Below are 41,292 nucleotides of genomic sequence, written 5' to 3' on the forward strand. Positions count from 1 at the left end.
GGCGTACGCTTCGTGCAGCTCTACAGCGGTGGCAATGAGGGCCCGAAAGCGTGGGATGCGCACGACGACCTCAAAAAGAACCACGACCTCCACTGCGCGGAGACGGATGGCCCTATCGCTGCCTTACTCGACGATTTGAAGATCAGCGGTCTACTCGACACCACGCTCGTCGTCTGGGGCGGAGAGTTCGGACGCTCACCGGTTGCCGAGAATGGCAAGGGTCGCGATCACCATCCGAAGGGCTTCACCATGTGGATGGCTGGCGCAGGCATCAAAGGAGGCCAGATGTACGGCTCCACGGACGAGTTTGGCTACGCTGCCGTCGAAAACCGCGTTTCCATCCCCGATCTCCACGCGACGATGCTGCATCTGCTGGGCTTTGACCACGAACAGCTCACCTACCGCTTTCAGGGCCGCGACTTCCGCCTTACGGACGTCAGCGGAGAGGTGGTGCGCGGACTCCTGACTTAACGCCACCGCAAGCAGCATCAGCAAATGCGCCATCGAATACGCCTAGACGATCCTGTCATTCCACGATCATCTCTCCCTTCATCACCAACCAGTGGCCGGGGAAGGTGCAGATATAAGGATAGCGGCCTTTCGCGGTGGGCGCGGTGAAGCGTAGGACTTCACGGTCGCCTTGGTTGAGCATTTTGGTCTTGTGCAGGATCTTCGGGGAGTCGGGGATGAAGCCTTTGGCGAAGCCGTCGGGCGTTTTGGCCATTTCGTTGCCGGCCATGCCGACTTCGTCCGCCGCGCCGGGCTGGACGATGAGGAGATTGTGCGGGGTGACGTCGGGATTTTCGAAAACGAGCTTCAAAGGGGCTCCGGGAGCGACTTTGAACTCGCGCAGGTCGTAGAGCAGGCGCTCGGGGATGGTCTTGATGGTGATGGTTTGCAGGCCGGGCTGGTTGTCGAAGGGGTTCGGCGGCTCGGGCTTCTTCTTTTTCGCCATCAGGGCGGGTTTGGTGGGCTCGCTGTCTTTGAGGAATTTTGTGAGCTCGGGATGCTTCTGCATGAAAGCGGTGTTGCCCTTCCAAAGCGGCTGCAGCGTGTGGCTGTCGAGCGAGGTGCGCAGCGCGTAGGTGAGGTAAGGGTCCATCGGGTGCTTCAGCAGATCGAGCGCGGCCTCCAAGGCCTCCGGCGTGCCGATGTAACTCGCCGCGATGGCCGCTTCGAGGCGGACGAGGCCGGATTTGTCGTTGGCTCCATTACGCAACGGATTCTTGATCGAAGTTGAAACCACAAAAGGGTCTCCTTGAGGATCAAACGTGGCCATTTTGCCTCGCCATCGCAGTTGCCGAACTCCACACGCTCGTTCAAGCGGGTTTTTAGACTTCATCATCTTGGTAACAGCATCGTGAAGTGCAGAAGATGACCACTGGGCAACTTTGCTGCTTTCGAGTGTCTGCCTAAGATTCACGAATTCTCGTTTGGGCAGTCGACTAAAGCCAAATTCATCACCGCCAATTGGGTCTGACTTCAGTGTGCCTAAAACTTCGCTGACTTTGTCGCTGTCTCTCTCCCTCAACTCCACCTTCGCGCGATACCTTGTGCGGTAGTTTTCGCTCTTCAGCAGTTCGAGTAGCTCGGGGATGCTCGCTCCGGCGATCTTCGGAGCTTCTTCGAGTTTTTGATCTTTCGCGGTGATGCGCCAGATGCGGCCGCTCTTTTTGTCGCGTCGGGTGTCGCGGAGGGAGTATTGGGCGTGGCCTTTGACGGGGTTGTACCAGTCGGCGATGTACATCGCGCCGTCGGGGCCTTGCTGGATGTCCACGGGGATGAAGCTCAAATTCGTGCTCTGGAAGACGATGCCGACTTTCTTTTCCTCGAAGTGCGTGTCGTGCTCCACCCACTCGTGCAGCTCGACCTCGTTGGTGGGCTTGTAGCGCACGCGCATGAAGTGTTTTTTGTCGCGCAGGTCTTTGGGCCAGTGGCTGCTGGTGAGGAATTCCTGGCCGCAGGTGCCGCTGTAGGCGGGGAAGTAGTTCCCGGCGGGGACGTGGATGTCGGGGTAGGGCGCGTTGAGCGCATGCACGGCGCTGGCGAAGACGGGATGGCTGCCGACGTGAAAGCCCCAGTCATCAAAGGTGATGCCCCAGGGGTTCGTGCTCATGTAACTGCCAAAGGCGAGCAGACGGCCAGTGGCGGGCGTGTAGCGGAAGAAGCTGCTCTCGCGGGCGCGGACGGGGCCGTAGGGCGTCTCGACCTGGCTGTGATGGAAGATGCTCTCGCGGAAGATGAGATCGCCCTCGGGGCTCCAGACGAAGTCGTGCAGCGCGTGGTGGCTGTCCTCGGTGCCGAAGCCGGTGAGGAGCTTTTCGCGGTGGTCGGCCTTGCCGTCGCCATCGGTGTCTTTGAGGAAGGTGAGGTGCGGCTGGTCGGAGACGAAGACGCCGCCATTGCCGAACTCAAAGCTGAGCGGGATGGCGAGCTTGTCGGCCCACACGCTGCATTTGTCGGCGCGGTGATCGCCGTTGGTGTCTTCGAGAATGAGGATGCGGTCCTGCGGAGCCTCACCGGGCATGATTTGCGGGTAGGTGGTGCTCGTGCTGACCCACAGGCGGCCTTTGGCATCGAAACGAATCTGAATGGGCTTCACGAAGAGCTCCGGAAAGTCCTCTTCGGAGACGAAGAGGCCGACTTCGAAGCGGGGGTCGATCTTGAAGGCGGCGAGTTCTGCGGCGGGGGAGAGCCATTCGTTGATGGGGCGGTCTCCGGTGATGACGGGGAGGGGTTCGAGCGCGGCGTCCAAAGTAGTCCAGTTGCTCCGCAACTGGTCATTCAGTTTCGAGTCGCGGAGCGACTCGGCTACTTTGCCTGCGGCGGCGTCCCAGATCACACGGTCGCGGTTTTCGACCATCTGCAGCAGCTTCTTCAGCTCTCCGGGGAAGTTCACGACGCCGTAGGGCTCCATGCGGCCGCCTTTGATGTAGTAGTAGTTCAGCGGGCGGTAATGCTGGAAGAACTTGTCCTCCTTTTCGACGACAGCGGCGCGGACGGCTTCGTTGAGCTTCGGTGGCGTCTCCTGCGTGAGCTGGTTGTAGAGACGCTCGGAGAAGGCGGCATAACCTTCGCGATTGAGATGCACGCCGTTGGTCGTCTTTGGCGTCAAATCGGTGAAAACATCCGCGAAGGCCACCTTCTCGGCGGCGGCGACCTTCTTTATCGCATCGCTGTAAAGCTTGATCTGCGCATTGAGATGCTCGTGCGGCTTCTCAGCGGCCGTGGGGCTCACGAGGACGATTTTCGGCTCGGAGGTGCCGTTGTAGCGATGGCTCTTCAGCTCGATCAAGAACGCTTTGAGGAGCGTTTCGAACTCGGCGAGGCCCTTTTCGCCTTTGAAGCTTTCGTTGAAGCCGAAGGCGGCGAGGATGACGTCGGCCTTATGCTCGGTGAGATGCTGGTTGAGGTCGCCGAAGCCATCGGGGCGGGGGCGGAGGGACACTTCATCGGCGGACCAGCTGAGGTTGCGGAAGACGAGCTTCTCTTGGGCAAAGCGCTGATGCATGAGCGCCTCGAAATGGCCGTCGTCGCGCATGCGATCGAAGAGCGAATTCCCGACGAGGGCGATGCGGGTGCCGGGTTTCAACTCCAGCGGGAGCTGGGAGAAGGCAGAGAGCCAAGGGCAGAGGGCGAAGAGGATGAGGCGCTTCATGGTGACAGAAATCTCCCGCGAAGAGCCGAAACCGGACCACGCGAGAAGCCCAAACTGAACGAGAATCCTCATGCTTTGCTTTCCTTGAGCAGGCTTGCCGGCTGTTTATGTTAATACCGCCCTTTCTCCACCCCACCATGCCGATCTACGAGTTCTACTGCCCCGACAACAACAAGCTGTATTCCTTCCTCGCCCGTTCGCTGGCGTATCGCGACAAGGTGCCGCTCTGCCCCGATGGAGAGGGCTTGAAAATGGAGCGCCGTGTATCGCGCTTCGCCGTGATCGGCAAGGCGAAGGAGGAGACTGCGGATGATCCTTTCGCAGGCATCGACGAGTCAAAAATGGAGAGCTTCATGGCGGACATGGAACGCGAGATGGGCGGCATGGACGAGGAGAACCCCGATCCGCGCCAGCTTGGCCACTTCATGCGTAAGATGACCGACTTGATGGGCGACAAGACGCCGCCTGAACTGCGCGAGATGGTGCGCCGCCTCGAATCCGGTGAAGACCCCGAGAAGCTGGAGGAGGAATTCGGCGGCATGGACGAAGGCGAGGCCGGTGACGCCCTGTTCTCGCAGATGCTGAAACGCGCCAAGGCGGGCCGCAAGGAGCCGGTGCGCGACCCGAAGCTCTATGAGATGCGGGATTTTGTGCGTGAATGAGGACTGGCCTCATCTCAACGGCTGCTCACCGACACCGCGCCCATCGCCGGGACCATGATCTCGTCGCCGGGCTTCAGCGGTGTGGCGGCGTCCAAGCGGTTCATCTCGCGGATGTGCTGAGGCGTGGTGCTGAACTGCTGGGCGATGGTTTCGATGGTGTCGGTGCGGTCCACGCGGTAAGCGAGAATGCCGCGATGCGAGTCATTCGTAACAGCGGGCTTGGCCGGCACTGAGGGAGCCGGAGCCGGAGCGGGAGTCAATCCTGCCGCAGGCGGCGGTGGCACGACATCGGCCATGCCAAAACCGGGCAACGGCACCGTGTCGGAGGATTCATGGGTCGAGGGTGCGGAGTGTTTGCTGGAAACCACCGTGGTCGTGCGTCCGGGAATTTTGATCCGCTGGCCTACGACGATCTTGTTCACGTCCTTGATTTTGTTGGCACTGGCGAGCGCGGCAGCGGTTGTTTTGTGCTTGAGCGCGATGGCCTTGAGGCTGTCGCCTTTTTTAACCGTGTGATAGACGGGCACGGTCGTGGTGGTCACGGACGTCGAGGAACCGCCCGGCGTGGCGGGCTTGTAGCTCGCCTGCGTGACCGGCGAGCTGAGCCGGTGCGGTGATGGAATGAGGAGCGTCTGGCCTACATGCACCTCGTCCGCGGTCATGCGGTTGAGCTGCTGGATCTCCCCCACGCTGACACGATGCGTGGAGGCGATGCGGAACAGCGTGTCTCCCGGACGTGCGACATAAGTCGTGTGCGCGGCGAGATCGGTGCCGCCATCATAGCGGGAACCGGAGCTTTTGCCGCCGCGTTTGATGCTGCTCACATCGCGCTCAAGCTCCCCAAGCCGGAGGTTTTGCACCTTGTCGCTCTCCTTGAGCTTTGCCACCTGCGTGCTGAGATCGCCCGTGGGACCATAGACCTTGGACGAAGGAGGCGGCGGCGGACCTGCGGTTGTATTTTTTGAAGAAGCCGACGATTTCGAGCCGGATTTGGTGCTGGTGACTGGTTTCGACGTGGTTCTCGGAGCCGGGGCGGTGCCGTAGCCTGGAGGCGGCGGATAGGTGTAGCCCGCCGGAGGCGGATAAGTGCCAGGATAAGCCGGGTAAGAGGTCGCCGGAGCCTGAACGGCCGCCGCAGACTGGCGGGTGGCTCTCGTGGGAGGGGGCTTCGTCGTGGTGCCTGGAGCCGGGTAACCTGGAGGAGGCGGTGCTGTGTAAGTGTATGACACCTGGGCGGACAGGGGCACAGTCAGAAAAAAAGCAGCAAAAGCGGCGAGAGTCCCCAACACTCGGTTCAATGGCGTCTTCATATAGCTATTGTAGAAATTTAAGTTGTTAATTCAAACAAATATTTTATATAACTGAATAAAATTTTGAAATTTCGGCATTTTACCGTCTTGGCAGCCCAAACCTTGGTCGCTTTTGCCGCCTTGGGCGGCAGCGCCATTTCGCTTGTCTGGTTGGAACGGCAAAACGCCGCCCTCCCCTGCCCTGCCGCCTCTCGCTGGCATGAGCAGCCCCCGCTGGTGATCGTCGATGCGGGGCACGGCGGGCACGACGGCGGAGCGGTGGCCAACGGCGTCATCGAAAAAAATCTCGCGCTAGACATCGCCCGCCGGTTGAAGCGCGAATTGGAGGCCGCCGGCCTGCGCGTGCGCACCACTCGTGACGGCGATGTCTTTCTGCCCCTCGAAGACCGCGCCGCCTTTGCCGCAAAACACGGTGCCGCAGCCTTCGTCAGCGTACACCTCAACACCGACGGCGAAGGCAGCGACGCCGAGGGCATCGAGACTTACTACGCCCAGGCCGCGCCGCTGATGTCACGCCAGTTGGCGACCAAGCCTGCCGGCAGCGCCGATTTTGCAGCCGTGGTCCAGCGCATGACGTGCATGCTCACGAAAGCGCAAAACCGCGGTGCCAAGGCCCGCAGCTACGCCGTCGTGGCGCAGGCGGTCTGTCCTGCGGTTCTCGTGGAATGCGGTTTCATCACCAGCGAGACCGAGTCTGTGCGCCTGAAGCGCGAATCGTATCGCGATCAGGTCGCCATCGGCATCGCGCAGGGCGTGGCATTGTTTTTGCAGACGCAGCCATCGCAGACCCGGCTTCTCGCCACGACGGTGAAGTGAAATTGCGCAGGACAAACGACCGCTCCCCTGCGTAAATCCACGCGCCTTGCCCGCTTCTCCCGACAGCACTGTTTCGCCGACACGCCGTGCGTTTTACGCGTTCGTGCTGCTCGCGCTCGCCTCGGCGGTGTTTTACGCGCTGTTTTCCAGCGTTGCCTACAAGTGGAACTGGGACGGTGTGTGGCGCTACCGCCAGCAGTTCGGCTACGGCTGGCTCACGACCATGGGCCTTTCGCTTGTCGCCATGATCGTCAGCGTTGCGCTCGGCTTTCTGCTCATGCTCGGCCGCCGCTCACCTTGGGAGCCGGTGCGCATGTTCTGCGGCGGCGTGGTGGAACTGGTGCGCGGCTCGCCGCTGCTCGTGCAGTTGCTCATCGGTCATTACATCATCGCGAACAGGCTGCACATCGACAATCCAGTGGTCACCGGCATCATCCTGCTCGGCTGCTTTGAAGGCGCGTATCTGGCAGAGATTTTCCGCGGTGCCGTCGAGAGCATCAGCGCCTCACAGCTTGAAGCCGCGCGCGCTGTCGGCTTCGACAAAGTGCAAACCTACCGCTTCGTCATCATCCCGCAGGCCTTGCGTCGCGCTTTGCCTGGGACGACCGGCCAGCTCGTTTCCCTGATCAAAGACTCTTCGCTGCTCTCCGTCATCGGCATTGAGGAACTCGTTCAGAAGGTCAAAATCATGAACGCGGCGACCTACAAGCCGCTGGAGGGCTTCCTGCCGCTCGCGGTGGCGTATTTGCTCGTCACCCTGCCCCTGTCATACCTCGCACGTCGTCTGGAGAGGAGGTTTGCGTATGAAACTTGAAACGCAGGCCGTGACGAAGCGCTACGGCACCCATGCCGCGCTTGATGGCGCGTCATTCACCACGGGCGATGAAGCACGCGTCATCGCGCTGCTCGGCCCCAGCGGTGGCGGCAAATCCACGCTGCTTCGCGTGCTCGGCAGCTTGCTCGTTCCAGACGAAGGCAGCGTGAGCATCGACGCACGCAAGCTTCCGCATGACGAGGAAGGCGCATTGATCGAGCGCCGGGCCAACGGGTTCGTCTTCCAAGGCTACAACCTCTTCCCGCACCTCACCGCGCTGGAAAACATCACGCTCCCGCTGCGTGAAGTTCATGGCCAGTCCGAGACGCAGGCCACGCAGCGCGGATTGGAGCTGCTGCATCGCCTTGGACTCGAAGGTCACGAGAACAAACGCCCGAGCCAGCTCTCCGGCGGCCAGCAGCAGCGTGCCGCCATCGCCCGCGCGCTCGCACCGAAACCGCGGCTGCTTCTTCTCGACGAACCGACCTCCGCGCTCGACCCTGTCATGACCGGTGAGGTGCTCGATGTCATCCGCGAGCTCGCCGAGGCCGGACAGAGCATCATCCTCGCCACGCACGAGATCAGCTTTGCCAGAAAAGTCGCGGACTGGATCGTATTCCTAGCTGCGGGGAAGGTGCAGGAGTCGTCATCCGCTGTCGATTTCTTCACGAAGCCGCAAACCGAGCTCGCGCAGCAGTATCTCGAAGGTTTGTCGAAGTATCGGTGAATCAGCAGCCCAAACACACGCTGCGATAGCGCTCCGCCATTTGGTCGAGGCTGAAAAACGTTTTTACTCGATCCAGTGCCGCCACGCGCATGCGTGAGCGCAGTTCGTCATCCTCCAGCAACCGCAGCAAAGCCGTCGCCATCGCTTCAGCATCACGCGGTGGCGGGAGAAAGCCGGTCACACCGTCATCAACCTGTTGAATCGCTCCGCCGACAGCCGTCGCGACCACGGGCAGGCTCGATGCCATCGCTTCGAGCGAGGCATTCGGGCAGCCGGCAGGCTCTGAGATCATCGCAAACACGCAAAGGCTGTCGTGAAACGCGGCGAGATCGTTCATTTCACCACACCACTCGACAGGCAGGTCCGCGGTGCTTTGCATCAGCGACTTCGCATAGTCCTCCTGCCCCGCATCCGCCGCTCCGGCGATGCGCAAACGTGTTTCCGGCCATTTCGCGTTCACAAGGCGGAATGCGGCGATCAGATCCTCCAGGCGCTTGTGAGGGTGAATCCGCGCCGCCGTGCCGATGACCCATTTCGCGCTCTCAGCCTCCGGTTTTGAATCACGGAGCCTCACTCCGTTCGGAATCAGGCTCACCGAACGTTGAAACACTTTTTCCGCGAGTTCGACCTCGCTCTCGTGTTTCACGATCACGCCGGCCAAACGGCGTCCGTATGCCGCAGCGTCTAAAATAGGCAAACCGGACCGTGTATTCGCAAAGTAGCGTTCCAGCGAGGCAAACAGCATCTCGCCGGGACTCACGTCAAAAATCCGCGTGTCATGCAACGCATCCGCGAGCAGCAGCTTGTGCTCGGGAATGACATTCCAGAACAGCACGGCCTCCGGCGGATCATGGGCGATGCTTTCGAGCAACGGCATCAGAGCACGCATGGCTTCACCAGGCTCCAAGGCGATGATGGGGATGCCGGCTTCGAGCAACGCATGCCTTCCAGGCGTCGGATCGTCCGGCTTCTCCTGGATCACGGCTGCGCGCACAGTTTCGCCCATCTCACACAGTTTGATGAGCAGACGACGAGCGCTGCTCTGCGCTCCACCGGTGGAGAAGTTGTTCGTGACCAGCAGCAGGCCGCGTTTTGGCTTCGCAGACAGGCAAAGCAACGAATGCAGCAGCCAGGCGTGTCGTTCCGCCATGAAGCGCATGGTGAAATCCGGCGCGAGCGCGCCGTCACCGCGTTTGCCGGCCACTTCGCGAATAGCAGCGGCAAACTGCGACGGTTTCGCGTCAGCAGGCACCAGTTTCATCATGCCCGGATGACGCGCGGCGATTTCCGCAGCACCCCCGACATCGGTGGCGACGACAGGCACGCCCGCGGCCAGCGCTTCGAGTTGCGCGAGGCTCAGGCCTTCATGCGCGCTCGTGGAGACAAACACATCGGCCTGCGCGAGCAAACCGGGCACGTCCTCGACGGCTCCAAGCCACTCGACGGATGATTCCAGGCCATGCGCGGCGATCTTTTCATGGCAGAGCCGCACCTCGGCCTGGGCATCGGCATGAATGCTGGAAGGTTCGCCTGCGATCTGGAGCTTCGCGCCGGAAAGTTCGGCGAGCACGTCGATCAGAAGCGGCAATCGCTTTTGCGGACGCGGATTGGCGATGGCGACGAGTGTCAAAGGCCGTTCCTGCCGCGAGGTACCAGGCTTGACGTCCGGAACTCTGATGCCATTCCAAATCGTGCGCGTCACATGTTGTGGAAACACCGTCTCGATTTCTCGCGTCACAGCTTCCGAGCAACCGATGAGCAGCGCGTCATGCCGTTCGCGCAGACGTTCGATGGCCTCCGGCCAACTTTGGCGCTGGTTGTGAAAAGTAACGATCAGCGGCAGCTCGGGATCGAGTCGAGAAAGCGTCTCGCCATCGACGAGATGCGCATGGATCGCATCCGCACCGAGCTGTCGGGCCACGCGCATGATTTCTTGAGCGCGGATCACGGGATCAGGCGGCAGGCGGAGCTGGATCGCATCGGCAGGCGCTGGAAAAGGCGCGCGTGTTGGCGAACCGAGCGTCAGCAGGTGCGGGCCGACGCCAAAGCGCGGCAGTTCATGATGCAGATCGAGCACAAGACGCTCCGCGCCGCCGCGTTGCAGGCTGGTGATGACTTGCAGAAGGCGCGGACGCGGATCGAAGCCCACGTCGAGCGCGGAATGGCGGATGACACGCATGCCGCGCCGCAACGCGGCCTCGGCGATGTCATTCAATGAGGTGCCGCCAAGCTCTGAAGCAGCGGATTCGTTCAGCCAGAGGCTTTGAATGAGCGGGAGACGGCCTCCGAGGTGAAACAGGCCGCCATTGGTCTTCAATGCATCGTTCCATTCGGTCGTTGGATGCTTCGCGTGAAGCGTGGCCCCGATCAGAACGAGGGGTTGATCGACTTCCGGGAGGAAGAGGGTTTCACGAGCCTTCCAGGCGCCGGATGCGACGTGCCAGCCTGCTTGCAGCGCGTGAGCGTCCTGGAGTTCTCCAGACCTCTGGAGCTTTTCGCAGCCCGGTGGACATTCGAAAGCGCCGGAGGGCCGGCGCACTCCAAAACGCTGTCGCGCAAATTGGGTGCGACGCAGCAGCCATGGCGGCTGGTTGTCGTCAGCGATGATCCAAACCGGGCCGTCCATGCTCAATAGGCGGACGGATAACGCGAGGTGCTGGACGAATTGAAGCTACGACGATGGAAGTCATCGTCGTCGTTCGATCCATGGGAGATGACGGTGCTGTCAGTGCCTGCCGCTCCTCCGGTGGTTTGCACCCTGACACTCGACGGTCGTTTGCCGGTGAAAATAAACTGGCCCTTCGGCCCCGGCGTGAAGGCGACCTCGTCGGCGATCATGCGCCCGCTGACGACACATTCGTAACGCAGCATCGAGCCGACGGCTTCTTCAGGACCGGTGATGTAGAAGCCGTCGTCGGTGAGATTGAAGGCGAAACGATGCGTGAGAGGCGCAGGCTTGGAAGAGAGCATGGCCGCAGCCTGCGGGCCGGTCAGATCACGACCGGAAGGCTGCGAGGGCCGGCCGCCCAAACCGCCGAAGAATTTCATGAGCGCCCTCACGACCACAATCAGCACAGCGCCCCACAGTCCGAGCGCCACCCATCCCGCTCCGCCGCCTCCAGAGGACGGACGCGGGTGAAATTCGACGTGCGAGGTCGATGGCATCGCGGGAGGAGCAGCAGGTTGAGGAACGGGGCCGGGCCGTGGGGACGGTGGAGTGGCGCGCTGCGTGGTGGAGCAAATGATGCGGAAGCCGTTGTCGGCGTTGCGGCTGCGGGCGTCGTTGCGATAGCGCTCCGCCGAGCGTGAATGCGAGACATCGCTGAGAAAGGAACCGCCGCGCAGCACCTGACGCGGCTTGTCAGAGAGGTTCGGGTTCGTTTGCAGCGGATCGGTAGCATTTCCCGCCGGATAGGGCGCATACCAGTCGCGGCACCATTGCCAGACCGGCCCGTGGAAATCGTGAAAGCCCCAGGCGTTGGCTTTTTTCTCCCCCACGGGGTGGGTTTGATTCAAGGCGTTGCCACGATGCCAGGCGATGTCATCGACAGGCTCCGCGTAGTGAGCGGTGGTGGTTCCGGCGCGGCAGGCGAACTCCCATTGCGCCTCGGTGGGCAGTTCGCACAGGCGGCCGGACTTTGCGGTGAGCCATTTGCAGAACGCGGCGGCATCGAGCGCGGAGACGATGACCACAGGATGCTCGTCGGTCTGCGGGAAGCCGGGATTCTTCCATGTGAACTGCTTCTGCTGCACCAGCTTGCCATCCACCACTCCGAAGCCGCCGGACTGCCCGACCTCCGCCTCGGTGCGGAAGCGCGTAACTTCGACGAAGCGCGCGAACTGGGCGCGGGTGACGGGAAACTTCGCCATGTAGAACGGGCGTGTGATGGTGACACGGCGCTGCGGCCCCTCGTCAGACTCACGCCCTTCTTCGGTGGCGAGCGAGCCTTGTTCAAAGCCGCCGGGCTGGACGAGGATCAGGTCCATTTTTACGCCGTTGCCGAGATCAATCTGCAAGGAAGGTGTTTGCGCCTGCGCGGAGGCGAGGGCGAGCAGGCAGAGGAGACGTTTCATGCGGCGCACGATGACAGAAAGAGATGCCCGCGGTCAATCTCCAGCGTAAGACAAAACGTGCCGGAAAAAGTCATTGCCTTCGCGAGCCAGCTTCATCCGCGCCTGCACGCGTGGGTAAAGAAGACGTTTCGCGGCAGGCTGACGGAGGCGCAGGAGCTGACGCTGCCGCATATTCTCGCGGGAAAATCGGTGCTGCTGTCCTCGCCGACCGGCAGCGGCAAGACGCTGGCGGGATTTCTCGGCGTATTGGATCACTTGATCCGCGAGCATGAGGCGGGCACGCTGAAGGAAGGCATTCACGCGATCTATGTCTCGCCTCTGCGGGCGCTGACCTACGACATCGAAAAGAATCTGCGCCCGCCGCTGGAAGGCACCGGACTGGAGGAGGTGATCCGCGTCGGTTTGCGAACGGGCGACACAACGGGCACGGAGCGCGCGAAGCTGCGGCGCAGACCGCCGCACATCCTGCTGACGACGCCGGAGAGCCTGGCGATCATGCTGCCGCAGAAGGCGTTTGCGGAGGCATTGCGGTGCTGCCGCTTTGTGATCGTCGATGAACTGCATGCGCTGGCGGAAAACAAACGCGGCGCGCATCTGACGGTGTCGCTGGAGCGGCTTGAGGCGATGAATTCTCTGGTGCGCATCGGTTTGTCGGCCACGGCGGCACCGCTGGACGTGCTGGCGGGATTTCTCACGGGATCGAGGCCCTGCGAGATCGTGCAGGCCACGAAAGCGCGCGGCAGGCGCGTGGAGGTGCTGTCGCCGCTGCGGCGTGATCCGTATCCGCCGGCCGGCTACACGGCGCAGCGTGTGATGGAGGACATCGCGGACATCGTGCGGCGGCACCGCAGCGTCATCGTGTTCTGCAACACGCGCAGCAGCACAGAGAGCATCGCGATACGGCTGAAAGGCGCGCTGCCGGAGCTGGCAGCGCAGATCGAGGCGCATCACGCGTCGCTCGAGCGCGATGTGCGGCTGGAGGTCGAGGACCGGCTGAAGCGCGGTGAATTGCGCGCGGTGGTGTGCAGCACGAGCCTGGAACTCGGCATCGACATCGGCAGCGTGGACTGCGTGGTGATGATTTCGACGCCGAAGGGCATCAGCCGCGCCTTGCAGCGCATCGGCCGCAGCGGGCACTCGATTCATCAGGAAAGCCACGGCATTCTCGTCGCCACGAACGTGAACGACCTCATGGAATGCGTCGTCTGCGCGGAAATGACGCGTGATGCGCGGCTGGACCCCGTGCGCATTCTCGAAAAGCCGCTGGATGTGCTGGCGCAGCATCTCGTCGGCATGGCGATGGAGTCATGCCACACGCCGGAGGCATGTTTTCAGGTGATCCGCGGCGCGTTTCCCTTTCAAAACCTCACGCAGGCCGAGTTTGACCGCGTGCGGCGCTATCTCGAAGGCGGCGGAAAATCGCTGGAGAAGCAGTATCGCGAGACGTTCGGCAAGATCGTGGTGCGTGACGGCATTTTGATGACTCCGTCGCCGAAGGTGGAGCGCGAGTACCTCGCCAACGTCGGCGTCATTCACACCGAGGGCATGGTGAGCGTGATCCTGGGCAAACGGCGGCTCGGGCAAATCGAGGAGTCGTTTTTGAAGCGCTTGAAAACGGGCGACATCTTCGTGCTGGCCGGGCGCACCGTTCGCCTGATCGAGACCGGCGTGATGGAGGTGAAGGTGGAGGACGCCCGGGGCAAGATGCCCACCGTTCCGGCCTGGAACGCGAACAAGATGCCGCTGTCTTCAGGCTTGGCGCGCGAGGTGGCCGCGCTGCGCACGGAGCTGGCCGCAAGGCTCGATACGGAGAACGATGAGGCGGTCTGCGACTGGCTGGTGGAGCGTTTTGTCGTCTCCAGCAGCAACGCGGCGGCCATCACGCGGCACTGCCGCAACCAGTTGCAGATTTCGTCGATTCCGACGGAGCGCACGATGCTGGTCGAGCGCTTTTATGAGCGGAAGGAGGACGATCCGGACGATGAGGGTCTGCTGCATTTCTTTTTTCACAGCCTGATCGGCCGCGCGGCGAATGACGCGCTGTCACGCATCATCGCGCACCGCTTGAAACAGGCCGCGGGCGGCAACGCGCTCGTCACCATCGACGATTACGGCTTTCTGCTGACCTTGAAGCCGTTTCAAGAGCTCGGGCTCGATGAGTGGCGCAGGCTGTTCGTGCCGGAGAACGCGGAGAGCGACCTCACGGCCGTGCTGAAGGACTCCGCGCTGGTGAAATGGCAGTTTCGCGGCGTGGCGCAGACGGGTTTGATGGTGCCGCGCAACCGGCCCGGCCAGGAGCGACGCATCAAACAACTGCGCTGGAGCGCGGAGATTTTGTTTCAGGTCCTGGCGAAGCACGAGCCGGAGCATCCGATGCTGGAGCAGGCACGGCGCGAGGCCACGCACACCTTTCTCGATCTGCCGCGGGCACTGGCATTTCTGGAGAATGCGCAAAGATTGGAATGGCAACTGCGCGAGGTGCCGGTGGTCCCGCCTTTCTCTTTCGGCATCTTCGCCAGCAAGATCAAAGAGGGCATGATGCTGGAAGACCCCGAGGAGGCGATCGAACGGCTGTGGCGGGAGTTTGAGCGGAAGACGAAGCGTTGAAAAAAGGCGGACAGGATCGGCCGCGCCCTTCAACACTCAGTTGTTCAACGCGGAGGACGGCTCGGTGGCGGGTGGAGGCGCGTCACCGGCCTGGATTTGATCGACGAGGCGTTTCACGCCATCGCGGGCGAAGTCGCTGGGCGGATGCATGCGCTTGGCTTTGAGATACCAGGCGAGGGCGGAGCCGACCTGCTGCTTTTCCTCGTGCTGGCGACCGTTTTCGATGGCGGTGACAAACTCGCTGGCCTTCACACCGAGGTCGGCGCGGAGTTTGCTAAGCACAGGATCATCAGGATAGGCCTTGGATTCTTTTTCGACCTTTTCCCAAGCGGCGGGCGGGCTGGAGGAGGCGAGTTCCTTCGCGCCGCCGATGATGAGCTCGAGGCGGCCCATGTCCTTGAGCACTTTTTCGAGCTGCTGCTTGCGGGCGAGGTCGTCGGCGACGGAGGCGATGAAGGTGGCCTGGTTTTCGAAGATCTGGCGGTAGTTGCGCTGGCTGAGGAGGCGGTCGAACTCCATGAGGGCCTGGGCGCGCATGTCGCTGCCTTTGACGAGGTCGCCGCTGAAGCTGGCGAGATCGGGATTGGTGGGCCAGATCTCGGTGGCGGCCTTCATCTCGGCCTCGAGGGTCTTGGTGTCTTTGTTCGCCATGGCCATGCGGGCCTTGCTGATGTGCAGGGAGCTGACGGACTTGGCGGTATTGATGGCGGCGAGGGGCTTGGCGTACTCGAAGTCGTCAGAGAGGGCGCGGAGGTCGGTGACGACCTGCTCGGCACCGGCGTAGTCTTTCATTTCGAGGAAGCCGAGGAGCTTGTTCTTTTTGCGGGCGAAATCGAGCACCTTGGCCTTTTCGCTCATCGGGAGACGGCGGACGCGGGGGAGGTATTCGCCGACGCCGAAGGCTTCGAGCAGACGATTGGTGGCGCTGTCGATGTCGCGCCGGGCGACGAGGTTTTCGAAGGAGACGAGCGATTCATCGACACTGCGCATGGCCTCGAGCGAGAGGCCGTCGATCATGCTGATGGTGGGCGGGACGCCGAAGCTGCTGGAGAGCATTTTTTGCACGTCGCTGTCCTTGTCGAGCTGGAGGACGCTGTCGCCGTCCTTGAAGAGGTTCGGGTAGAAGCGGCAGGCGATGACGGCGTGCTCGAAGCGGCGCTGGAGGAACATCTGGATGATGAGCGCCTGGAAGGAGGTCTTGCTGGTGATTTCGGAGAGGCCGGCGGCGGTCTCATTGAGCTTCATGCGCGCCTCGATCTCGGCGATGCCCTTGATGTATTCCGAGGTGCGGCCGGTGGTCATGCTGTTGTTGATGGCGGTCTGATTGGCCTGCTGCTGGGTCTGGGCGCCGCCTTTAGCGCTGCCACCTCCGCTGCCGCCGGGCGGGGCGAGCTGGTTGTTGTTCATGCCCATCTCCGCGTTCCAGGAGAGGGTCTTGCGGCGGTCAAGCATGGCGATGTTGGCGGCTCGCAGACTGGTCTGCTTGCGTTGCGACAGCCAGACATCCCAGATAGCGTTGGCGATGGCGTTGCAAAGGCCGCCGTCGATCTTGTAGGTTCCTGCCTCGGGAAGGAGGGCGAAGGCCTTCATCGGATCAGGACCCGGTTTGTTCGTGGGCGCGAGGAGCTGCATGATCTGCGCGATGAGATTGCGATAGGCCTGATCCTCGGGGCCATTGGCCTCCGGCGTGGTGAGGTAGGTCTCGAAGCGGGAGCGCATGAGACGGTTGTTGGTCACGTTCCAGAGCTTGCCGTTGAAAGCGACGTTCTCGCTGCCCGGATCCGCCATCGGCATGTTGCCCAGCGCGGTCGCCGTGTCGGTCTGGCGGTCGGCGGCGGTGCCGGGGACGATGTTGTAGTTGTTGTTCGAGGTGGTGGTCGTCGGCGCGGCAGCGGGCTGGCCGGAGCCGGGAGCGCCAGGGAGAACCTGGGCGTGGATGGACATCGCCGGAATGACCGCGGCGAGGAGGACGGAACGGAACACGCGTTTCATGAGAGGCATGGGTTAAACTTTGAGCAGTTCGAGCACTTCGAGCACGCCGTTTTCCTGCACGCGCACCTTGAAGGTGTAACGTTGCCCGCGCTGGATGTTTGTGCCCTGATAATCCGGCGGCACCCAGACCGGCAGGTAGGTGCTGCCGGAGCCGTCGCTGATCTGCACGCTAAAAAGCCGGCCATCGGCGCCGCGCCATTTGTCGAGCCGGTCATCCACGATGCCCTCGACCTTGTAAATGTTCCCGCTGAGCGCCGCCGCGTTTTCGAGGAACTCATCCGTGCTCAAGTCGGTGATGCCGGTCATCGGATCCGTGGCGCGGTTCATGAGGGCGAAACCACCGCCGCCGATGACGGCGAGGATGACGATCAAACCCAGCCAGTGGGCGGGGCGGACTCCGGATTGGGCGCGTCTGGGCATCGGGTGCGGGAAGTTTGAGGTGCTGAGGAAATTCGGCGGTATTTGATGGCTGTCCAATCCAAGATAGGGCAGCTTCATCCCATGGCCGGCTCTGAGAAAACCTCCATTCGCAGCTATCGTGACGCATTTCAGGGAGTCGGATGCGCCAGTGGATGCATGGTGCATCTGGCGCTGCTGGGCGTGCTCGCTCTTGCGCTGCTCATCTGGGCGGTGAAAAACCGCGCCTGGGAGCTGGAGATCTCCGTGGAGATGCCTGCGCGTGAAGAGATGGTGGAGGAGGAAACAGCGCCGCCGCCCGCGGAACCCGCGCCGCAATGAGCGGAAGCCGCGGTGTTACCTTTTCTCCTGCTCCTCCTCTTCAATGTCGAAAAACTTCCCGCCCACGCCCCAGGCCAGGTCGGTGCGCGGCAGGATGCCGTCGCCGCCGATGTAGTAGCGGCTGAAGAGAAGATAGTTGTCACGTCCCACGCCCGTGCTGGTGCCAGCGGAGAAGATCGCGGCCACCTTCAGGCTCAAAGAGCCGGCGATGCCGTGCTTCTGCTGCATATGGGTGCGGAACTCGGCCTCGTTAGGATTGGTGAGGGCTAGCACGACGAGCAACGCGACGAGCAGGAAGATGATGAGTCTCATGACGTGGGTTTGGTTGGCGGTGAGGATGACGTGGGCGCGGGAATCTTTGTCTCGGCTCCGGCACGTTTCCACTGAAACGATCCTGGCGCGGTGCCGGGCACCTCGATCCACTCGCCAGTCGCGGCCTGCTGGGTGCGCAGCCGCCACTGCTCGGCCTCGATCTCATGCAGAGGGCGGTTCGATTCCTTCGCCTTCTGGCGCATGAGCAGCATGCGATCCTCGTTCTCGGCGGCCACGGCTTTTTTCATCTGCGGTCCCCAGTCTCCGGCGGGCACCTCGCGGATGATGAGCAGGCCGCGATGATCCTCGCCGACGAGCTGGTTGTTTTTCAGCGTCTGGATCTCCTCCATGCGGTTGCGCATGCGCTGCGTGGCCTCGCCCGCGCTTTTCGCCGCTTCCTTGTCCACAGGCTCGTCTCCGCGGTACTGGTAGATGTCGAGCCGCATGTTCAAGTTCACCTCCAGCGGCTTCGGCGTCGTGATCGGCACCTCCGGCAGCGTCTTGCAGGCGCAAAGCAGCACGAGCATGCCCAGGGCGGCGGCAGGCCGCAGAACTTTCGTCATTTTGAATTCGTCATTCTTCATTGCTGTCGGCAGTCTGACGGGGCTCGTCCTTCCAGCGGTGGTCATACACGTTGACGTCGATCTTCCGCGCCCCGAGCGGACCCGTGAAGCGCAGATGTCCGCGTCCCTCGCGTCCGTAAAAGCGTGCTTTGCCATCAATGCTCTCATACTCGAAGTCGCGCAACGTTTCCAGCCCGATGCGGGTGATTTGATCCGCGATGTCTCCCTTCATCACCGGCGGCAGCTTCGCAATCATGTCGTTGAGCGCCTGGATGCTGAACTTTCCGTGCGAGCGGTTTTTGAATTCGGCGTCCGCCTGGTAGAGCTCGTTCATGTTCCCTGTGGCGATGACTTTTGTCTCCGCCGCGCCCTCCAGAAGCAGATAGTTCGGGAACAGCGCCCGCGTCACCGGCCCCAGGTTCACACCCGATCCGGCCACCCAGCCGTCCCAGGTGAAAACATCATCGAGGTAGATGTCGAAGGCCCCGTTCACATAACCGCCGTAGGCCTCCCCGCCGAAGGTGCCGTAAATGCCGCGCACGTCGTAAGTCACGCTCAAGTGGCCTTTTTCGAGATGCAGCTCCTTCCAGCGCAGTTGCTCCACGGTGAACGTCTCCGTCAGGTTGTTGTTCCGGTCCTTCATCGGCAAATTGAAGCGCACCTGCCCCTTCATGCCGCGAAACTCCAGCTTGTGCTCCGGCAGCGTGTAATCATCCGTGGGAATGTCGAACACCGCGTCGAGCTGTCCGCTTTCCAGCTTCGAGGTGAAGCTGAACGGGAACGGCTTGCTGAATCCGCGCAGCGGCACGCCCTTCGGCGCCAGCAGCAGGCGGCCGTCGCTCACCGCCAGCGTGTCCACCCGCCAGCCCGGAGCGGCGGGCTTCGGCGGCACGGGCGGACCAAAACGAGGATCCGGCGGCGGCGGCTCGCCCTTCATGATCTTGCGGTAGTTCTCCACATACCAGAAGAGATCCTCGCCGACGTAAAGCAGCGGGGAGACGACCTCCACGCGGTCGATCCGGCGGTGCAGCAGGCCGTCGAGCGTGTAGTTCACATGGATCACGTCCATCTCCGCCACCGTGCGCAGCGGCTCATGCGGTGAGGGCACGCGCAGACGGGTCAGCACGATGCGCTGCGGCTCCACGTTCTCCGCCAGGCCGTCGAGATCGAGCGGCGTCTCCTTTGCGCTGAAGGTCACATCAAAACGCACCGGCGGCAGACCGGGCGCGATGCTCATCAGCGTCACGCCGAGCTTTTCCACATCGATCCGGCCCGCCTTCCAGCGTGCAGCGGCGGCGTCGGCCTTCTTTTCCACCACCGCCGCGTCTCCGCTGAAAAGCGTCATCAACGCGTCGCCCACCTCGATCTGGCCGCCGGCCAGCTTGAGGCTTTCCAAACGTCTCTTCTGCCACATCTCCGGCAGCGACACCACCGCCTCCACATCTTCCAGGCTCAGCACGGGCAGGTTGGCGCGCTTCGGCACATGCACATGCGCGTTTGTGACGTGCAAAAGTTGTTTCGTCCCCTCCGTGCTCACGCTGAAGCTCGTCGTGCTCTCGATGCGCTCCGCCAGAGTCATCGCCACGTCCACCAGGCCGTCTTTCACAGCAAGCTGGCCGAAACGCAGGCGCTGCCACGCGGCGGGTTCCGCGCCGGGTTGCGACGGTTGCACCGGTTCCTTCGCCACCTGGTCAAACCACGGGCCGTTCTCCGGTTTCAGCTCCAGATGCGGTGTGTCGAGCGCCAGCGACTCCACCTGCCACTGCTCGCGCAGCTTGTCCGGCGTCACTTCCAAAACAGCGCTCTTCATCGTGGCGAAAGGAGCCAGCCGCACCGCCGGTTCGGCCCCGATCCAGCGCAAGGACAAGTCCGCGATCTCCAGCCGCTGCTTCGCCGCCGAACGCACGCCCTCCGGCGAAAGCTCCAGCGACTCCAGCCTCGTGCTCCAGCCGAATTCGCCCGCCACCGGGCAAAGCTTCGTCTTCGCCAGCATCACCCGCCCGTTCTTCACCTCCAGCGCGTCCACCAGCACCTGCCACGCTGCCTTGGAGGACGATTTCTCCTTCGGCAGCAGCAACTCCTCCAGCTCGCGCGTCCACCCGATCACCGGCGATGACAGCAGCCCGCCGCGCACATGCCACCGTCCTTCGGAATCCTGCGACATCTTCAAATCCAGCGCGTCCGCCCTCACCACGCCCACGTCCGTCATGGTTTGCAGGCGCAGGTTTTTCAACCGCACCTCATGCGTGCCGCCGGCCTGCAATCCCGTGCCGGAGACAATCATGCCGCCGCCCGTCCACTCGATCTCCACTCCGCCGCTCAAGGGCAGGTGCAGACCGTGAAACCACGCGAGATCGACCTGCCCGCCGCTGAGCACCACTTTCTGAATCTCCGTTTGATCATCCCGCGCCGCCGCCTCGACACGCAGCTTTTTCAAAACCGGTTTCTCCTGATAAATCACATCCGCCACCTCGAAGCCCGCCGTCTCAACCGCACCTGCGGTCGTCGCGCCTTTCACCTGGCCGGTCACTTTCGCGTTCAGCACCGGCTTTTGCGTCTCGTCGTGCAAGACCACCTGGGTGGCGCCCAGATCGAACGCCTCCAGCCGCCAGGGACGCGAAACCGCAGGCGCGGCGCTTTGCGGCGATGAACCGCGCTGCAACAACGTCAGCGGCAGATCGAGCGTGCCGCCGGAAATTTTCACGCCGCCGAGATTCCGCTCCCACAACCGCCGCGGACCGCACCGCCACTCGATGTGCTCCACCTCCGCGAGCCGTTTCGCCGTCGGTCCGTGCGTGGCGCTCACCTCCCGCGCATGCAGCGCGCCGTTTTCCCAGTCCAGCGCCGTCAATTGCACGCGCACCTCGCCGCCCAGACGCAGCAGCAGCGTGTTCACCAGCAGCACGCGCTCCTTCCAGGCCCAAAATCCCAGCGCCGCCGCGATCACCAGGCCGATCAGGCCCAGACGCCACGTCCAGCGCCACCAGCGGCGCAGTTTCGAGGCTTTCGGGGCGGGATTCACGCCTTCATCCTATCATGAAGATGCCGCCGCGCACCTTCGCTGTAATCTACCCTGTCATTTCACCGTTCAACGCGCACCAGCCATGATCCGCCTTCTCCTCCTCAGCCTTCTTTGCGCCGTCAGCGTTCACGCCGGAATCGCCGGCAAACGTCCGAACATCATCTTCCTGCTCACCGACGACCAGGGCTACGGCGACCTCTCCTCCCATGGCAATCCCATCCTCAAAACGCCCAATCTGGACCGCCTCAATGCCGAGGGCGTCCACTTTGAGGACTTCTGCGTCAGCCCCACCTGCGCGCCCACACGCTCCGCGCTGCTCACCGGCCGCCACGAATTCAAAAATGGTATCACCCACACCATCCTCGAACGCGAACGCCTCACGCCGAAAGCCACCACGCTCGCGCAGGTGCTCAAAACGGCGGGCTACACCACCGGCATCTTCGGCAAATGGCATCTCGGCGACGAACCCGACCGCTGGCCCAGCGCTCGCGGCTTCGATGAAATGTTCATCCACGGCGCCGGCGGCATCGGGCAGACCTATCCCGGCAGTTGCGGCGACGCGCCCGGCAACAAGTACTTCGACCCCGCCATCCTGCACAACGGCACGTTCGAGAAGACGAAAGGCTACTGCACCGACGTGTTCTTCGCGCAGGCCAAGAAGTGGATCGAAAGCGTGAAGGGCAAGCAGCCCTTCTATTGCCACATCGCCACCAATGCGCCGCACGGCCCCTACATCGCCCGCCCCGAGGACAAGGCGCTGTATGACGGCAAGGTCGAGGGCGATGACGCCGCGAGCTTCTTCGGCATGCTGCACAACATCGACCAAAACCTCGGCCTGCTGCTCGGCAAATTGAAGGAGTGGGGCATCGAGAACGACACGCTCGTCATCTTCATCAACGACAACGGCGGCACCGCCGGGGTGAAGACCTACAATGCCGGACTCCACGCCGCCAAAGGCTCCCCCTGGATGGGCGGCATCAAGGCCAGCAGCCTCTGGCGCTGGCCCGGCACGCTCAAGCCCGCTCCGGTCAACAAACTCTGCGCCCACATCGACTTCTTCCCCACGCTCGCCGAACTCGCCGGTGCGAAACTCACGGACGACGTGAAAACTCAAGTCGAAGGCCGCAGCCTCGTCCCGCTGCTGGAAAATCCAAACGCAGAGTGGGCCGACCGCCAGCTCTTCACCCACGTCGGCCGCTGGCCGAAGGACGCCGATCCGCAGAAGTACCAGTTCACCAACTGCAGCGTCCGCACCAGCCGCTGGCACCTCGTCAGCGAAGCGCGTGGCGGCAATCCGAATGCCAAAGCCAGGGCCAAAAACAAAGCCAAGGCCGCCGCCGGGCCGAAACAAACCCCGGCCATCGTCAACGCCGGTCCTGAGGCCGTCGCCCAGCCCAAGTGGCAGCTCTTCGATCTCCAAACCGATCCCGGCGAACTCACCGACCTCGCCGCTGCGAACCCCGACGTCGTCAAACAACTCACCGCTGCCTACGACATCTGGTGGGACAGCGTCCAGCCCCTCCTCATCAACGAAGACGCTCCCCTAGCCGCGGAGAACCCGTTCAAAACGCTGTACAAAAAGCAGTTTGGGGAAAAGTAAGCCGCCATCAGTCTCACGCGTCAGGGGCACCACTCCGGTGCTATTGAACAGTGGATTTGTACTCCTAGGTGCGTGCAAACCGACATTTTTGTTACCCAGCAACGACATAGGAGTGTCAATCGACACCCATGGACGCTCCAGTCCGTACTATTCAAACAAATCCGTGGATATAAATCTGCTGACAAACCTCACGATCTGTGAATGATATTTGCCCAAATCAACACGCCTATCGTGACGCCATCAGAACAGCAATCCATGACATTCCGCTGCCGACCTTCACCGAAGGTCATGCTCATATGCGGCCTTTTTTTCGGTGCTTGCGCCGCCGTGATTGGCCAAAAGGCATCCACGAACACGAAGGGACTGATACTGAATGGGATCATTGAGTTTAGTCCCTCAGGTGCCTCGACCTTCTATTGGGTTCTTACAGCATTATCTATTCTTTTCGTCTTGGTGGCTGGGTGGATGATTGTCACCACATTGGTTCATGGAGTGCCAGACGTTGTCTTGACCAACGAGGCCATTTCATTTCCGGTCGGATTCCCAATCAAGCGACCATTTAGATTGCCCTACGTTGAGATCACCGGTTTGAGCCAGAGCGAGGTGAGCGGACAGCGAATCCTCACGCTTCACACAGCCGCGAAGAAGCATCACATAGCACTAAACTGGCTTGGATCGAAGGACGCAGAGGTTGCTTTAACTCGTGAGTTGGCTCAGCAACTTTCCAGAGATAGCGCAGGTTCAGAGACATGACCTCGCCGACCACAGGCCAACCAAGAAATACTTTCAACCGTGAGCCCACCAACGGGACTAAACACCATGAAAGCCAACACCATTCGTGTCGCCGTCTTTTTGCTGCTGAGTTCCTTTGCCTCATCGAAGGACGTTACCATCGACGGCGGCTCAGTCGTTTTTAGCATTCCAGTAGAATTCTCCGATCTCTCGCAAGAAGAAATCAACGCAAAGTATCCCTCAGTTAACGCGCCCAAGCAGGTAGTTGGCACAGAAGGCAGATCGACGACTATCGCCTATCAACTCGCAGAGCAATCTGTCAAACTATCTGACCTGCCCGATGTACAGGAGGCGTTCACGAAGGTATTCGACCGCATAATTCCAGGGATCGAGTGGAAACAGAATGCTCTCGTAGATTTGGCTGGCCAGAAGTGGCTTCTCATGGAGATGACCTCACGAGCGATAGACCAAGATATTCACAATATTGTTCTGATTACTTCGCACAAGGGCAAGATGCTCATGTTCAATTTTAACTCCACGAAGAATGAATTTCCAAAGATGGAGTCTATTCTCCGAGACAGCATCAAAACAATCACTCTGAAACCATGAAAGCGCTTTAACTCCAAGGGCGAACAATGGCGCTGCTGGACAACGGTAGGGCGCGTATTGTCGTATCAAAGTCCATCGCAGTTTGAATATCACCCACTCCTTTCATGCTCTGCGCCACCCCTCCCGTGCCAGAGCTTAATCGTTAGCCCAAGAATCCATGTTCAAGCGCCTCCTCGCCATCTTCTCAACGACTGCGGCTGCTGCGGCGCCCCTATCCGCACCTGCGCCGAAGGTGACTCCTCATGCTGAGTTGATCTACCCGTATGTTGTGCCGAAAGAGTATCTTCAGCACGGCCCGACACAGCCGGACGGAATCACCAGAACACTCGGGCATGATCTCTCCATCGTGTTAGTTCATGATCTTGATGGCTTAGTTCAGAATGTTTTGCCAGACGATCTGAAAAAACTCGGGCTGACGCCCGAGCAAGCCCAGAAGCAGGCAGACTCCAATCTGGCTGCACTGATCAAAGAACAGAAGGTGCATAGCAGCCTGTTCGCCAGCGGCCCGCAAGGAAAACCCTTTGCGCTGTTTGGAGGTCACTGGGCGGCAGCCGCGAGTTCCACTTGGACCGGTCTTTACGCAGCACTCTCAAAGGCGCTTGGGTCTGAGAAGCTCATCGTTTCGATTCCGCATCGTGAGGCCATGCTTGTTTTTCCTGACGGTGGCCCTGCTTACCTCGAGGCGATGAAAGCCATAATACGGGAGAAGGAAGCAGATGGTGCCAAGCTGCTCACCTGGAATTTGTTTGATCTAACCAAAGACGGCCTTAAACCACGCAAAAATGAGGTTTCGCACCACTGGTTATCCTACGATTCATCTACGGGACAACTCAATGGATCAGATTAGCAGCCCGTAACCCTGAAGGTGGCCCACCTGCGCTACCGCCAACTCGGCAGGGTATCGTGGTTTGCAATGTCCGCGTTTGGCATCACTGAGTTTGGGTCGTTAAAGGTCAGATGCCTGGCAGATAGCACATGCCAATCTCCTGAGACTGAGACATTCGGCCCGAAACGAAAAACCTTCCGTTTGACGCCATTCGATTAACGGATCACCTTTTTCCATGACGGTTTCTGATTTATCCCCGGATGCTCTGGCGCGGCTGGAGGCCAAGTTGGTCGCGGACCTGGAGATGGTGCGCAAGGTGCGGGCGCTGCTGGAGGAGCATCGGCCGCTGCTGACAGCCAGGCCGGTAGCGGTGAATGTGAGCGCGGCTGCCATGTCAGCGTCCGGGGCACCGATTCAGGCGCTGGCTCCGGCGGAGAAGCGGAAGTCGCGTGACGAGATCCTCCTGGAGTGCCTGGTGCAAATGCCAGAGGGCGGTTTTGCCCCGCAGGACTTCAAGCGGGCGGTGTACAAGGTCACGCGGAACTTCCCCGAGACCAGCACGGTGAAGACCTTCCTCAATCGCATGATCCGAAAGGGAAAGGTCGTCATCGCCGAAGCGCGGACGGGCCGGAACGGCAGTCTCTACCGCTGCACCCTTCCCCACCCCGCTCAGGTGGAAGCGCCGCCCGCCAGCGCCGATTCCACGCCCGTTTCCGCCGAATCCCAGCCTGTTGGAGCGACATGAGGGTCCATTCCTGGCCATTTTCCTGCCGATTTGCGCCTTTCTTCGGCGGAAAACACCGTTCTTTCGGCGGAAGAAGCCGTTTCATCACCTCAGTAAGCCAATTTTCCTGCCGAAGAACGGGTCTTTTCACCGGAATCATCTGTTTTGTCGCCGGATGAATCCATTCTTTCGCCGGTTTTCACCGTTCTTCGGCTGAAACAATCGATTCTTCCGCCGAATCAATGGGTTTGACCGCTGGTTAAACGGCCAATTCAGGCGGATGAACGGATCATTCCGGCGCATTAACGGAGTTTTCCGCCCGGAAAACGGCCAGGCGACGTCGCTAAGTCGTCACTCCCGCGTCAGCGTCTTGGAGTGCTCCAGCCCTCTGGAGCTTTCCGCAAGCTTGGGGATGCTCGAAAGCGGTGGAGGGCCGCCGCTACTCCAGGACGCTGACGCGAGCCTTCACCTGCTTCGTCGTTACGGCTTAGCCGGGTGCCATTCTTGTCCGTCTCCCAATAAACGAGGCGGTCGTTGCCGACCGCCTCGCGTGTGGATTTGAATTCAACCCAAGCAGCCGGGTTTCCCCGTTGTCGGGTGCGCTGTGGCTCAGAGGTACTCGTTCACCAGGTTTTCCAGCATCTCCTGACGACCGCTGCCGAGAAGAGGCTCGCCGTTGGCGAGGACGTGGGCTTCAAGTTCGGCGAAACCGACTTCGCCTTTCTCGATCTTCGCGCCGATGCCGGTGTCGTAGGTGGCGTAGCGCTGCTTGATGAAGCTGTTGATACGACCGTCTTCGATCATCGCGTGAGCGACCTTGAGGCCGCGGGCGAAGGCGTCCATGCCGCCGATGTGGGCGTGGAAGAGATCGACGGGCTCGAAGGATTCACGACGGCACTTGGCGTCGAAGTTGAGGCCGCCAGTGGTGAGGCCGCCCATGCGCAGGACTTCGAGCATGATCTCGGTGGTGAGATAGATGTTCGTCGGGAACTGGTCGGTGTCCCAGCCGATGAGGGTGTCGCCAGTGTTCGCATCGACGGAGCCGAGCGCGTTCGCGGCGATGGCGACCTGCATCTCATGCCGCATGCTGTGGCCGGCGAGGGTGGCGTGGTTGGTCTCAAGGTTGAGCTTGAAGTGGTCGAGCAGGTTGTGCTCGCGCAGGAAGTTCAAGCAGGCGGCGGCGTCGGAGTCGTACTGGTGCGTGGAGGGTTCACGCGGCTTCGGCTCGATGTAGAACTGGCCTTTGAAGCCGATCTTCTTCTTGTAATCGACGGCCATGTGCAGCAGGCGGGCGAGGTGGTCGAGCTCGCGCTTCATGTTGGTGTTCCAAAGCGTGGCGTAGCCTTCACGACCACCCCAGAAGGTGTAGCCTTCACCGCCGAGGCGATGCGTAACGTCCATGGCCTTCTTCACCTGCGCGGCGGCATACGCGAAGACGCCGGCGTTCGGGCTGGTGGCCGCGCCCTGGCAGTAACGTGAGTGGGCGAAGAGGCAGGCAGTGCCCCAGAGGAGCTTTTTGCCAGTCTGCTTCTGCGCTTTTTCGAGCTCGTCGGCGACGGCGTCGAAGGCCTTGTTGCTTTCGGCGAGCGTGGGCAGCTCAGGAGCGACATCGCGGTCGTGCCAGCAGTAGTAATCGACGCCGAGCTTGTCCATGAACTCGAAGCAGGCCCACACGCGGCGCTGGGCGTTCGCGACGGAGTCGCTGCCGTCGTCCCACGGGCGCTGCGCGGTGCCGCCGCCAAAGGGATCGGAGAGCGAGTTGCGCATGGCGTGCCAGTAGGCGACGCCGAAGCGCAGGTGATCGCGCATTTTTTTGCCGCCCACGATTTCGTCGGCGTTGTAGTGCTTGAAGGCGAGCGGGTTGCGGCTCTTCGGTCCTTCGAACTGGATTTTCTGAATGTCTGGGAAGGCTTCGTTCATGGTAGGGCGTGCAAGGAAGACGGAAGACGTGGAAGTGCAAATGCTTCGTCAAAGCACCGCGGACAGGTTTTGGGCCGAAAAGGACGGCGGCTGCTCGGAATGACGAAACCAGAATGGCGAATGATGAATCAAGCCCGAATGGCTGGATGAATCGCTTCGGACCTTCGAGCTTCGTCATTCATCATTCTGGTTTCGTCATTGCAACGCCTTGCGACTCGTCTCCTCCGCGAGCCACACCGAGATGAGCGTGATCACCGCCATCACGATCAGATAAACCGCCACCGGCCACGGTCTGCCTCCCGTTTGATCCAGCAGCGCGGTGGCGATGAGCGGTGCGAGACCGCCGGCGAGCGGCGAGGCGAGTTGGTAACCGAGCGACGCGCCGCTGTAGCGCACGCGGGTGCCGAACAACTCGGAAAAGAACGCCGCCTGCGGGCCATACATCGCCGCGTGGCCGATCAGCCCGATCACCACCGCCAGCACGACGAGCACGGTTTGGCGCGATTCGACCATCCAAAAGAACGGAAACGCGAACAGCATCAGGAAGAATGCCCCGCCAAGATAGACCGGACGCCTGCCAAAACGATCCGAGAGCGCGCCGAACCAGGGAATGACGATCAATTGGACCGCGGAGCCGATGAGCACCGCGTTCAGCAATGTGGACTTCGACATGCCAAGCTGCTGCGAGCCGTAGCTGAGCACGAGGACGGTGAAGATGTAAAAGAACGCGTTCTCCGCAAAGCGCGCGCCCATGGCGAGCAGCACATTGCGCGGATGATCTCGCAGCACGGCGAGGATTGGCACCTTCGGGCCTGCGTCCTCGGCTTTGGCCTGCGTGAAGACGGGACTCTCGATGATCTTCAGGCGGATGAACATGCCGACTCCCAGCAGCATGACGCCGAGCAGGAAGGGAACGCGCCAGCCCCAGGAGAGGAACGCCTGCTCATTCATCGACGAGGCAAGCATGAAGACCGCGTTTGCCAGCAGCAGCCCCACCGGCACACCGGCCTGCACCCAGCTCGCATAAAAGCCACGTCGGCCCTGAGCGCCATGCTCGACGGCCATCAGCACCGCGCCGCCCCATTCACCGCCGACACCGAAACCCTGGATGAAACGCAGCAGCACGAGCAGGATCGGAGCCCAGACACCGATCTGCGAATACGTCGGCAACAGGCCGATCAACACCGTCGCCACACCCATGAGCATGAGCGTGGTCACCAGCATGGACTTGCGGCCGATCTTGTCGCCGAAATGGCCGAACACGATGCCGCCGACCGGTCGTGCGAAGAATCCGACCGCGTAAGTCGCGAAGGCCGCCATCGTTCCTGCCAGCGGATCGAAGTTCGGGAAGAACAGTTTGTTAAACACAAGCGCCGAGGCCGTGCCGTAGAGGAAAAAGTCATACCACTCGATCGTGGTGCCGATGAAGCTGGCGATGACCACGCGGCGGATGTCGTTGGGCTGGGACATGAGCTTCATACTCCGGTTCGCGCCGTCGCATTTCCAGAAGTAATCCTGAGAGAGGATGCTTCCGCGGCTTTTCGCCTTCTTGATGCAACGGACACGTCACATGCATGAGCTGTGTTAACTCACGCGGAAAATGAATCCGTGAAAGTATCCAGGCCGTATTTGCCAGACATCCCCTCAATGCCTATGATCGCCGCCCCAATGCCAACCATTCAGTCCTCGGCCAAAGGCCGCCAGTTTCCCAAGTTCGATCTCTCGCGCCTTCTCGGCACGGTGTTCAAACCGACCTTCGGCCGCAAGATCTGCATCTTGATCGACCTGCCGGACCTCGCGGAGGCGAAGGACTATGCCTTCCTGAAAAATCCAGCGCGTGCGATCCAGAAGCGGGCGCACGATTATTTCTACCAGGGCCTCAAAAATGGTGTCGCCGAGGAGCTCGTGCTCGAAGGCGGTGAAATGTATGCCTACACGCAGACCACGGGCAGCAATCTCGATCTGCCCGACCTCTGCGTCGATATGAGCGGCAAGGAACTCAGTCTCGAAAAGGACATCTATCCGAATTACGACATCATCCTGTGCATCTCCACCTTCAGCGCCACCGCGCCGCTGACGGCCTTTGCGAAGCAATACGGCTTCCGCGGCGCCACGCTGCACGGTGTGAACGAGGTCATCCTGAACTCCGGCCTCGCGGTCGATTATGAGGATGTGAGCCGCGACGCGGAAAAGCTGCGCCTCGCCATGACACGCGCGGACTGGGTGGAGATCGACTTCACGGTCGAAAACGGCCCCGACATGAGCGTGCGCCTCGAATTGAACCGCCAGGAGGCGCAGAAGAGCCACGGCCTCTGCCAGGGCGACACGCCGGACATCGCGAATCTGCCTGCGGGTGAAGTGTACTTCGTGCCTACCGGCGCGGAAGGCACCTTCCCGCTCAAATACGAGGACGGCACGCTCGGCAAACTCACCGTCACTGGCGGACGAATCATCAAGGCGGAGCTTATCGCAGGCAAACAAAGCACGATTGACGAGCACAACGCCAAGCTCGCCGACGATCCGATGACCGGCGTGCTCGGCGAGCTCGGTTTTGGCACGCAGGTGCTGCCGGTGTCCGGCGCGGACATCCAAGATGAAAAAGTGCTCGGCACCTGCCACCTCGCCACCGGTCGCGACGACCATCTCGGCGGCCACATCACGCCGCAGAAGTTCAAGCGTCATCAAAACGCCACGCACGACGACATCCTCTTCGCGCCGCACAAGACGCCGAACTTCGACATCAAGCAGACCCGCATGTGCCGCGATGGCAAGGTCACCGTCCTCAACGAGCACTTCCAGCCGTCGAAATACTTGCTGGATGCGCTGGCGGCTGAATAAGAGGCCTGCCTGATGAACATCTACGAAACCCGGCGTCTTCTCGACGAATACCTCCTTTTTCACTACGGCACGCCTTACGAAGTGCTGCCTTGGGAAAACGGGCCGCGTGAGGCGCTGGGGTTTCCGGTGCGCACGGTGATGGAGTTGATCGATCTGCCGCGCACACCTTGCGAAGCCGTGGCGCTGGATCTCGGTTGCGCGGTGGGTCGCTCGAGCTTTGAGCTGGCGAATTTCGGTGTGAGCGTGCTGGGCATTGATTACTCGCAGAGTTTTGTCGATGCAGCAGCGGCGCTGGCACGAGATGGCAGCATGAATTACGAGCGCGTGGATGAAGGCAGCGCGAAAACAGCGCTGGTGGCACGCGTGCCGGAGAATCTGCAGCGGGATCGAGTGCTCTTCGAGCAAGGCGACGCGATGAATCTGCGCGGCGACCTTGGCGAATTCGACATCGTGCACGCGGCGAACTTGCTCTGCAGATTGACCGATCCGCTGAAGCTGATCGAGCGTCTGCCAAGCCTCGTGCGTCCTGGCGGGCAGCTTTTGCTGACGACGCCATGCACCTGGCTGGAAGAATTCACGCCACGCGGCCATTGGCCGCAGGGTTCAACACGGGAATGGCTCACGTCGCTGTTGGAGCCGCATTTTGACCTCTCGAAGACCTGCGACATGCCCTTCCTGATCCGCGAGCATGCGCGGAAGTATCAATGGAGCGTGGCGCTGGGGATGCGGTGGCGGCGGAAGGTGTAGGAGTTAGAGGTTAGGAGTTAAGTGTTAAGAGTCATGTGACTGGCCTGGCACTTTCTCCGATCTCCCTGAACGCATAACCGATTTGAGAGCTTGCTTCGCAGAGGCAGCTTCGCCTAGGCTCCCCGCCGCATGAAAATCACGCTGATTTCCCTTCTTCTGGCCGCCGCCGTCGCGCAGGCGCAGACACCGAATTTTAAAGAGCAGACCATCGATGGCGAGGTCGGCATTGGCTATGGCTTGGCCGTTGCGGATGTGAACGGTGACAAACAGACGGACATCCTGCTGGCCGACAGCAACGTGATCGTCTGGTATGAGAATCCGACGTGGAAGAAGCATGTCATCGCGGAAAAGCTGACGGAGAAGGATCATGTATGCATCGCGGCGCGTGACATCGACGGTGATGGCAAGTGCGAGATCGCCGTGGGCGCGGAATGGAATCCTGGCGACACAGTGGGCAGCGGCGCGGTGTTTTATCTGATCCCGCCGGCGGATCGCACGCAGAAGTGGGAGCCGGTGAAGCTGGCCCATGAGCCGACGACACACCGCATGAAGTGGGTGCGCAATCGCGCCGGCCGTTACGACTTGGTCGTCGTGCCGCTACACGGACGCGGCAATGACAAGAACGCCGAGGGCGCCGGTGTGCGCGTGCTGGCCTACCACATGCCGGAGGATCCGCGCAAGGAATGGAACACGTCGCTGGTGCAGGGCACGATGCACAAGACGCACAACCTCGACATCATCCCCGCGCCGGGCACCGAGGCAGAGAGCCTCCTGCTCTGCGGCCGCGAGGGCGTGGTGCGGCTGGATCAAACCGACAACGGCTGGAAGGAGCAGTGGATCGCCCGGCATCCGAAGGACAATCCCGAACTGCAAGGCGCGGGCGAGGTGCGCTACGGCGCGTTTGCGGGCGGTCAGCCGTATGTGGTGACGATCGAACCGATGCACGGCGAGAATCTGGTTCTTTACACGCCTCCGCCGGACGGTCCGAAGAATGGAACATGGCAGCGTCGTGTGCTCACGAGCGAGCTGGTGGATGGCCATGCCATCGCCACGCATGATCTGCTCGGCCTGAACAACCGCCAGATCGTCGTCGGCTGGCGTGCGCAGCAAAAGATCGGCAAAGTGGCGGTGAAACTGTTCTGGACGACGAAGGAGGATGGCAACGGCTGGCAGAACTCGTTCATCGACGATGGCGGCATGGCCTGCGAGGACGCGGTTTGCGCGGACCTTGATAATGATCGTGACTTAGAAGTCATCGGAGCGGGCCGTCGCAGCAAGAATGTTAAGATTTACTGGAATCAACGAAACCAGTGAAAATAAAGGTCCTGCACCGGTTCTAGCTGATGGGTTGCACGGGCGCGGAAGATGCTCCTAAAATCGCACTCGCCATGAAAACCAGTCGCTTCTCCCTCGCTGTTTTAAGTGCGTTGCTGCTCTGCCAGTGCGAGCTGCCGCGGTTGCCGCTCTGGGCTTCACGTTCCGAGGTAGTGCGCCGTCCGCTGCTGGTAATGCCTCCTTTTGCCTCGCAGTCGCCCATGTATGTCTGGCATGGCGGGGGCACGCAGGGACCGCTCAGCGTGAACATCGACCTCAGCGAGCAGAAGGCCTACCTCTTCAAAAACGGCCAGAATGTCGGGTGGACCTATGTGGCGACGGGACGCAGCGGCTTTGCCACGCCGACCGGCACGTTCCGCATCATGGAAAAGATCGTGGACAAGCGCTCGAACCGCTACGGCATGGTGTTCGATCGTCATGGCAACGTGGTGAATAGCAATGCGACCGCGGGTGTGTCCCGAATTCCTCCCGGGGGCCGGTTTGTCGGCGCGCAGATGCCCTACTGGATGCGCATCACCGGCTATGGCGTTGGCTTACACGCGGGGCCGATCCCGAATCCCGGCTCACCGGCTTCCCATGGCTGCATCCGCCTGCCGCGTGACATGGCGCAGACGATCTACCAGCATGCGCCCGTCGGCGCGCGGGTGACGATCATGCATTGAGAGCGGAGCCGAGGATTTCCTCGAAGCGTTGAAGCCACGCCTGCGTGCTTGCCTCCCGCAGAAGCCATTGACGTCCCGCGCGGCCCATGACGAGGCGGGCGGTGGCGGGAGTGGCCTCCATTTCGAGCACATCACGAACAAGGCCGGGCACATCGCCGGGTTCATGCTGCAGACCGGTGACGCCATGCTGCACGATCTCGATCAATCCACCGGATTTTGCCGCGAGCACCGGCTTGGAGTAATCATACGCCTCGTAAACCACAAGCCCGAGCGGCTCCCACCATGTCGAGGGCACGATCATCGCCCGGCAGCGACGTATTGCCTCGCGTTTTGTCTCCCCGCCGATGTGGCCGAGGAACCCGATGTAGGGATTCGTGCGCACGCGTTGTTGCACCGCGTGATCCAGCGGCCCCTCGCCCGCGATGTGCAGCAGCGGCGTGCGGTCGCCGAGCTGCGCGCGCAGGGCGTCCCAGGTGTCCAGCAGCGTGTGGATGCCCTTCGTTTCGACGAGCCGGCCGAGGAAGAGATAATACCCCGCGTCCTCGACCGCGGGAGCCTGCGGCAGCGCGTTCCAGGCATGCCGCAGCGTGTGGACGCGCGAGGCCGGAAGAGCGCCTGAGGAGACGATTTTCTCACGCATGAAGTCGGAGACGGCGATCCAGGCTTTCACGCTTTGAAGCCACCCGCTCTGGCGCAGCAGCAGCAGCATCAGGGCGAATAGCGCGCTCTTCACCACGGAGTCCTGCCACGTCCCGCCGCGGATCTCCTTCCAGTGGCTGCCGTAAAGCGCGTCCGGCGTCAGTTTTCCACCGACGTGCAACGCCCCGCCCACGGAAAACGGGCGCCAGTTGTGCAAAAACTGGATCACCGGCAGCTTTCGCTTCAAAGCGGCGTGGTAAAGCGCGGCCGAGCCCACCGGATGGATGTTGTGAAACACCGCAGCTTGAGCACCGCTGGAGTCGAGCGCGGACTCAAAACGCGTGCGTGCCTCGCGGTTGTAAAACAGCCGCGCCGCCTGCCGCCATTTGGGCGGCGCGTTCTCCCCGGTCCACTCCGCGCTCTCAAACCGGCACCACGTCACGGCGTGCCGCGTGGAGAGGTCGTCGTGGATCTTGTCCACGATGAGTTCCTCGCCACCGCGGTAGAGATAGCGGTTGAAGACATGCAGCAGGACTGAAGAGGACATGATCAAAAATGAGCGGCGGCAGTTCAGCGGTCCGCTCGCCTGATTCTGGCATGAAACACACAGCCGTCTTGCCTATTTTTTCCCTTCATGATATGCACACGCGCATGAAGCCGACCCACCACGTTCTTCTCGCGCTCATGCTCCTGCTTTTTCCGTGCGTTTCCGCCGGGCAGACCGGCTTGCGCCCATGGAAGGATGTGCAGGGCCGCATCATCCAGGCCTCCTTTGTCAGCGCCGCCGCGGACAGCGTCACGCTGCGCATGGCGGACGGCAGCGAGCACAAAATCCCGCTCGCACGCTTCAGCGCCGAGGACCAGGCCTTTGTGAAAAGCCTGGCGAAGACGCCCGCGACCCCCGCCCCGCCTGCGACAGCCCAGGGAACTGCTCCGGCAGATTCAGCCGCCTCCTTGAACCGGCTCCCCGTCGAAAAGCGAGTCTGGCCGGACAACGTGCTTGTCTCCTCGCGGGCCGTCGAAATCCAGCCTGTCGAGGAATCCGCGCCCGCAAGGCGCTTTGTGTATCGCTCGGAGGCATTCGAGTTCACCTCCCAGGCCAAGCTTGCGGGCAGTGTGATGAAGGAAGTGGCCCGCACCTTCGAGGCCACGCGCGCGCTCGTCACCACCCTGCCCTGGGGGGTCGTCTGCCGCCCGCCGGAAGGCTTGGAGCGTTATCAGGCCGCTTTGTATGAGACACGGGGCGACTACATCGCCGCCGGCGGCCCGGAGAATTCAGGCGGCGTTTACTCCAGCGGAGACAAGATCTTCAAGGTGCCCTTCCCCAGCATCGGCCTGGAGATGCGCGGCAAGACTTACTTCAAGAACGACAGCTACGACGGCGGCACGCTCATCCACGAGATCACGCATCAGATGATGCACGATTACCTGCCCTTCCTCCCCAAGTGGGTCATCGAAGGCGCCGCCGAGTACACCGAGATGCTGCCCTACAATGCCGGGAAGTTTCGCACCGACGCCCACAAGACAGGCATTCGTGACCACGCCCAGGAAATGCAAAAGCGGGGCTACGCGCTCGACATCGGCAACCTCGAGACGCACATGACCATGAACCGCTCCACCTGGGACGGCATCGCTGACACCAACAACCGCGCCATGGGCGAGCTCTACTTCCGCTCCGTGCTCGTTCTTTACTTCTTTTGCCATCTCGACGGCCCGGAGGGCAAAAAAGGGCACCGCTTCCTCCGCTTCATGGATGCCGTGCATGGCGAGACCGAGGCTCTGCGCGCCTTCTTCGCCGATCCACGTGTGAAGCGCTTCCCGGACGGCCGTTTTCAATACCCCACCAACTTCCCGCCGCCGGACATGAAACCTGAGACCGCCCCCTTCAAGCACATCGACCTCCTGCTCGACAGCCGCGGTTACTCGCAGATTGCGCAGGAACTCGTCGCCGCCTACAAGGACATCGGCCTCAAGGTTTCCGCGAATTGAATGCCGCCACCTGCGCGTCCACCCGCGCCTCGTCCAGGCCGCCGTCCACCAGCATCGCGTCAAAGCGGCTGAAATCCCGCGTCAGCACGCAGACTGCGTAGGCGCGTGATTCCACCGTCGGTGAACGCAGCGCGTCCTGATACAGCGCCTGCACGCAGTCCGCCGTCTGGTCCATCAGCAGCGCCGCATAGGCATCCTTCACACCCCACGGCAGATTTGCGCGCCACTCAGCCGCGATCTCGCGCACGAGCTCATCATTCAAAACATCCCGCAGACCTTCGATCTCCTCGAAATCCTGCGCCGCGATGGCCCGGCGGATTTTTTCCAGCGCACCGGCGGGCGGCTGTTTGTTAGGAAGCCTCGCTGGGGGCGGAGAAACCGCGATGGTGGCCGGTTTGCGTACCAAAATCTCCTCCGGTGTGAAAATCCGCCCGCTCAGCCGCTCCTCCGCCGCCACCTGGCGCAGCCAGTCGCAACCACAGGCACGCAGATGCTCCTCCATGCGGTATTCCGTGGCCTGTTGCAGTGTGTAGCCCGAGCCGGTCGATTGCGGGCCGCTGCGCTCCCCCATGGAGATCGGCGTGGCCGGATGATCCAGGTGCAGGTGCACGTCCAGTTCCGTGTTTTTAGCATGATCCTGCGGCAGATGGCCGAATCCGAGCGCGATGGTCGTGGCAGGCATGTTTTTTCGAGGAATGCCCCGATTTTTCCGGCGGATCACCACCAAATCAACCCCCGCATTTGACGCCCCCCGCAGACCGTGCAAGATGCCGCGCTTTCCGGCCCCGCATTCAGGTGATTCACACCGAAACGGCCCCCGAAAGCGCCCAAATCATACGCTTTCTCCCCGACATTCGTCATTCCTCATTCTGGTTTCGTCATTTCCCCCTCCCCCATGCCCAAAGACACCTCCATCAAACGCATTCTCGTCATCGGTTCCGGCCCCATCGTCATCGGCCAGGGCTGTGAGTTCGACTACTCCGGCGTCCAGGCCTGCAAGGCCCTGCGCGAGGAAGGCTATGAGGTGGTGCTCATCAACTCCAATCCGGCCACGATCATGACCGATCCGGAGTTCGCCTTCCGCACTTACATCGAGCCGATCACGCCGGAGATGGTGGAGAAGATCATCATCAAGGAAAAGCCGGATGTGCTCCTGCCCACGCTCGGCGGCCAGACGGCGCTGAATACCGCGATGTCGCTGCATCGGGCGGGCACGCTGGAAAAACATGGCGTGCGCATGATCGGCGCGAAGCCGGAGGCCATCGAGAAGGGCGAGGACCGTCTGCTTTTCAAAAACGCCATGCTCAAGATCGGGCTCGACCTGCCGCAGTCTGGCGTGGCGCACACGATGGACGAGGCGCGCAAGATCGCCGACGAGATCGGCACGTTGCCGCTCATCATCCGCCCGGCCTACACGCTCGGCGGCACCGGCGGCGGCATCGCCTACAACCGCGAGGAGTTTGAGAGCATCACCGCACGCGGCCTGGACCTCTCGCCGGTGAGCGAGGTGCTCATCGAGGAGTCGTTGCTGGGCTGGAAGGAGTTCGAAATGGAGGTCATCCGCGACAAGGCGGACAACTGCGTCATCATCTGCTCCATCGAAAACCTCGACCCCATGGGCGTGCACACCGGCGACTCGATCACCGTCGCGCCGATCCAGACGCTCACGGATCGCGAGTATCAAATCATGCGCGACTTCAGCTTCGCGTGCATCCGCGAGATTGGCGTGGAGACCGGCGGATCGAACATCCAGTTCGCCGTGCATCCGGACACGGGCCGCATGATCGTCATCGAGATGAATCCGCGCGTCAGCCGCAGCTCCGCGCTCGCGTCGAAGGCCACCGGCTTCCCGATTGCGAAGATCGCCGCAAAGCTCGCCGTCGGCTACACGCTCGACGAGCTGAAAAACGACATCACGCGCCACACGCCCGCCGCCTTTGAGCCGACCATCGACTACGTCGTGACGAAGGTGCCGCGCTTCACCTTTGAGAAGTTCCCGGGTGCCAACGAGGTGCTCACCACGCAGATGAAATCCGTCGGCGAGGTCATGGCCATCGGCCGCACCTTCAAAGAGAGCCTTCAAAAAGCCCTGCGCGGCCTGGAGATCAAGCGCTTCGGCCTCATCGGCGACGGCGCGGACAAGCAGCTCGAAGACGAGGAACTCGAAACCAAGCTCAGCGTGCCGAACGCCGAGCGCATCTTCTGGCTCGGCGCCGCCTTCGCGAAGGGTTGGGACGTGGAGAAGGTCTTCGCCCTGACGAAGATCGACCGGTGGTTCTTGAGGCAGATTGAGGAGATTGTGAAGGAACAGCGAATGCTTAGTCTCGGGAAGCAAACGACATTGGATGACGCCCATGACCTTTTGAATGGATCTGGCAGAACTGTTGTTGATGCTGGTTCGAGCCTGCAAGCTGCATTCAAGCGTTGGAAGAAGCTTGGCTTTTCTGATAGGCAGATCGCCACGGCAACTGGCAAAGCCGAAAGCTGGGTGCGTGACATTCGAAAGAAATCACATGTTCTCCCCACCTACCGCCTCGTGGACACCTGCGCGGCGGAGTTCGAGGCTTACACGCCTTACTACTACAGCACCTACGGCATCGAGGACGAGGTGCGCGATGGCGACAAGAAAAAGGTCATCATCCTCGGCGGCGGCCCGAACCGCATCGGCCAGGGCATCGAATTCGACTACTGCTGCGTCCATGCCAGCTTCGCCCTGCGCGAGCTCGGCTTTGAGACCATCATGGTCAATTCCAACCCCGAGACCGTCTCCACCGACTACGACACCTCCGACAAGCTCTACTTTGAGCCCCTCACGCTCGAAGACGTGCTCAACATCTACGACCGCGAAAACCGCAACGACCAGGTGCTCGGCGTCATCGTGCAGTTCGGTGGCCAGACGCCTCTCAATCTCGCCAAAGGCCTCGAAGAAAACGGCGTCCGCATCATCGGCACCTCGCCGAAGAGCATCGAACTCGCCGAAGACCGCAAACTCTTCGCCAAGCTGCTCGACGATCTCGGTTTGAACCAGGCCCCCAGCGGCATCGCCACCAGCCTGGAGGAAGCCTTGGCCGTCACCGCCAAGATCGGCTACCCCAGCCTCGTGCGCCCCAGCTTCGTGCTCGGCGGTCGCGCCATGCAGATCGTCTATAACGACAACGAACTCGCGCACTACATGCGCACGAACCTCGAGCTGGAAGGCGCCAGCCAGGCCGGAGCCTCGCTCATCGCGAACAAGCCCACGCTCTCCGCTGACAAGCCGCTGCTCATCGACCGCTTCCTCGAAGACGCCACCGAGGTCGATGTGGACTGCATCACCGACGGCGAGACCACCGTCATCGGTGCCATCATGGAGCACATCGAGGAGGCCGGCATCCACTCGGGCGACAGCGCCTGCGTCATCCCGCCCTTCAGCCTCACGCCCGCCATGCAGGACCGCATCCGCGACGCCGCCAAAAAGCTCGCGAAAGCCCTCAACGTCCGCGGTTTGATGAACATGCAGCTCGCCGTCAAAGGCGATGACCTCTACGTCATCGAGGTCAACCCGCGTGCCAGCCGCACCGCGCCCTTCGTCAGCAAGGCCATCGGCGTCCCGCTGCCGAAGCTCGCCGCCAAGATCATGGCCGGCAAAACGCTCAAAGAACTCGGCTTCACCCAGGAAGTCATCCCCACGCACTACAGCGTCAAAGAGGCCGTCTTCCCCTTCAGCAAGTTCCCCGGCGTGGACATCATCCTCGGCCCCGAAATGAAGAGCACCGGCGAGGTCATGGGCATCGACCCCGACCTCGGCCTCGCCTTCGCGAAGAGCCAGATGGCCGCCGGCGGCACCCTGCCAACGAAGGGCAACGTCTTCATCAGCGTGAAGGAAGCCGACAAGCAAAACGTCGCCCGCATCGCCAAAGGCTACGCCGACCTCGGCTTCACCCTCTACGCCACCCCCGGCACCGGCCAGGTCATCAGCGACGCCGGCATCCCGGTCAACATCCTCCCCAAACTCGCCAGCGGCCAGCGCCCCAACGTCATCGACCTGATGAAAAACAAGGACATGGCCCTCGTCATCAACACGCCCTCCGGAAAGAACACCCGTGAGGATGAAGTCAAAATCCGCACCGCCACGATGCAAAACCGCATCCCCATCATGACCACGCTCCGTGGTGCCGATGCCGCGCTCAAGGCGATCAAGTCACTGCAAGGCAGCGAGGTGCAGGTGAGGGCGCTGCAGGAGTATCATTGGTGATGATTGCTGGACGTATAATCTAAGCTGTTCATGAGTCATGTGAGAACTGTTCAATGAACTGACATGACTCTCTCCGATGCCCTTCGCATTCTCGAACTGGCTCAGCCCTATACTGAAGCCCAGCTCAAGACTGCGTATCGTGAGCAGTTGATGGTTTGGCATCCAGATCGGTTTGTTGGTAACGAGAGCTTGCGCCTGAAAGCCCAAGATCGCACCTACCAGATCAACGAAGCATTTGCACTCATCTCACGAGCAGCCCAACCCAACAACCCGCAGCCGACACCGCCACGTCAAGCAGCCCCTCACAGACCCAATCCCCGTCCACCTCAAAGGCCAAACCCATCGCCGCCTCAAAAACCACATCAAGCGCCCAAGAGAAACGCGACTTGCCCAGCGAAACCACCGCCTAACCAGTGGACAACTAGTTCAGTTACCAGTCTTGTAGATCGCATTCCAAGCAAATTTTGGTGGTGGTGCGTCAGCTGCCTTGTTTTCAGCATCGGCATTTTCATCGCGCTTAATCGCGATACAGCAAATACCGCTGATGAAGCTTTGAATCTAGGGCGCAACTATCTCCTTGGGACGAACGCTGAGAAAAATCCAAAGCTCGGTATTTATTGGCTCGAAAAAGCAGCTGATCAGGGATCGTCCGAAGCAATCCGACTTATCGCGCAAGCTCATAGCTTCGGACTAGCAGGAGCCAAGGATGAGATCGCTGCGATGGAAGTTTATCGCAAATACGCTGAGCGCGGTGTTGTTACTGCCCAAGTTGAGCTTGGATGGTGTTACATACGTGGTGACGGCGTGGAAAAAGATGAACTCGAAGGACTGCGATGGTGGAAGCAGGCTGCACTTCGTGGTGATGCAAAGGCCCAAGATTTGGTTGGAACGTGGCTATTTGAAGGGGCCGACGGTATTCCAAAAGATATTACAGGCGCGCTTCACTGGTATGAAAAAGCAGCTTGGAATGGCCTTGTTGATGCACAATTCACACTTGGTGAGATTTATTGCGATGGGGATAAAGGCGTTCCTAGGGCGTGTTTTAAAATTGTACAGATAGAGCAACTGGTGTAGCGAGAAGAATGGAATTACATCCAAGCTATCAGTTGGCGGTGCCCAAGCTGGCCCGTGTTATAAGAGCC

General features: G+C 61.3%; 31 protein-coding genes. 18 read left to right on the top strand and 13 right to left on the bottom strand.

Going from position 1 to position 41,292, the window contains the following annotated elements; genetic code table 11:
- Nucleotides 1-471, top strand: a 471-nt coding sequence (locus ACILSE_RS21560; protein WP_395719512.1) for a DUF1501 domain-containing protein, incomplete at its 5' end; no start/stop codon positions are given.
- A 55-nt stretch (nt 472-526) separates the two neighbouring features.
- Here ACILSE_RS21560 and ACILSE_RS21565 read toward each other — a convergent pair.
- The gene (locus ACILSE_RS21565) at nt 527-3,658 is read right to left on the bottom strand and encodes a PVC-type heme-binding CxxCH protein (protein ID WP_395719513.1); all 3,132 of its coding nucleotides are present in this window, start codon (nt 3,656-3,658) and stop codon (nt 527-529) included.
- Between the two features lie 137 nt (nt 3,659-3,795).
- On the opposite strand from ACILSE_RS21565, the gene ACILSE_RS21570 reads away from it, so the two are divergent.
- A complete protein-coding gene (locus ACILSE_RS21570) occupies nt 3,796-4,320 on the top strand; it encodes a cytochrome C (RefSeq protein ID WP_395719514.1) in 525 nt (174 codons plus the stop codon).
- 14 nt (nt 4,321-4,334) lie between these two features.
- Here the strand turns inward: ACILSE_RS21570 and ACILSE_RS21575 are convergent, their stop codons facing one another.
- Nucleotides 4,335-5,567, bottom strand: coding sequence for a LysM peptidoglycan-binding domain-containing protein (locus tag ACILSE_RS21575; protein WP_395719515.1), 1,233 nt, complete (start codon nt 5,565-5,567; stop codon nt 4,335-4,337).
- A gap of 150 nt (nt 5,568-5,717) precedes the next feature.
- Between ACILSE_RS21575 and ACILSE_RS21580 the strand changes: the two genes are divergently transcribed.
- The 3 genes from ACILSE_RS21580 to ACILSE_RS21590 are packed head-to-tail and all read left to right on the top strand — an operon-like array spanning nt 5,718 to nt 7,987.
- Entirely contained in the window at nt 5,718-6,446 is a 729-nt protein-coding gene (locus tag ACILSE_RS21580) for an N-acetylmuramoyl-L-alanine amidase (protein WP_395719516.1), read from the top strand.
- 46 nt (nt 6,447-6,492) lie between these two features.
- Nucleotides 6,493-7,260: an amino acid ABC transporter permease gene (locus ACILSE_RS21585; RefSeq protein ID WP_395719517.1), complete on the top strand. Its 768-nt coding sequence runs from the start codon at nt 6,493-6,495 to the stop codon at nt 7,258-7,260.
- A complete protein-coding gene (locus ACILSE_RS21590) occupies nt 7,250-7,987 on the top strand; it encodes an amino acid ABC transporter ATP-binding protein (RefSeq protein ID WP_395719518.1) in 738 nt (245 codons plus the stop codon). Before ACILSE_RS21585 ends, ACILSE_RS21590 begins: the two co-directional genes overlap by 11 nt.
- A gap of 1 nt (nt 7,988) precedes the next feature.
- On the opposite strand, the gene ACILSE_RS21595 is transcribed toward ACILSE_RS21590, so the two are convergent.
- On the bottom strand, nt 7,989-10,613 hold the full coding sequence (locus tag ACILSE_RS21595) for a glycosyltransferase (RefSeq protein WP_395719519.1): 2,625 nt from the start codon (nt 10,611-10,613) through the stop codon (nt 7,989-7,991).
- Between the two features lie 2 nt (nt 10,614-10,615).
- A complete protein-coding gene (locus tag ACILSE_RS21600; protein WP_395719520.1) occupies nt 10,616-12,061 on the bottom strand; it encodes a formylglycine-generating enzyme family protein in 1,446 nt (481 codons plus the stop codon).
- Nucleotides 12,062-12,118: 57 nt separating this feature from the next.
- Between ACILSE_RS21600 and ACILSE_RS21605 the strand changes: the two genes are divergently transcribed.
- A complete protein-coding gene (locus ACILSE_RS21605) occupies nt 12,119-14,668 on the top strand; it encodes a DEAD/DEAH box helicase (protein ID WP_395719521.1) in 2,550 nt (849 codons plus the stop codon).
- 36 nt (nt 14,669-14,704) lie between these two features.
- On the opposite strand, the gene ACILSE_RS21610 is transcribed toward ACILSE_RS21605, so the two are convergent.
- Together ACILSE_RS21610 and ACILSE_RS21615 are read right to left on the bottom strand one after the other, a co-directional pair.
- Nucleotides 14,705-16,660, bottom strand: coding sequence for a hypothetical protein (locus ACILSE_RS21610; RefSeq protein ID WP_395719522.1), 1,956 nt, complete (start codon nt 16,658-16,660; stop codon nt 14,705-14,707).
- A 12-nt stretch (nt 16,661-16,672) separates the two neighbouring features.
- The gene (locus tag ACILSE_RS21615) at nt 16,673-17,080 is read right to left on the bottom strand and encodes a hypothetical protein (protein WP_395719523.1); all 408 of its coding nucleotides are present in this window, start codon (nt 17,078-17,080) and stop codon (nt 16,673-16,675) included.
- An 81-nt stretch (nt 17,081-17,161) separates the two neighbouring features.
- On the opposite strand from ACILSE_RS21615, the gene ACILSE_RS21620 reads away from it, so the two are divergent.
- Nucleotides 17,162-17,398, top strand: a complete 237-nt coding sequence (locus ACILSE_RS21620; protein WP_395719524.1) for a hypothetical protein — start codon at nt 17,162-17,164, stop codon at nt 17,396-17,398.
- Nucleotides 17,399-17,413: 15 nt separating this feature from the next.
- Here the strand turns inward: ACILSE_RS21620 and ACILSE_RS21625 are convergent, their stop codons facing one another.
- Genes ACILSE_RS21625 through ACILSE_RS21635 form a run of 3 tightly spaced genes read right to left on the bottom strand, consistent with a single transcriptional unit; the run spans nt 17,414 to nt 21,295 of the window.
- Nucleotides 17,414-17,710 carry a hypothetical protein gene (locus ACILSE_RS21625; protein WP_395719525.1) on the bottom strand — a complete coding sequence of 99 codons (297 nt, stop codon included), beginning with the start codon at nt 17,708-17,710 and terminating at the stop codon, nt 17,414-17,416.
- The gene (locus ACILSE_RS21630) at nt 17,707-18,273 is read right to left on the bottom strand and encodes a DUF1318 domain-containing protein (protein WP_395719526.1); all 567 of its coding nucleotides are present in this window, start codon (nt 18,271-18,273) and stop codon (nt 17,707-17,709) included. Before ACILSE_RS21630 ends, ACILSE_RS21625 begins: the two co-directional genes overlap by 4 nt.
- A 10-nt stretch (nt 18,274-18,283) precedes the next feature.
- Nucleotides 18,284-21,295 carry a hypothetical protein gene (locus ACILSE_RS21635; RefSeq protein WP_395719527.1) on the bottom strand — a complete coding sequence of 1,004 codons (3,012 nt, stop codon included), beginning with the start codon at nt 21,293-21,295 and terminating at the stop codon, nt 18,284-18,286.
- An 82-nt stretch (nt 21,296-21,377) separates the two neighbouring features.
- On the opposite strand from ACILSE_RS21635, the gene ACILSE_RS21640 reads away from it, so the two are divergent.
- From ACILSE_RS21640 to ACILSE_RS21655, 4 genes are all read left to right on the top strand, one after another.
- Nucleotides 21,378-22,895, top strand: coding sequence for an arylsulfatase (locus ACILSE_RS21640; protein WP_395719528.1), 1,518 nt, complete (start codon nt 21,378-21,380; stop codon nt 22,893-22,895).
- 819 nt (nt 22,896-23,714) lie between these two features.
- Nucleotides 23,715-24,236, top strand: coding sequence for a hypothetical protein (locus ACILSE_RS21645; protein WP_395719529.1), 522 nt, complete (start codon nt 23,715-23,717; stop codon nt 24,234-24,236).
- A 157-nt stretch (nt 24,237-24,393) separates the two neighbouring features.
- Entirely contained in the window at nt 24,394-25,083 is a 690-nt protein-coding gene (locus tag ACILSE_RS21650) for a hypothetical protein (RefSeq protein WP_395719530.1), read from the top strand.
- A gap of 214 nt (nt 25,084-25,297) precedes the next feature.
- Complete coding sequence (locus tag ACILSE_RS21655) at nt 25,298-25,807, top strand: hypothetical protein (RefSeq protein WP_395719531.1); 510 nt, start codon at nt 25,298-25,300, stop codon at nt 25,805-25,807.
- Between the two features lie 588 nt (nt 25,808-26,395).
- On the opposite strand, the gene xylA is transcribed toward ACILSE_RS21655, so the two are convergent.
- Together xylA and ACILSE_RS21665 are read right to left on the bottom strand one after the other, a co-directional pair.
- Entirely contained in the window at nt 26,396-27,706 is a 1,311-nt protein-coding gene (gene xylA, locus ACILSE_RS21660) for a xylose isomerase (protein ID WP_395719532.1), read from the bottom strand.
- A gap of 195 nt (nt 27,707-27,901) precedes the next feature.
- Nucleotides 27,902-29,176: an MFS transporter gene (locus ACILSE_RS21665; protein WP_395719533.1), complete on the bottom strand. Its 1,275-nt coding sequence runs from the start codon at nt 29,174-29,176 to the stop codon at nt 27,902-27,904.
- 198 nt (nt 29,177-29,374) lie between these two features.
- Between ACILSE_RS21665 and ACILSE_RS21670 the strand changes: the two genes are divergently transcribed.
- The 4 genes from ACILSE_RS21670 to ACILSE_RS21685 all read left to right on the top strand — a co-directional run bounded on the left by ACILSE_RS21670 (nt 29,375) and on the right by ACILSE_RS21685 (nt 33,288).
- On the top strand, nt 29,375-30,544 hold the full coding sequence (locus ACILSE_RS21670) for a hypothetical protein (protein ID WP_395719534.1): 1,170 nt from the start codon (nt 29,375-29,377) through the stop codon (nt 30,542-30,544).
- A gap of 12 nt (nt 30,545-30,556) precedes the next feature.
- Nucleotides 30,557-31,291, top strand: coding sequence for a putative 4-mercaptohistidine N1-methyltransferase (locus ACILSE_RS21675; protein WP_395719535.1), 735 nt, complete (start codon nt 30,557-30,559; stop codon nt 31,289-31,291).
- 129 nt (nt 31,292-31,420) lie between these two features.
- Nucleotides 31,421-32,605 carry an FG-GAP repeat domain-containing protein gene (locus ACILSE_RS21680; protein ID WP_395719536.1) on the top strand — a complete coding sequence of 395 codons (1,185 nt, stop codon included), beginning with the start codon at nt 31,421-31,423 and terminating at the stop codon, nt 32,603-32,605.
- Between the two features lie 74 nt (nt 32,606-32,679).
- Entirely contained in the window at nt 32,680-33,288 is a 609-nt protein-coding gene (locus ACILSE_RS21685) for a L,D-transpeptidase (RefSeq protein WP_395719537.1), read from the top strand.
- Here the strand turns inward: ACILSE_RS21685 and ACILSE_RS21690 are convergent.
- Nucleotides 33,278-34,474 (bottom strand): glycosyltransferase family 4 protein, encoded by a 1,197-nt coding sequence (locus ACILSE_RS21690; RefSeq protein ID WP_395719538.1) that lies wholly within the window; start codon nt 34,472-34,474, stop codon nt 33,278-33,280. The two genes, ACILSE_RS21685 and ACILSE_RS21690, sit on opposite strands and share 11 nt — an antisense overlap.
- A 104-nt stretch (nt 34,475-34,578) precedes the next feature.
- Between ACILSE_RS21690 and ACILSE_RS21695 the strand changes: the two genes are divergently transcribed.
- Nucleotides 34,579-35,916: a hypothetical protein gene (locus ACILSE_RS21695; protein WP_395719539.1), complete on the top strand. Its 1,338-nt coding sequence runs from the start codon at nt 34,579-34,581 to the stop codon at nt 35,914-35,916.
- On the opposite strand, the gene ACILSE_RS21700 is transcribed toward ACILSE_RS21695, so the two are convergent.
- Entirely contained in the window at nt 35,897-36,598 is a 702-nt protein-coding gene (locus tag ACILSE_RS21700; protein ID WP_395719540.1) for a hypothetical protein, read from the bottom strand. The two genes, ACILSE_RS21695 and ACILSE_RS21700, sit on opposite strands and share 20 nt — an antisense overlap.
- Nucleotides 36,599-36,811: 213 nt before the next feature.
- Between ACILSE_RS21700 and carB the strand changes: the two genes are divergently transcribed.
- Together carB and ACILSE_RS21710 are read left to right on the top strand one after the other, a co-directional pair.
- Nucleotides 36,812-40,150, top strand: coding sequence for a carbamoyl-phosphate synthase large subunit (gene carB, locus ACILSE_RS21705; protein WP_395719541.1), 3,339 nt, complete (start codon nt 36,812-36,814; stop codon nt 40,148-40,150).
- 63 nt (nt 40,151-40,213) lie between these two features.
- Entirely contained in the window at nt 40,214-41,224 is a 1,011-nt protein-coding gene (locus ACILSE_RS21710) for a hypothetical protein (RefSeq protein ID WP_395719542.1), read from the top strand.
- The last annotated feature ends 68 nt before the right edge of the window (nt 41,225-41,292 follow it).

The organism is Prosthecobacter sp. (assembly GCF_044236155.1).
Taxonomy (GTDB): Bacteria; Verrucomicrobiota; Verrucomicrobiia; order Verrucomicrobiales; family Verrucomicrobiaceae; genus Prosthecobacter.

Excerpts from the sequence above, each read along its gene's own strand:
- ACILSE_RS21565 (WP_395719513.1), bottom strand. The coding sequence starts at position 3,658 with ATGAAGCGCCTCATCCTCTTCGCCCTCTGCCCTTGGCTCTCTGCCTTC.
- ACILSE_RS21570 (WP_395719514.1), top strand. The coding sequence starts at position 3,796 with ATGCCGATCTACGAGTTCTACTGCCCCGACAACAACAAGCTGTATTCC.
- ACILSE_RS21590 (WP_395719518.1), top strand. The coding sequence starts at position 7,250 with ATGAAACTTGAAACGCAGGCCGTGACGAAGCGCTACGGCACCCATGCC.
- ACILSE_RS21595 (WP_395719519.1), bottom strand. The coding sequence starts at position 10,613 with ATGGACGGCCCGGTTTGGATCATCGCTGACGACAACCAGCCGCCATGG.
- ACILSE_RS21600 (WP_395719520.1), bottom strand. The coding sequence starts at position 12,061 with ATGAAACGTCTCCTCTGCCTGCTCGCCCTCGCCTCCGCGCAGGCGCAA.
- ACILSE_RS21610 (WP_395719522.1), bottom strand. The coding sequence starts at position 16,660 with ATGAAACGCGTGTTCCGTTCCGTCCTCCTCGCCGCGGTCATTCCGGCG.
- ACILSE_RS21615 (WP_395719523.1), bottom strand. The coding sequence starts at position 17,080 with ATGCCCAGACGCGCCCAATCCGGAGTCCGCCCCGCCCACTGGCTGGGT.
- ACILSE_RS21620 (WP_395719524.1), top strand. The coding sequence starts at position 17,162 with ATGGCCGGCTCTGAGAAAACCTCCATTCGCAGCTATCGTGACGCATTT.
- ACILSE_RS21625 (WP_395719525.1), bottom strand. The coding sequence starts at position 17,710 with ATGAGACTCATCATCTTCCTGCTCGTCGCGTTGCTCGTCGTGCTAGCC.
- ACILSE_RS21630 (WP_395719526.1), bottom strand. The coding sequence starts at position 18,273 with ATGACGAAAGTTCTGCGGCCTGCCGCCGCCCTGGGCATGCTCGTGCTG.
- ACILSE_RS21640 (WP_395719528.1), top strand. The coding sequence starts at position 21,378 with ATGATCCGCCTTCTCCTCCTCAGCCTTCTTTGCGCCGTCAGCGTTCAC.
- ACILSE_RS21645 (WP_395719529.1), top strand. The coding sequence starts at position 23,715 with ATGAAAGCCAACACCATTCGTGTCGCCGTCTTTTTGCTGCTGAGTTCC.
- ACILSE_RS21650 (WP_395719530.1), top strand. The coding sequence starts at position 24,394 with ATGTTCAAGCGCCTCCTCGCCATCTTCTCAACGACTGCGGCTGCTGCG.
- ACILSE_RS21655 (WP_395719531.1), top strand. The coding sequence starts at position 25,298 with ATGACGGTTTCTGATTTATCCCCGGATGCTCTGGCGCGGCTGGAGGCC.
- xylA (WP_395719532.1), bottom strand. The coding sequence starts at position 27,706 with ATGAACGAAGCCTTCCCAGACATTCAGAAAATCCAGTTCGAAGGACCG.
- ACILSE_RS21665 (WP_395719533.1), bottom strand. The coding sequence starts at position 29,176 with ATGTCCCAGCCCAACGACATCCGCCGCGTGGTCATCGCCAGCTTCATC.
- ACILSE_RS21670 (WP_395719534.1), top strand. The coding sequence starts at position 29,375 with ATGCCAACCATTCAGTCCTCGGCCAAAGGCCGCCAGTTTCCCAAGTTC.
- ACILSE_RS21675 (WP_395719535.1), top strand. The coding sequence starts at position 30,557 with ATGAACATCTACGAAACCCGGCGTCTTCTCGACGAATACCTCCTTTTT.
- ACILSE_RS21680 (WP_395719536.1), top strand. The coding sequence starts at position 31,421 with ATGAAAATCACGCTGATTTCCCTTCTTCTGGCCGCCGCCGTCGCGCAG.
- ACILSE_RS21685 (WP_395719537.1), top strand. The coding sequence starts at position 32,680 with ATGAAAACCAGTCGCTTCTCCCTCGCTGTTTTAAGTGCGTTGCTGCTC.
- ACILSE_RS21690 (WP_395719538.1), bottom strand. The coding sequence starts at position 34,474 with ATGTCCTCTTCAGTCCTGCTGCATGTCTTCAACCGCTATCTCTACCGC.
- ACILSE_RS21695 (WP_395719539.1), top strand. The coding sequence starts at position 34,579 with ATGAAGCCGACCCACCACGTTCTTCTCGCGCTCATGCTCCTGCTTTTT.
- ACILSE_RS21700 (WP_395719540.1), bottom strand. The coding sequence starts at position 36,598 with ATGCCTGCCACGACCATCGCGCTCGGATTCGGCCATCTGCCGCAGGAT.
- carB (WP_395719541.1), top strand. The coding sequence starts at position 36,812 with ATGCCCAAAGACACCTCCATCAAACGCATTCTCGTCATCGGTTCCGGC.
- ACILSE_RS21710 (WP_395719542.1), top strand. The coding sequence starts at position 40,214 with ATGACTCTCTCCGATGCCCTTCGCATTCTCGAACTGGCTCAGCCCTAT.